The organism is Pseudomonas sp. MCal1 (genome assembly GCF_026341415.1).
GTDB lineage: Bacteria > Pseudomonadota > Gammaproteobacteria > Pseudomonadales > Pseudomonadaceae > Aquipseudomonas.
In genome coordinates, this window is record NZ_JAKUMP010000001.1 from 1 (window position 1) to 55,731 (window position 55,731).

At 61.1% G+C, this 55,731-nt stretch carries 53 protein-coding genes and 2 pseudogenes; 22 read left to right on the forward strand and 33 right to left on the reverse strand.

Translation table 11 applies throughout. The annotated features are described in order from the left end of the window. The 5 genes from MKZ87_RS00005 to MKZ87_RS00025 form a co-directional block, all read left to right on the forward strand. Positions 1-225 (forward strand): hypothetical protein (locus MKZ87_RS00005; protein ID WP_266200022.1); only part of this gene is annotated, 225 nt, incomplete at its 5' end. Between the two features lie 46 nt (positions 226-271). Continuing rightward, on the forward strand, positions 272-1,093 hold the full coding sequence (locus MKZ87_RS00010; protein WP_266200023.1) for a DUF4123 domain-containing protein: 822 nt from the start codon (positions 272-274) through the stop codon (positions 1,091-1,093). Beyond that, positions 1,090-4,503 (forward strand): toxin VasX, encoded by a 3,414-nt coding sequence (locus MKZ87_RS00015; protein ID WP_266200024.1) that lies wholly within the window; start codon positions 1,090-1,092, stop codon positions 4,501-4,503. The genes MKZ87_RS00010 and MKZ87_RS00015 overlap by 4 nt, the downstream gene beginning before the upstream one ends. Then, positions 4,478-5,668, forward strand: a complete 1,191-nt coding sequence (locus MKZ87_RS00020) for a DUF6708 domain-containing protein (protein ID WP_266200025.1) — start codon at positions 4,478-4,480, stop codon at positions 5,666-5,668. The genes MKZ87_RS00015 and MKZ87_RS00020 overlap by 26 nt, the downstream gene beginning before the upstream one ends. A gap of 238 nt (positions 5,669-5,906) precedes the next feature. Then, positions 5,907-6,215, forward strand: coding sequence for an RcnB family protein (locus MKZ87_RS00025; RefSeq protein WP_085698130.1), 309 nt, complete (start codon positions 5,907-5,909; stop codon positions 6,213-6,215). Between the two features lie 9 nt (positions 6,216-6,224). Here the strand turns inward: MKZ87_RS00025 and MKZ87_RS00030 are convergent, their stop codons facing one another. Further along, on the reverse strand, positions 6,225-7,301 hold the full coding sequence (locus MKZ87_RS00030; protein WP_266200026.1) for a diguanylate cyclase domain-containing protein: 1,077 nt from the start codon (positions 7,299-7,301) through the stop codon (positions 6,225-6,227). 142 nt (positions 7,302-7,443) lie between these two features. Between MKZ87_RS00030 and MKZ87_RS00035 the strand changes: the two genes are divergently transcribed. Continuing rightward, positions 7,444-7,782, forward strand: coding sequence for an FKBP-type peptidyl-prolyl cis-trans isomerase (locus MKZ87_RS00035; RefSeq protein WP_007952931.1), 339 nt, complete (start codon positions 7,444-7,446; stop codon positions 7,780-7,782). Between the two features lie 86 nt (positions 7,783-7,868). Here MKZ87_RS00035 and MKZ87_RS00040 read toward each other — a convergent pair whose 3' ends face one another. Both MKZ87_RS00040 and MKZ87_RS00045 read right to left on the reverse strand, forming a co-directional pair. Continuing rightward, positions 7,869-8,150, reverse strand: coding sequence for a hypothetical protein (locus MKZ87_RS00040; protein WP_266200027.1), 282 nt, complete (start codon positions 8,148-8,150; stop codon positions 7,869-7,871). Between the two features lie 9 nt (positions 8,151-8,159). Further along, positions 8,160-8,531 carry a DUF6124 family protein gene (locus MKZ87_RS00045; protein WP_266200028.1) on the reverse strand — a complete coding sequence of 124 codons (372 nt, stop codon included), beginning with the start codon at positions 8,529-8,531 and terminating at the stop codon, positions 8,160-8,162. 584 nt (positions 8,532-9,115) lie between these two features. Between MKZ87_RS00045 and MKZ87_RS00050 the strand changes: the two genes are divergently transcribed. From MKZ87_RS00050 to dmeF, 4 genes are all read left to right on the forward strand, one after another. Continuing rightward, complete coding sequence (locus MKZ87_RS00050) at positions 9,116-9,439, forward strand: type II toxin-antitoxin system RelE/ParE family toxin (protein WP_065258430.1); 324 nt, start codon at positions 9,116-9,118, stop codon at positions 9,437-9,439. Positions 9,440-9,442: 3 nt separating this feature from the next. After that, the gene (locus MKZ87_RS00055) at positions 9,443-9,754 is read left to right on the forward strand and encodes a helix-turn-helix domain-containing protein (RefSeq protein ID WP_266200029.1); all 312 of its coding nucleotides are present in this window, start codon (positions 9,443-9,445) and stop codon (positions 9,752-9,754) included. A gap of 167 nt (positions 9,755-9,921) precedes the next feature. Beyond that, a complete protein-coding gene (locus MKZ87_RS00060; RefSeq protein ID WP_085698135.1) occupies positions 9,922-10,197 on the forward strand; it encodes a metal/formaldehyde-sensitive transcriptional repressor in 276 nt (91 codons plus the stop codon). An 11-nt stretch (positions 10,198-10,208) separates the two neighbouring features. After that, positions 10,209-11,141: a CDF family Co(II)/Ni(II) efflux transporter DmeF gene (dmeF, locus tag MKZ87_RS00065; RefSeq protein WP_266200030.1), complete on the forward strand. Its 933-nt coding sequence runs from the start codon at positions 10,209-10,211 to the stop codon at positions 11,139-11,141. Here the strand turns inward: dmeF and MKZ87_RS00070 are convergent. Further along, positions 11,138-11,293: pseudogene (locus MKZ87_RS00070) on the reverse strand (cytochrome P450); the annotation flags it as partial. The gene dmeF and the pseudogene MKZ87_RS00070 overlap by 4 nt on opposite strands. Before the next feature lie 3 nt (positions 11,294-11,296). On the opposite strand from MKZ87_RS00070, the pseudogene MKZ87_RS00075 reads away from it, so the two are divergent. After that, positions 11,297-11,536 (forward strand): annotated as a pseudogene (locus tag MKZ87_RS00075) (transcriptional regulator); the annotation flags it as partial. Here MKZ87_RS00075 and MKZ87_RS00080 read toward each other — a convergent pair. Continuing rightward, positions 11,533-12,276, reverse strand: a complete 744-nt coding sequence (locus tag MKZ87_RS00080) for an SDR family NAD(P)-dependent oxidoreductase (RefSeq protein ID WP_085705075.1) — start codon at positions 12,274-12,276, stop codon at positions 11,533-11,535. The pseudogene MKZ87_RS00075 and the gene MKZ87_RS00080 overlap by 4 nt on opposite strands. Positions 12,277-12,538: 262 nt before the next feature. On the opposite strand from MKZ87_RS00080, the gene MKZ87_RS00085 reads away from it, so the two are divergent. After that, on the forward strand, positions 12,539-13,759 hold the full coding sequence (locus MKZ87_RS00085) for a putative DNA modification/repair radical SAM protein (protein WP_266200031.1): 1,221 nt from the start codon (positions 12,539-12,541) through the stop codon (positions 13,757-13,759). Continuing rightward, positions 13,756-14,595, forward strand: a complete 840-nt coding sequence (locus MKZ87_RS00090; protein ID WP_266200032.1) for a TIGR03915 family putative DNA repair protein — start codon at positions 13,756-13,758, stop codon at positions 14,593-14,595. Before MKZ87_RS00085 ends, MKZ87_RS00090 begins: the two co-directional genes overlap by 4 nt. Before the next feature lie 52 nt (positions 14,596-14,647). Here MKZ87_RS00090 and MKZ87_RS00095 read toward each other — a convergent pair whose 3' ends face one another. The 5 genes from MKZ87_RS00095 to MKZ87_RS00115 all read right to left on the reverse strand — a co-directional run bounded on the left by MKZ87_RS00095 (position 14,648) and on the right by MKZ87_RS00115 (position 20,858). Beyond that, positions 14,648-15,667 carry a branched-chain amino acid aminotransferase gene (locus MKZ87_RS00095; RefSeq protein ID WP_085698139.1) on the reverse strand — a complete coding sequence of 340 codons (1,020 nt, stop codon included), beginning with the start codon at positions 15,665-15,667 and terminating at the stop codon, positions 14,648-14,650. 236 nt (positions 15,668-15,903) lie between these two features. Next, the gene (gene lpdA / locus MKZ87_RS00100; RefSeq protein ID WP_085698140.1) at positions 15,904-17,277 is read right to left on the reverse strand and encodes a dihydrolipoyl dehydrogenase; all 1,374 of its coding nucleotides are present in this window, start codon (positions 17,275-17,277) and stop codon (positions 15,904-15,906) included. A 4-nt stretch (positions 17,278-17,281) separates the two neighbouring features. After that, positions 17,282-18,562: a dihydrolipoamide acetyltransferase family protein gene (locus MKZ87_RS00105; RefSeq protein WP_266200033.1), complete on the reverse strand. Its 1,281-nt coding sequence runs from the start codon at positions 18,560-18,562 to the stop codon at positions 17,282-17,284. Further along, positions 18,563-19,621: an alpha-ketoacid dehydrogenase subunit beta gene (locus tag MKZ87_RS00110; protein WP_085698142.1), complete on the reverse strand. Its 1,059-nt coding sequence runs from the start codon at positions 19,619-19,621 to the stop codon at positions 18,563-18,565. Position 19,622: 1 nt separating this feature from the next. Next, entirely contained in the window at positions 19,623-20,858 is a 1,236-nt protein-coding gene (locus tag MKZ87_RS00115) for a 3-methyl-2-oxobutanoate dehydrogenase (2-methylpropanoyl-transferring) subunit alpha (protein WP_266200034.1), read from the reverse strand. Between the two features lie 185 nt (positions 20,859-21,043). Here MKZ87_RS00115 and bkdR point away from each other — a divergent pair, with 185 nt between their 5' ends. Further along, positions 21,044-21,532: a Bkd operon transcriptional regulator BkdR gene (gene bkdR, locus MKZ87_RS00120; RefSeq protein WP_085698143.1), complete on the forward strand. Its 489-nt coding sequence runs from the start codon at positions 21,044-21,046 to the stop codon at positions 21,530-21,532. 56 nt (positions 21,533-21,588) lie between these two features. Here the strand turns inward: bkdR and MKZ87_RS00125 are convergent, their stop codons facing one another. Continuing rightward, complete coding sequence (locus MKZ87_RS00125) at positions 21,589-22,452, reverse strand: MBL fold metallo-hydrolase (protein ID WP_085698144.1); 864 nt, start codon at positions 22,450-22,452, stop codon at positions 21,589-21,591. A 99-nt stretch (positions 22,453-22,551) separates the two neighbouring features. Between MKZ87_RS00125 and MKZ87_RS00130 the strand changes: the two genes are divergently transcribed. The 3 genes from MKZ87_RS00130 to MKZ87_RS00140 are packed head-to-tail and all read left to right on the forward strand — an operon-like array spanning position 22,552 to position 24,983. Then, positions 22,552-22,890 carry an ArsR/SmtB family transcription factor gene (locus MKZ87_RS00130; protein WP_007952897.1) on the forward strand — a complete coding sequence of 113 codons (339 nt, stop codon included), beginning with the start codon at positions 22,552-22,554 and terminating at the stop codon, positions 22,888-22,890. Positions 22,891-22,928: 38 nt separating this feature from the next. Beyond that, positions 22,929-24,173, forward strand: coding sequence for an NAD(P)/FAD-dependent oxidoreductase (locus MKZ87_RS00135; protein WP_266200035.1), 1,245 nt, complete (start codon positions 22,929-22,931; stop codon positions 24,171-24,173). A 9-nt stretch (positions 24,174-24,182) separates the two neighbouring features. Further along, entirely contained in the window at positions 24,183-24,983 is an 801-nt protein-coding gene (locus tag MKZ87_RS00140) for a sulfite exporter TauE/SafE family protein (RefSeq protein WP_266200036.1), read from the forward strand. 48 nt (positions 24,984-25,031) lie between these two features. Here MKZ87_RS00140 and MKZ87_RS00145 read toward each other — a convergent pair whose 3' ends face one another. The 7 genes from MKZ87_RS00145 to MKZ87_RS00175 form a co-directional block, all read right to left on the reverse strand. Next, positions 25,032-26,312, reverse strand: coding sequence for a TRAP transporter large permease (locus MKZ87_RS00145; RefSeq protein WP_085687555.1), 1,281 nt, complete (start codon positions 26,310-26,312; stop codon positions 25,032-25,034). Beyond that, positions 26,312-26,839 (reverse strand): TRAP transporter small permease, encoded by a 528-nt coding sequence (locus MKZ87_RS00150; RefSeq protein ID WP_085698147.1) that lies wholly within the window; start codon positions 26,837-26,839, stop codon positions 26,312-26,314. Before MKZ87_RS00150 ends, MKZ87_RS00145 begins: the two co-directional genes overlap by 1 nt. A gap of 79 nt (positions 26,840-26,918) precedes the next feature. Continuing rightward, positions 26,919-27,890, reverse strand: coding sequence for a TRAP transporter substrate-binding protein (locus MKZ87_RS00155; protein ID WP_192561512.1), 972 nt, complete (start codon positions 27,888-27,890; stop codon positions 26,919-26,921). Between the two features lie 59 nt (positions 27,891-27,949). After that, the gene (locus MKZ87_RS00160; RefSeq protein ID WP_266200038.1) at positions 27,950-28,843 is read right to left on the reverse strand and encodes an SMP-30/gluconolactonase/LRE family protein; all 894 of its coding nucleotides are present in this window, start codon (positions 28,841-28,843) and stop codon (positions 27,950-27,952) included. A gap of 41 nt (positions 28,844-28,884) precedes the next feature. Continuing rightward, positions 28,885-29,709 (reverse strand): NAD-dependent epimerase/dehydratase family protein, encoded by an 825-nt coding sequence (locus MKZ87_RS00165; RefSeq protein WP_085705057.1) that lies wholly within the window; start codon positions 29,707-29,709, stop codon positions 28,885-28,887. Between the two features lie 149 nt (positions 29,710-29,858). Then, positions 29,859-31,154 (reverse strand): OprD family porin, encoded by a 1,296-nt coding sequence (locus MKZ87_RS00170; RefSeq protein WP_266200039.1) that lies wholly within the window; start codon positions 31,152-31,154, stop codon positions 29,859-29,861. A gap of 172 nt (positions 31,155-31,326) precedes the next feature. Then, on the reverse strand, positions 31,327-32,277 hold the full coding sequence (locus tag MKZ87_RS00175; protein WP_085705053.1) for a polysaccharide deacetylase family protein: 951 nt from the start codon (positions 32,275-32,277) through the stop codon (positions 31,327-31,329). Positions 32,278-32,477: 200 nt separating this feature from the next. Between MKZ87_RS00175 and MKZ87_RS00180 the strand changes: the two genes are divergently transcribed. Continuing rightward, on the forward strand, positions 32,478-34,133 hold the full coding sequence (locus tag MKZ87_RS00180) for an MFS transporter (protein WP_227232898.1): 1,656 nt from the start codon (positions 32,478-32,480) through the stop codon (positions 34,131-34,133). Then, the gene (locus MKZ87_RS00185; protein WP_085698153.1) at positions 34,130-35,272 is read left to right on the forward strand and encodes an HlyD family secretion protein; all 1,143 of its coding nucleotides are present in this window, start codon (positions 34,130-34,132) and stop codon (positions 35,270-35,272) included. The genes MKZ87_RS00180 and MKZ87_RS00185 overlap by 4 nt, the downstream gene beginning before the upstream one ends. Before the next feature lie 2 nt (positions 35,273-35,274). Here MKZ87_RS00185 and copD read toward each other — a convergent pair whose 3' ends face one another. Genes copD through MKZ87_RS00200 form a run of 3 tightly spaced genes read right to left on the reverse strand, consistent with a single transcriptional unit; the run spans position 35,275 to position 36,980 of the window. Next, positions 35,275-36,132: a copper homeostasis membrane protein CopD gene (copD, locus tag MKZ87_RS00190; RefSeq protein ID WP_234205587.1), complete on the reverse strand. Its 858-nt coding sequence runs from the start codon at positions 36,130-36,132 to the stop codon at positions 35,275-35,277. 3 nt (positions 36,133-36,135) lie between these two features. After that, positions 36,136-36,498, reverse strand: a complete 363-nt coding sequence (gene copC / locus MKZ87_RS00195) for a copper homeostasis periplasmic binding protein CopC (protein WP_085698155.1) — start codon at positions 36,496-36,498, stop codon at positions 36,136-36,138. 47 nt (positions 36,499-36,545) lie between these two features. Continuing rightward, the gene (locus MKZ87_RS00200; RefSeq protein WP_085648338.1) at positions 36,546-36,980 is read right to left on the reverse strand and encodes a GNAT family N-acetyltransferase; all 435 of its coding nucleotides are present in this window, start codon (positions 36,978-36,980) and stop codon (positions 36,546-36,548) included. 147 nt (positions 36,981-37,127) lie between these two features. Here MKZ87_RS00200 and MKZ87_RS00205 point away from each other — a divergent pair, with 147 nt between their 5' ends. Next, complete coding sequence (locus MKZ87_RS00205; RefSeq protein WP_007952885.1) at positions 37,128-37,748, forward strand: TetR/AcrR family transcriptional regulator; 621 nt, start codon at positions 37,128-37,130, stop codon at positions 37,746-37,748. Positions 37,749-37,884: 136 nt separating this feature from the next. Here the strand turns inward: MKZ87_RS00205 and preA are convergent, their stop codons facing one another. From preA to hydA, 3 genes are all read right to left on the reverse strand, one after another. Beyond that, positions 37,885-39,159, reverse strand: coding sequence for an NAD-dependent dihydropyrimidine dehydrogenase subunit PreA (gene preA / locus MKZ87_RS00210; protein ID WP_085698157.1), 1,275 nt, complete (start codon positions 39,157-39,159; stop codon positions 37,885-37,887). After that, positions 39,160-40,527 (reverse strand): NAD(P)-dependent oxidoreductase, encoded by a 1,368-nt coding sequence (locus MKZ87_RS00215; RefSeq protein ID WP_234205586.1) that lies wholly within the window; start codon positions 40,525-40,527, stop codon positions 39,160-39,162. Between the two features lie 185 nt (positions 40,528-40,712). Next, entirely contained in the window at positions 40,713-42,152 is a 1,440-nt protein-coding gene (hydA, locus tag MKZ87_RS00220) for a dihydropyrimidinase (RefSeq protein ID WP_085705046.1), read from the reverse strand. Between the two features lie 620 nt (positions 42,153-42,772). Between hydA and MKZ87_RS00225 the strand changes: the two genes are divergently transcribed. Together MKZ87_RS00225 and MKZ87_RS00230 are read left to right on the forward strand one after the other, a co-directional pair. Continuing rightward, positions 42,773-44,257 carry an NCS1 family nucleobase:cation symporter-1 gene (locus MKZ87_RS00225; protein ID WP_266200040.1) on the forward strand — a complete coding sequence of 495 codons (1,485 nt, stop codon included), beginning with the start codon at positions 42,773-42,775 and terminating at the stop codon, positions 44,255-44,257. Between the two features lie 155 nt (positions 44,258-44,412). Beyond that, entirely contained in the window at positions 44,413-45,696 is a 1,284-nt protein-coding gene (locus tag MKZ87_RS00230) for a Zn-dependent hydrolase (protein ID WP_266200041.1), read from the forward strand. A gap of 93 nt (positions 45,697-45,789) precedes the next feature. On the opposite strand, the gene MKZ87_RS00235 is transcribed toward MKZ87_RS00230, so the two are convergent. From MKZ87_RS00235 to MKZ87_RS00275, 9 genes are all read right to left on the reverse strand, one after another. Next, positions 45,790-45,999, reverse strand: coding sequence for a hypothetical protein (locus MKZ87_RS00235; protein ID WP_085698163.1), 210 nt, complete (start codon positions 45,997-45,999; stop codon positions 45,790-45,792). A gap of 150 nt (positions 46,000-46,149) precedes the next feature. After that, entirely contained in the window at positions 46,150-47,538 is a 1,389-nt protein-coding gene (locus MKZ87_RS00240) for an amidohydrolase family protein (RefSeq protein WP_085698164.1), read from the reverse strand. 12 nt (positions 47,539-47,550) lie between these two features. Continuing rightward, positions 47,551-48,906: a nucleobase:cation symporter-2 family protein gene (locus MKZ87_RS00245; RefSeq protein ID WP_227232892.1), complete on the reverse strand. Its 1,356-nt coding sequence runs from the start codon at positions 48,904-48,906 to the stop codon at positions 47,551-47,553. Between the two features lie 256 nt (positions 48,907-49,162). Next, positions 49,163-50,206 (reverse strand): CobW family GTP-binding protein, encoded by a 1,044-nt coding sequence (locus MKZ87_RS00250; RefSeq protein ID WP_266200042.1) that lies wholly within the window; start codon positions 50,204-50,206, stop codon positions 49,163-49,165. Positions 50,207-50,293: 87 nt separating this feature from the next. Beyond that, a complete protein-coding gene (locus MKZ87_RS00255) occupies positions 50,294-50,908 on the reverse strand; it encodes a UbiX family flavin prenyltransferase (protein ID WP_266200270.1) in 615 nt (204 codons plus the stop codon). A gap of 11 nt (positions 50,909-50,919) precedes the next feature. Then, positions 50,920-52,305 carry a UbiD family decarboxylase gene (locus MKZ87_RS00260; RefSeq protein WP_085698169.1) on the reverse strand — a complete coding sequence of 462 codons (1,386 nt, stop codon included), beginning with the start codon at positions 52,303-52,305 and terminating at the stop codon, positions 50,920-50,922. A 251-nt stretch (positions 52,306-52,556) separates the two neighbouring features. Then, positions 52,557-53,462 (reverse strand): amidohydrolase family protein, encoded by a 906-nt coding sequence (locus MKZ87_RS00265; protein ID WP_007952854.1) that lies wholly within the window; start codon positions 53,460-53,462, stop codon positions 52,557-52,559. A 4-nt stretch (positions 53,463-53,466) separates the two neighbouring features. Beyond that, on the reverse strand, positions 53,467-54,396 hold the full coding sequence (locus MKZ87_RS00270; protein WP_085698170.1) for an amidohydrolase family protein: 930 nt from the start codon (positions 54,394-54,396) through the stop codon (positions 53,467-53,469). Between the two features lie 332 nt (positions 54,397-54,728). Then, positions 54,729-55,619, reverse strand: coding sequence for a LysR substrate-binding domain-containing protein (locus MKZ87_RS00275; protein WP_266200043.1), 891 nt, complete (start codon positions 55,617-55,619; stop codon positions 54,729-54,731). Between the last annotated feature and the right edge of the window lie 112 nt (positions 55,620-55,731).

Consider the following 55,731-nt stretch of genomic DNA (forward strand, 5'->3'; position numbering starts at 1 on the left):
GGGCATCACATCGTGATCAATTCGGGCGGGATCTTCAGCAGCGTGGCGATTGTCGAGGGTGGTGCGCCGGTGGCGGGTATCGCGGCGTTATCAGCAACGCCATCAACCGAAAAAAAACCTCCGGCCCCCGTATTGCTCCAGTCACAGCGTTTGGCCCTGATGGCCAGAAGGCCGATCTGCTCGGTGTGCGAAGCCACCCAACCACGTGGAGAGGCCGATGCTTGAACTCCCTTCGTTACCCCATGACTTGCCTTGGTCCGTGCCGGCTTACTTGCTGCTGGACGGTGTGAGCACCCCCGATCTGCCGCAATGCCTGCAACGTTGGAACAACCCGGCGTATTGCCTCTATCAAGGCACGCGCTGGCAGGAACTGGCAGATATATCGCCGTACCTGATCACCCTCAACGGCGCAGACGATCCGTTGCTGACGTACTTTCAGGAAAGCGCCGCATTGGAATGGGGATTTTTGCTGTTCAGCGATGCTGATACAGCAACGCTCTGCAAGCACTGGCGTCGTCTGCTCGCCGTCAAACATCCGAGCACGGTGGAGGTCATGCTGCGCATCGGCGATCCCGCTGTCATGCATCAATTGCTCGACCTTGCGCAGCAGGCCAACAGCACACGCTGGTTTGGCCCCGTCCAGCATCTGTGCCTGCCTGATGGGCTTCGGGCCACCTGGCTACAACATCAACGTGTGGATCATGCCGCGCCCGACACCCCCGAGATCTATCAGTTGACCGAAGGGGAACTCACGGCGCTGGGAGAGGCACAGTTTCATCAGTCGGTGATTGGCCTCAACGATCACTTGCGGCGGTATTTCCCCGGATTCATGGCGTCCTGCGCAGATCGGGAACGCCTTCGATTTGCCGAAAAAACAGCGCAACAGGCCTATGAACAAGGCTTCACCTCAGAACAGGAAATCACGCTCTACGCCAACGTGTTGGGCTATCTGGCCGGGCAGCCATTGGAGAGTCACCCGGACATTGTCGAGCTGCTGACCGTGCCTTCACAGCAGTCCCCGCTGAAACGCGTGCAACGCGCTGCCGAGCTGGCGCATGAACGTTCGACCCGTCTGCCGGGAGATTTGTCATGACAGCCGCCAATATCGCCGCCCTGGCCAAAAGCGCCCAAGACATCCGCTCACCTATGGGGCAGTGCTTCTTGATGAGCGAAAAAGTGCAGTTGCTGCCCCTGCGCTACGGTCTGGTGGAAAACCTCGATCCTTCAGCCGAACTGAGCATACCGCTCAAGCTGAACAGCCAACCGTTGGGCATTCGTCTGCTGCGTGACGGCTACCTGTACATCATTGATAACGGCACCGGTTACCTGCACGAATACCGCATTGAGCAAGGCCAGATCAGCAAACTGGTCTGGAAGGGCCGGGAAGTCGCCAGCGACATGCGCACCACGTCGATTGGCGAGCCGCAATTGGTGTTCTCCCGGCAGCACACGTTGTTCGCCAGCTATTCGGAAATCCAGTGGACGGCCTACAAATGTTCGCAAGTGCTCAAGGACGTCGCTGAGCGTGAGCACTGGATGCAACGTATCGAACTGGCGAGTGCCTGTCCGGACAAGGGCGGCATGCACCTGCTGAGCCGACGTCAGGCGGATACCTGGCTGGCCGAGGTTGCGGAAAAAACCGCGCCAATGGATCTGCCCGAGGGTGCCAACCCGCAGCAACGCCAGTCTTACGCTTGGGAAGACACATCACTGTTCAAGAACACGTCGATAGAAACCCTCACCAGCCAAGTGCTTGGGGCGCATCAGAACGATTACCTGTTTCTGGTTTTGCGTGACGACTTTGGTGTGATGCGCGACCTGGCCAGCGCCCAACTGAAGGTCGCGGACTGGCTCGATCACTGGAGTAGCGATGAGGCCGCCCAGCGTCGCTACCTCACCGGCGCCTACATCCAGTCGTTGTACGAAGTGACCCCGGCACGCCTTGATGCACTGGCCAGCACCGACCCCGCCGCCAAAGCCCTGAGGGACGAAACCAACGCTGAGCAACAGGCAGTCATTGAGGACTACTTGCGTACCAAACGCGACCACGCCGGGCGGCCAATATTTGGCGATGAAGACCATTGGCGAAAAGTGGCCGCGACCGATCCTTATGCGCGCGCGACCGTCAACCTGCTGGACGCCCTGGGTCAGGTGCTTTGGCAAAAACACCGAGACACTATCGCGGCACTGCACTTGCAGACATGGCAGGCGCTGTTCGGAAAGGAGCTCGGCCAGCGCGGCATCGATCACCTGATCAACCGCGCCGACATGCAAGCGTTCGTCAGCCAGCAGCAGACGCTGCTGAGCCATTGGCACACGCGCTTGCAGGCCATTCGCGAAGATCGCCTGGACATGATCGTCGCCGGTCACTTTCACCGGGCGGCCTGGTATTACGACTTTCGCAACGACGAACATATCCGCCATCGCCTTGAAACCGAGTTCCTCTGCGTCGCAGCCCTGTGCTGGAACAGTGAGGCCACGGAAAAACTGGCGGCCTATCTGGAAAGCAACCTGCTGACCGTCGTGCCAGGGCTGGACACCTTGACCCTGGCCGATCAGCGGGACGTGAGCAAGAAACTCATGGACCTGAGCAGCTTCTCGATCAAGGCCGCGGCGGCGCAGGAAAGTCTTGATGCGGTTAACGTGCTGACCAATCAGTTCAGAAGCTTGATGAATGAGCGGTTACCCAACTTTGCGGATCTGAATGGGCGGTTTAGTGGGCTGCAGAGTTTGTTGGATGGGGCTTACGTGCCGGCGCATCAACTGATCGCAGCGGATCAGTTGAATCGGGCACACTCAGAATTCAAACGCCAACAACCAGTCGACCCAGCCAGCTTCATCCGTAGTCTCGGTATCTCAACGCGACTGCAGCTGCTGCGCGAGTTTTCCCGTAGCGGCTTGACCTTGCGGGCAGCGTCGGCGTCCGAGTTTCAGGCCTTCAACAAGAGCCGCGATGCCGCGCTCGACCTGCGTCGCCAGCTCAGTGAGACCTACAAACTGCGTCATCGCGAATTGTCGCGGCAGATCTACGGCCTCGCCGCCCCAGGCAGTGAGCAGGTGCACAACCAGCGGATCAACCAGCTCAAGGCCGCGCTCCTGCCGCTGGAAGACAACCTCAGTCGCGCCCTGACCGTCGGTTCAAGCGGGCCGGGCCAGATCGGCACGGTGATCGACGGCATGGCCCCGGGGTTACGGGAAGAAATGCAGCGTACCGTGCGTGATTTCCGCGCGACGGGAACGTTTGGCAAACCGATGGCGAGTGCGTTGAAGTCCAAGGGCGACGGGATTGCGTTGTTGCTGTTTGTTTATCAGGGGCAGAAGTTTTTTGAGATGCTGAGTTCATTGAGCAAAAAGGAAACGTCGTCTTCACCTGATTTATGGGCACTCCTTGAGTCATCGGTAGGAATGTCGGCTGCAGGCTTCGCTGCAGTGCAAGGGCTGTCAGTGACGGTCCTCCAAGCGCATATCGAACAAATGTTTAGTGCCGCTGGAAAACTCAACACCATGAGCCGCTTAGGGCGTTGGAGTGGTATTGCAGGGAACGCTGCATTCGGGTTCGGCGCGTTGGCAGCCGCTTTTGATTTAGGTAAACACTCCATGCAATGGACCAGAGCATTGGCCGAAGGCAATCCTCAGGTTTTAGCGGCCACGACCCTGCAAATTGCCGGCGACGTCACTCTTGTCGGGACCAATACCTGGGGCACCAAGCACACGACTTCGATCATCAGCCAGGTCATGAAGAACCCCGTCGAACTACGAGCCCTTGCCTGGGCTGAAGCCAGTCCCCGACTGCTGGGCATCGCCGCCCAGGCCAACCTTGTGGGTTTGATCGGTACGGCTCTGCAACTGCTGGGCGAGGGCTTGTACAACTACTTCAATCTGGACGCCTTGCAAAAGTGGCTGCAAGCGAGTGCCTGGGGCACCGCCGACCTGCAACGCAGCCTGCCGGAAGACTGGAGCGCATTGGCAAGGGTGGTGCAACAGCCAACCTGCGAACTGATCCGCGAGGGCAAGCGCACCTGTTTGCAGCTCAGACTGCCCGGTGTGCGCACCCGGGAAATGGACAGCCGTCAATTGCAACTGTTGGCCCATCAACAGACCCGTGCCGTACCGATTCCCGGTCCCTACAACAGTCAGCTGCCACCCCGGCGCTGGCAGGAAAGCAGCGCCGCGTGGGCCGCAGTTGCCGTAGTCGTGAGTCAGGAGGACGAAGCCTTGACCCTGCAGTTCCCGGTCTCCGATACCCTGCAAACATCGGATTTCGCCCTGGCGCTCAACATCGGTTACCAACTGGAAACCGGGCGTGACCTGATACACCGCACCTGTTTCGTCCTGCGCGATCTGCGCATCGCCACGGAACGTGGTGTACGTTTGCCGGCCCAGGGCCGGTTCACCCTCGACCCCGTCGAAACCTTGCCTGATGGCTTGAGCAAGGCGCCGTACTGGTTGTTCACCCGCGAAGAAATGGCGACTGTTGATGTTCAGCAAACTGTTCAAGCGTAAAAGCAAGCCCGAAACCAAAGACCCGGCACCGGACATTCGCAGCCAACGACCGAGCGCCGGGGAGTTGCGGGTCCGCGGGCTGAATGAAACCCTGTTTCTGGCGCCGCTGCCGGTTTACACCGGACAGGCCCAGGTGTCTCGGCGTAGTTTTTCGGCGATGAACGAAACCTATCTGGAGTTGGGGGGGAGCAACTTCGGGATGGTTGAATTGGGCAAAAGATTGGCTATCCAGATATGGTTGGCTTTCGCTTTGGCTTTTATTGCACCTGTACTCATTTGTTTGTGGCTCGTGATTGCAAGCCCTCCAGAGATTGACCGCAAGTTTCTCGACATTATCGGGAATGTAGTTCAAGTGTTCGCGACGGGGGCATCTTTGTTCATTATTCCCATCGGCGCCTTCATCTACGGCATGCTCTCCAACGTCCGAACCCTCGCCAAAAGCTACCCCGTGCGCTTCAACCGCCAACGCCGCGAAGTCTGCTACATCGACGACACCACTCATCGCGTACTGATCGTGCCGTGGGAAAGTGTGGTGGCCTGGGTCGCGCGCAGTCAGGGTGTCACCGGTTACGGCGCCCTGCGTGATTACACCTTCGGCATGGGGCTGGAGGACGAAGAGCACGACACCGTGCAATTTATCCTGATGGCCCAGCCCAGCGACGTGCATGCGCTGGGTATGTGGGCGTCGATTCGCAATTACATGGAGGAAGGGGAGTTGGTGGATACGCCCAATCCCATGCTCGTTCTGCTGGGGCTGACTCCGACCGAAGACGAGCTCAAACCTTATGAAGGGCTGCATACGTTTGAAATTGAACGTAAAGGAGCGCGCTTCATGGGCTCGTTAGACGATGGCGCCGAAGACCTGACCGCCGAACAGCGCCACCGTTACGGTTACGGTAAACGCACCCGATGGCCCCTGCGCTGGTGGTACGTCCGCCGCGTCCTGACCTTCTGGAAAATGCCCTACCTGATCGCCGAATGGGCCCACCGCAAAGGTCGTCCGACCCTGCCGGACAGCGTGCAAGCCTGGTCGCAACCCCTGCCTCCCGAGCAATGGGCCAAACCCAGCCCCGCGCTGCAAAAAGCCAACGCGCTGGTCAAACACGCCATGGACAAAAAAGGCACCAACTTCGTCGATGCCTGCAAAGCGGCGGGGCTGCATTGAGCAAGGCGCCGTACTGGTTGTTCACCCGCGAAGAAATGGCGACTGTCGATGTTCAGTAAACTGTTCAAGCGTAAACGCGAGCCTGAATCCGCAGAATGGAGTTAATGATTCAGCCTGCCAGCGATAGCGGTCTTTTTGACGACTACAGTCTCTCGGTCAGCCGAGACCAAAAACACGGAATGATTCCCGAACCCCGCAGTCGGAGTTCAGGTATCACACATCTGAAGGAGGTTCACCGATGAACAACAAGACCCTAATCGCCAGCCTGGCCCTCGTCGCCGGCATCGCCGGGATCACCCCACTCGTTCAAGCGGCGCAAACCTCGAACGATACTGTCGAACAATCACCGACCGGCAAACGCGAACTGAACGTCAACGACCGCGCCCCGGATATCTACCAGCGCAGCGAAAAAGCCATCAAAAACTGGAAACAGAAAGGCCTCAAGCAACCAGAGCCGCAGGCGCAGTGGGTGCAGATCAACGATAAATACGTGATGGTGATGATTACCAACGGGACGATTGTGGCGATTCAGCCGGTCGAGAAATAGCCTGGGGACTCAATCAACCCGGCCATGACTCAGCAACTGTCCGCCACCCAACCGATACTGATTGTTCCCGCTGCGCTTGGCCTCATACATCGCCAGATCGGCAATGTGCAGCAAGCGATCCATGGTCGGCGCGTGGTCGGGGAATACGGCGACGCCGAGGCTGGTGCCGATGTGGCGTTGGTCGTTGCCGATCGGAATGGGTGGGGACAATTCGATGAAGATTTTCTGGCAGATGCTGCGAGCTTCGTCCTGCAGGTTCAGGCCGGGGGCGAGGCCTTGCAGGATGACCACGAATTCATCGCCGCCGATCCGCGCGACGGTGTCGCTGACTCGCAGGATGCGTTTCAGGCGAGTGGCGGAAGTGATCAAAACGCGGTCGCCGGCGGCGTGACCGTAGCGGTCGTTGATTGCTTTGAAGCCGTTGAGATCGATGAACACCAGCGCCACCCGCGTCTCGGTCACGCGGGCATGTTCGAGTGCTTCCGATAGCCGTTCTTCCAGCACCAGCCGATTCGGCAGACCGGTCAGCGGATCGAAATGGGCCAGATGCTGGAGATAGCTGGCCGAAGCCTTTTCTTCGGTAATGTCGCGCACCACGCCCATCATCTTGATCACCGCATCGTGATCGTTGCGTACCACGTTGCCGGTTTCCCGCAGCCAGCGAATCGTGCCGTCGGGCCAGACCACGCGGTATTCCTCATCGTGGTTTTCACCGGTTTCCAGACAGCGCAATTCTCCGGCGCGCACCTTGGCGCGATCGTCGGGGTGCACGCAGGAGCAAAACAGGGCGTAGGAGGGTGTCACCTCGCCGATCTTGAACCCGAACATGCCGAAGATCGCATCCGACCAGTAGAGCCGGTCGGTGTCGACCTCCCAGTCCCAGGTGCCGATCCGGGCGAAATACTGGCTGCGTTTGAAGCGGTCGGCGTCGCCATCCTGGTGAATGTTCTGTCCTTCGGCCGCTCGGGTGAGCAGTTCGCGATACTCGGCGAGTTGCTGACGAAGCTCGCGCACTCGGCGGATCAGAACGGCGATCACGACCATCAGCACAACGACAATGGCAAAGCCGATCCAGAGTTGAGTCATTCAAACATCGCTGACATGGCGTATCGATTCGGGATGGGTGGCGGGTGGCCATCATCCATCACGGCCAACACGGGGTCAAACGGTTGCCAAGGGCCGGTATTTCTGGGAAAACGGCCGCCAGCGGAACAATAGAGTGAAAGTCATGAATGATGAACTGCAGATAATCGATCTTCAGCCCGGCGACGGAAAAGCCGCCGTCAAAGGCGCGTTGATCACCACCCAGTACACCGGTTGGCTGGAAGACGGCACCGAATTCGATTCGTCCTGGAGCCGGGGCAAGCCGTTTCAGTGTGTGATCGGTACGGGCCGGGTCATCAAGGGTTGGGATCAAGGGATCATGGGCATGCAGGTGGGCGGCAAGCGCAAGCTGCTGGTGCCGGCGCATCTGGGTTATGGCGAGCGGACGATGGGCAAGATTCCGCCTAATTCGAATCTGGTGTTTGAGATTGAGTTGCTGGAGGTTTTGACGCGGGAGGATTGATTGCCCGTTTCACTGCTGAGGTCATAAAACCCGCTGTCTCCTTTCACGGAGCCAGCGGGTTTTTTCTTGCCTTTTTACCTGGGGCGTTACGCGGCAATCGCCATCTCATCCAGCGTCGCGGCAACCGTGCCGGTCAGGCTTGGAAATCGGCGCTTTACGCTGGTGAGTGCGGGCAGCAGTCGATTGCGGTCCAGTTCGCCATGGTCACGGGCGAGTTGGGTGAGGGCGTTGAGTGCGGCAGTGACGATGGATTTTCGTTCGCTCTCGAGCAGTAGCAGACAGACTTTCTGGGCCCACTGGCTGTCTTTTTCGTTGAGGCCGATGGAGATCAGAGCGGCGACGATGTGTGCATCGGATTTGCTTTCCATGGGTGTTCCTCAGGTCGTGGCATCGAGAGTGTCCAGCGCCCGATTGACCGCCAGTTCGCCACACATCACCACTTGGGCGATGCCCAGCACGGTGCTGCGGTAGGGCGGGTCCAGCAGCGCGGCGAAGTCGCTGAGCATCACGCTGGCCGAAGTCATCGATTCGCAGGCGTGGGCCAGCAGGGCATGTTGATCCTGGTTGGGGGCTATGAGGAACATGCGGCTAGGGCAGTGTTGTTTCGGGGCGGTGGGTTTCAGGTAATGATCGAGGGCGCGCTCGGCGGCTTCGTGGAGTTTTTTTGAGTCGGTGGAAGAGTAGGGCGAAGTCGGGTCGGACTCGTTGGGTACGTCTGTTTCGGGTGGATCGGGAACGTATTTGAACATTCGGGAAAGCCTCAAAGTGATGCCGACACCACCTCGCGACTAAACGAATAGGTGGCAGCTGTACGCAGGTTAGTCGACCGGCGACTTCCCAAAACCGGCGCACCCGAGGGTGCCCTGCACACAGCCGCCATAGAGTGCAGATGAAGGTCACCTGACTTGTCTGGAGCACATGTAAAGTTTTGAGAAATCATCGAGCGACTAAACCCGTTCACTGACCATTCAGTGATGCGAATCAAGTTACCGACGCCCTCAAAACCGCACAAGCCGGCGGATTCTGGCGTAGTTGTAGGCAAAGGCGCAAGGCAATGTAGCCTCCCGGATGGGGGCAAAATGATGCGTCATTTTTCAGTCCGCCATCGCGAGCAAGCTCGCTCCCACAGGGGATCTGTGTGGGCTTAACAAGTGTGCCGACTCGCCAATTTCTGCTTTGTGATACCAAATGTCAGATAAGCCAATTCAAACTTGATTTATATCGGTTTCGATATAGTCTGCTGTATGTGATCGCTGCCATTCCTTGCAACACACCGCCGCGACACGATTCCGTCCGGGCTATTACGCTTTTCCTTCCAACACAGGAGAAGCCAATGCCAAGACACAAGGACGTGGTGTTTGTCGGGAGTGCGCTCAAGGATTTGAGAGCTTTTCCCCTCGATGCTCGCAGAGCTGCAGGATTCCAACTGGATCTGTTGCAACAGGGCGACGAACCCTTTGACTGGCGCCCCATGAAAACAGTCGGGCGGGGCGTCAATGAAATCAGAATCACCGAGGATTCAGGGGCGTTTCGAGTGTTTTATGTGGTCAACCGGCCTGACGCGATTTATGTGCTGCACGCCCTGCAAAAGACCACGCGCAAAACCGAGACGCGAGACATAGAACTGGCACGGGCCAGATACCAGGAAATAGGTTGAACCATGACGGATCATCAAAACTCTTCCCAGCGTTTCTCAAGCGTCTGGGATGCACTGGAAGACACGCCGCAGGAAGCGGCCAACATGCGCCTGCGGGCCAAGCTGATGCGCACGCTGTGCGAAACGATTCGTGCCTGGGAGCTTCCGCAGAAGGAGGCGGCCAAGCGTCTTGGCATCACCCAGCCGCGCCTCAACGACTTACTCAACGGCAAAATCGACAAGTTCTCTCTGGATGCGCTGGTCAACCTGTCGGCCGTAGCGCAACTGGACGTAGATCTCTGCTTCTCGTCGTCCCCGCCACTGCAATGGGCCTGACAGACGAGGGTTCCCAACGGCCCTGCCTCTGAAAGCCTTCCAGAGGCGGCGCCGTCTCATTCCTCCACATCAAAATCTCAAGCCGCGACGGACGGTCGAAAACAGGCCTTGCCCCTCTCGATCGGAACAGCGACTATGCTCGCCATATAGGGGTAGGGGGTATAGGTATGTCGCACACGCACGAACACAAAGGCGAGTTGCTTAACCGCGTCCGGCGTATTGCCGGGCAGGTTCAGGCCGTCGAAAAAGCGCTGGAGTCCGAGGCCGATTGCGCCAAGACGTTGCATTTGATGGCGGCGGTTCGCGGGGCGATCAACGGCCTGATGGAGCAGTTCATCGAGGCCCACGCCCGCGAGCATGTCGCCCGTCCCGACCTCAGCGACGAGGCCCGCGCCCAAGGCGTGGAAGAGTTGTTGCTGGCCATCCGCCGATATTCCAAGTGAGCGCCGATATCATGACCTTCAAGGTTGATGACTTTTCCCACGACCACCAGTTTCTCGGTGCTTCCCACGATGAAAATGCCCGCCGCACGCTGTGGGTGGTGGTTCTGACCTTCGTGATGATGATCGGCGAAGTTGCCGCCGGTTATCTCACCGGTTCGATGGCATTGCTGGCCGACGGTTTCCACATGGCGACTCACGCCGGCGCCTTGGGCATCGCGGCGGCGGCCTACGGTTTTGCCCGGCGCAACGCCAACAACCGGCGCTACAGTTTCGGCACCGGCAAGGTCGGCGATCTGGCGGGTTTTGCCTCGGCGATGGTGCTGGGGCTGGTGTCGCTGGGGATTGCCGGGGAATCGGTTTTCCGTCTGTTCCAGCCGACCAGCGTGGCGTTCGGCGAAGCCACCTTGATCGCCGTGGTCGGACTGGGCGTCAACCTGCTCAGTGCGTTTTTGCTGGCCGGCCATCACAGCCATCATGACCACGGCCATAGTCACGACCACAGCCACGATCACGGTCATCATCACCATCACGACAACAACCTGCGATCAGCCTACATGCACGTACTGGCAGACGCGTTGACCTCGGTGCTGGCGATTGCCGCGCTGCTGGCCGGTCGCTATCTGGGCTGGGTGTGGATGGATCCGGTGATGGGCATTGTCGGTTCCGTCGTCATCGCCAAATGGGCCTGGAACCTGATGCGCGACAGCGCCGCCGTGCTGCTCGATACCACCGATGAGCCGGTGGCCGAGGAGATCCGCGAACTGCTGGAAACCTCCGATGACGTACGCATCAGCGATTTGCACGTCTGGCAGGTCGGCCCGCAGGCGCGGGCGGCGATTGTCAGCGTAGTCGCGGCGGCTGGCGTGACTGCTGAAGCGATTCGCGAACGACTGGCACCGGTGCATGAGTTGTCGCACCTGACGATCGAATTACGCAACGCCTAAGCCCGTACTTCGCTGAACAGCGGAATTCGCCCGTTCAGCGAAGGGCGGTAATGCCAGGCGAACCGCTTCAGGTCGATGTCATGAGCAAGGATTTTACCTACGGTGGCGCTGGCAATCGTCATCGCCGGCCTTTGCCCCTGACATTGGTGCCGACGTGTCTGGACTGGAGCATGCGCCGGCCGCACTTAGGCGGTTCGCTCGGGGCGGCGTTATTGCAGGCTGCGTTGAAGCGCAAATGGGTGACGCAGGATCTGGACTGCCGGGCGCTGACGTTGACGGTGCAAGGGCGTCGAGAATTTGCGTCGCGTTGGGGTCTGGCTTTGCCCGAAGCCGGGCGGGACTCGTCAGGTCGCAAGCTGACGGATTCCACGCCCGGATCGGTGCATGCGCGTTAGCTCAGGGTATAACCGCTATCGACCACCCAATCCTGACCGATGACGCCGCGAGCACCATTGCCCAGTTGGAACAGAATGACGTCGGCCACTGCCGCAGGTTCGAGAAACTGCCCGCTCAAAAGCCGGTTGTTGACGCCTTGGGCCACGTCCCGGAGCGCTTCGTCACTCAGGCCCAATGTCGACCAGATCGGCGTTGCAGTCGGGCCGGGGGAGACGCAGTTGATGCGCACGCCGTGGGGCGCCAGCTCGACCGCGAGGGTCCTGGCATGGGCGATCAACGCTGCTTTTGATGCGATGTAGGCGGCCAGCCCCGCGAAACTGATTTGGGCCAGAAAAGTACCGATGAACACCACTGACGCCTTGTCTGCAAGGTGCGGGCGCAGGGCAGCCAACGTGTTCAGGGCTCCGGCGCCGTTCACCGCCCATTGGCGATCGAACGCCGAGCTGTCGAGCCCGTCGGCGAGTTCTGCGATACCGGCATTGGGCACCACGAAGCTTGCCGGGCCCAGACTCGCAGCCTGCTCGGCCAAGGAGGCAAGGTCAGAGGCTTGAGTGACATCGCCGGGATGCCAGACCAGTTGCTGTGGATACCGCTCAAGCAGTTCGGCCAGTGCTCCGGGCTTTCGCGACATGGCCAACACGCGTGCGCCTTGGTCGAGCAGGCGCTCGGTAGCGGCCAGGCCTATGCCCGAACTGGCGCCGGTGATGACCGCAAGCTTGCCCTGAAAAACATGATCCATGTTCAACTCCCGTTTTTGGTCTTCAGCCAAATGGCTACCGTGAGTCAGTCAATTTTCGGGCCATGCCGGACAGCCTTGAATATCAGGGGCTGCGCAGATTTGATAGTCATTATGACCTTCGTGATATCGAGTCAATCTGACTGCCATTGAGTCAAATTGACCTGACTGCTGCGGCGCGACAATCCGACGAAGAGCGGCATTGCACCTTGAATGAGCCAATTGCTCTCTATACTGTATATGCGAACAGTATCGAGTGCGTGCCATGCAAATTATCGACAAGCTCAGCATCCTCGCCGATGCCGCCAAGTACGACGCCTCCTGCGCCAGCAGTGGCGCGCCCAAGCGCAGCTCCGAGGGCAAGCGCGGGCTGGGATCGAGCGATGGCATGGGCATCTGCCACAGCTACACGCCGGACGGGCGTTGCGTGTCGCTGCTCAAGGTTCTGCTGACCAACTTCTGTCTCTACGACTGCCAATACTGTGTCAACCGCCGCTCCAGCGACGTGCCCCGCGCGCGGTTCACTCCAGAGGAGGTGGTGACGCTGACCCTGGATTTCTACCGGCGCAATTGCGTCAGCGGGTTGTTCCTCAGTTCAGGGATCATCCGCTCGGCGGACTACACCATGGAGCAACTGGTGCGTGTCGCGAAGCTGTTGCGCGAAGAGCATGAGTTTCGTGGCTACATTCATCTCAAGACCATTCCCGACGCGGATCCTGCCCTGATCGAAGAGGCCGGGCGTTATGCCGACCGCTTGAGCGTCAACATTGAATTGCCCACCGATGCCAGTTTGCAGACGCTGGCGCCGGAGAAGCACATCGGTTCGATCAAGCAGGCGATGAACACCATCTACACCGGCGTGCAGACCGTGCTTAACGAACCTCGCGCACCAAAGTTCGCCCCGGCCGGGCAGAGCACGCAGATGATCGTCGGCGCCGATGACACCGACGACAGCACAATTCTGCACAGCGCCCAGGCGCTCTACGGCAACTTCCGTCTGCGCCGGGTCTATTACTCGGCGTTCAGCCCGATTCCCGACAGCCCGAAAAGCGTACCGCTGGCCGCGCCGCCACTGATGCGCGAGCACCGCTTGTATCAGGCTGATTTTCTGTTGCGCGGTTATGGCTATACCGCCGGTGAGTTGCTTCAGGGGCCGGGCAATCTGGCGCTGGACATCGACCCGAAACTGGCCTGGGCGCTGCAGAACCGCGAGGTGTTTCCGCTGGACCTCAACCGCGCCGAACCGGCGTTGATCTCACGCATTCCCGGCATCGGCCTGCGCACCACCGAACGTCTGGTGGAGCTGCGTCGGCAGCGGCGCATTCGCTACGAAGACGTGGCGCGTATGCGTTGCGTGCTGGCCAAGGCCAAGCCGTTCATCATCACCAGCGATTACCACCCGCAGCAGGCAGAAGTCACCAGCCAGATGCTCTATCAGCAACTGCGCGACCGGCCGATGCCGCAACAGATGGGACTTTGGGGATGATCAATCTCGATTGCGACGACCTGTTCGACATCTGGCGCCAGCAGGCGCGCTGGCTGCTCAGCCATGAAATCGACCCGAGTCTGGTGAGCTGGGCGTCGGAAGGCGTGAGCGATCTGTTCGCCAGTGACGTGTCGGTGCCCGAAGGGCAGGGGCCGTTTCAGGCTCGGATTCCGCGTGCATTGCTTGACACCCTGGAACAAGCATCTCGATACCGGGGCGATCAACGCTGGAGTCTGCTGTATGAAGTGCTGTGGCGCGTCAGCCATGGCGATCGCACCGCAATGATGGCCGGTGACAAACTGGGCAGCGAGTTGCAGCGCCGGATCAAGCAGGTGCAGCGCGAAGCCCATCATCTGCATGCGTTCGTGCGTTTCATCGAGCGCTCGGCGGATCTGCCGGGGCCGCAATATGTAGCGTGGCACGAACCGGCCCACGACATCCTGCACAGCGCCAGCGAACATTTCGTCGGGCGCATGGGGCGGCATCGCTGGCTGATAGCTACGCCCCGCGACGGCGTTTATTACGATGGCGATCGACTGATCCATCAACGGCAATGCCCGGTGGAGTGGCAGCAACTGGCGCAGAACGTCGATGATCCCCACGGTGATTTATGGCTGACGTACTACAGCCACATCTTCAACCCGGCGCGGTTGAACGAGAAAGTCATGCAAGGGCATTTGCCGACGCGGTTCTGGAAGAACCTGCCGGAGGGGGAGCTGATTCCCGGATTGATTACCCAGGCGCGCATGGGCAAGCAGCAGAACGGACAGGCGAGCGGGATTGCCGGTCGCGCGGGCAAGCGGATTGCCATGAAGGTTCGCGAACGGGACGAATGAAAAAGCCCCCATCGATCACTCGATGGGGGCTTTTGTGCATCTGGCCGTCAGATCAAACCTTGACGATCCAGCCTGCTGGCGCTTCGATGTCGCCGGTCTGCACGCCGGTCAGCTCTTTGTAGAGCTTCTGGGTCACAGGGCCGACTTCGGTTTCGCTGTGGAACACGTGCAGGTGGTCGTTGTAGCTGATGCCGCCGATCGGGGTGATCACCGCAGCGGTACCGCAGGCACCGGCTTCCTTGAAGTCCGACAGCTTGTCGATGAACACGTCGCCTTCGACCACTTCCAGACCCAGGCGGGACTTGGCCAGTTCGATCAGCGACAGACGGGTAATACCCGGCAGTACCGACGGCGAGTTCGGGGTCACGAACTTGTTGTCGTGGGTAATCCCGAAGAAGTTGGCCGAACCGACTTCCTCGATCTTCTTGTGGGTCAGCGGATCCAGGTAGATGGCATCAGCGAAGTGCGCTTTCTTGGCCTGGGAGCCTGGCATCAGGCTGGCGGCATAGTTGCCACCGACCTTGGCGGCACCGGTGCCTTGTGGCGCGGCGCGGTCGAAGGTGGAGATCTGGAAGTTGTGCGGAGTCAGGCCGCCCTTGAAGTAGGCGCCAACCGGAATCGCGAACACCGAGAAGATGAACTCAGGTGCGGTACGCACGCCGATGTTGTCACCCACGCCGATCACGAAAGGACGCAGGTACAGCGCGCCGCCGGTGCCGTAAGGCGGGATGAAGCGCTCGTTGGCACGAACCACTTGCTTGCACGCTTCAATGAACTGCTCGGTGGACACATGTGGCATCAGCAGGCGGGCGCAGCTGCGTTGCATGCGTGCAGCGTTCTGGTCCGGACGGAACAGGTTGATCGAGCCGTCCTTGCAACGATAGGCCTTCAGGCCTTCGAAGCATTGCTGACCATAGTGAAGCGCAGTGGAGCCTTCGCTGATGTGCAGCACGTTGTCTTCGGTCAGGGTGCCTTTGTCCCACTCGCCGTTGCGAAAGTACGACAGATAGCGTTTGTCGGTCTTGATGTAGTCAAAACCCAGCTTGTCCCAGTTGATGCTTTCGTTACCCATGACACCCTCTATCACTGAACAACCGCCGAAGCGGTTCAAGGCTTCTGACGTTTTTTTGGATGGGCACAACAATACTTCATTCTTGAGCGGTTTCGCAGCCCGAAATCTCTGCCTTTGATCGTTCCCACGCTCTGCGTGGGAATGCTGTCCGGGACGCTCTGCGTCCCAACAGTCGAACGCGGAGCGTCCGTGGAGGCATTCCCACGCGGAGCATGGGAACGATCTGCGACCGAGAGTTACAGGTGCAACGCATGCCCGAGCGCACGCAGCGCCGCTTCCTGCACCGCTTCGCCCAGGGTCGGATGCGCATGGATGGTACCGCCGATGTCTTCCAGTCGTGCGCCCATTTCAAGGCTTTGCGCGAACGCGGTCGACAGCTCCGACACCCCGACACCCACTGCCTGCCAACCGACAATCACATGATTGTCCCGACGAGCGACCACCCGCACGAAGCCGGTTTTCGATTCCAGGGTCATCGCCCGGCCATTGGCCGCGAACGGGAAGTTCGACACGATGCAGTCCAGTCCCGCAGCTTTCGCTTCGTCCGGCGTCTTGCCGACGACCACCAGTTCCGGGTCGGTGAAGCAAACCGCAGCGATGGCGGTCGGGTTGAATTCGCGGGTCTTGCCGCTGATCAGCTCGGCCACCATCTCGCCCTGAGCCATGGCGCGGTGGGCCAGCATCGGCTCGCCGCTCAGGTCGCCGATGGCGTAGACGTTGCGCATGCTGGTCTGGCAACGGTTGTTGATCTTGATCGCGGAGCCGTTCATGTCCAGGTTCAGCGCTTCAAGGTTCCAGCCTAGGGTATTGGGTTTGCGACCGACGGCCACCAGCACCTGATCGGTTTCCAGATTCAGGGTGTCGCCGTTCGGATCGCGCACCTGCAACGTACCGTCGAAGCCCAGAACACTGTGTTTCAGATACAGCTTCACGCCCAGTTGCTTCAGCGCGTCGTGCACCGGTTGGGTCAGTTCTGCGTCGTAGGCCGGCAGGATGCGATCCTGCGCCTCGACCACGCTGACCTCGGCGCCGAGCTTGCGATAAGCAATGCCCAATTCCAGACCGATGTAACCGCCACCCACCACGATCAGACGCTTCGGAACCGACTTCGGCGCGAGCGCCTCGGTCGACGAAATGATCGGCCCGCCAATCGGCAGGATCGGCAGATTGACGCTTTTCGAACCGGTGGCCAGCACCAGATGTTCGCAGTGGATGCGGGTGTCGCCGACTTCCACGGTCTTGCCATCGATGACCCTGGCCCAGCCGTTGATGACCTGAACCTTGTTCTTCTTCAGCAACGCGGCGACGCCAGTGGTCAGGCGATCGACGATGCCGTCCTTCCACTCGACGCTTTTGCTGATGTCGAGGGTCGGCGCCGAAACGCTGATGCCGAGTGCCGAATGCTGATTGTGGTGTTGAGTCTGGTGAAACTGTTCGGCCACATGAATCAGCGCTTTCGACGGAATACAGCCGATGTTCAGGCAGGTGCCGCCCAGCGATTCGCCCTCGACCAGAATGGTCGGAACGCCCAGTTGCCCGGCACGAATGGCCGTCACGTAACCGCCGGGGCCGCCGCCGATGATCAGCAGCGTGGTGTTCAGAGTTTGCATGCCATCACTCCACAAACAGGGTCACGGGTTGTTCGAGCAGACCACGAATGGCCTGGATGAAGAGCGCCGCGTCCATGCCGTCGACCACGCGATGATCGAAGGAACTGGAGAGGTTCATCATCTTGCGGATCACCACCTGGCCTTTGACGACCACCGGGCGTTCGACGATTTTGTTGACGCCGACGATCGCCACTTCCGGCAGGTTCAGCACCGGGGTACTGACGATGCCGCCAAGGGCGCCGAGGCTGGTCAGGGTGATGGTCGAGCCGGACAGCTCATCGCGGCTGGCCTTGCCATTGCGGGCGGCAGTGGCAAGACGAGAAATTTCCGCCGCACTGTCCCACAGGCTGCGCGCTTCGGCGTGACGCACCACCGGTACCATCAGGCCGACGTCGCTTTGGGTGGCGACGCCGACATGCACCGCGCCGAGACGGGTGATGACCTGGGCTTCGTCGTCGTAACGGGCGTTCATCTGCGGGAAGTCGCGCAGGGCGACGACCAAGGCACGTACGAGGAACGGCAGCAAAGTCAGCTTGCCACGGCTGGCGCCATGTTTTTCGTTCAGGTGTGAACGCAGTTCTTCAAGCGCGGTGACGTCGATTTCCTCGACATAACTGAAGTGCGCAGCACGTTGGGTCGCTTCCTGCATGCGCTGGGCAATCTTGCGGCGCATACCGATCACTTGAATCTGTTCTTCATCGTGACGCTGGGCGTAAGCGGCGGCGACCGGTGCCGAAGCGTTCGACTGACCCTGTGCCAGGTAGGCGTCGAGGTCTTCGTGCAATACGCGACCGGCCGGGCCGGAACCGCGCACCAGACGCAATTGAATACCCAGATCCAGCGCGTGTTTGCGCACGGCCGGCGAGGCCAGAGGACGCTCATCGGCTTCACGGGCAACCATTGGGCCCTGGCAAACGGCAGCCGCCGGACGCGGCGCGGTGACAGCAGGTTTGCTTTCGACGACCGCTTCAACTTTGGGAGCGGCAGGTGCTTCTTTCGCCGCAACAGGCGCCGGCTTGTCCGACTCCTTCAGATTGCCGGCGCCTTCAACCTCGATGCTGATCAGGATACTGCCGACCGCCATCACTTCACCCGGCTGACCGCCCAACGCAATCACCTTGCCGTGGACTGGCGAGGGAATATCGACCATCGCCTTGTCGGTCATCACATCCGCCAGTACCTGATCTTCAACGACCAGATCGCCAACCTTGACGTGCCACTGCGACAGTTCTACTTCTGCGATGCCTTCGCCGATGTCCGGCATCTTGATAACGTGCGTGCCCATTCAGACCTCCATGACCCGTTTCAGCGCCGCGCCCACTCGGGACGGCCCAGGGAAATACGCCCACTCCTGCGCGTGCGGGTAGGGGGTGTCCCAACCGGTGACGCGCTCGATCGGCGCTTCCAGGTGGTGGAAGCAATGCTCTTGCACCAGCGACACCAGTTCGGCGCCGAAACCGCAGGTGCGGGTGGCTTCGTGCACCACCACGCAACGGCCGGTTTTCTTCACGGATTTGACGATGGTTTCCAGGTCCAGCGGCCACAGGCTGCGCAGGTCGATGACCTCTGCATCAACGCCGGATTCTTCGGCGGCAACTTGCGACACGTAAACGGTGGTGCCGTAGGTCAGCACGGTCACGTCCTTGCCCGGACGGGTGATCGCGGCGACATCCAGCGGTACGGTGTAGTAACCGTCCGGCACTTGCGCGGCCGGGTGTTTCGACCACGGGGTTACCGGACGGTCGTGGTGGCCGTCGAACGGGCCGTTGTACAGGCGTTTCGGCTCGAGGAAGATCACCGGGTCATCGTTTTCGATGGAGGCGATCAGCAAGCCTTTGGCGTCATACGGGTTGGACGGCATGACGGTGCGCAGACCGCAGACCTGAGTGAACATCGCCTCGATGCTCTGGCTGTGGGTCTGGCCGCCGTAGATGCCGCCGCCGCAAGGCATGCGCAGGGTCATCGGGGCGGTGAACTCGCCGGCCGAGCGATAACGCAGACGGGCGGCTTCGGAAATGATCTGGTCGGACGCCGGGTACACGTAGTCGGCGAACTGAATCTCGGCAACCGGACGCAAGCCATAAGCACCCATGCCCACGGCGACGCCGACGATGCCGCTCTCGGAGATCGGCGCATCGAACACCCGCGAGGTGCCGTACTTGGCCTGCAGGCCTTCGGTGCAACGGAACACGCCGCCGAAGTAGCCGACGTCCTGGCCGAACACCACAACGTTGTCGTCACGCTCAAGCATCACATCCATGGCCGAGCGCAGGGCCTGGATCATGGTCATGGTGGTCGTGGTCATGGCGGTTTCCAACTGAATATTGTTGTTGTGATCGTTCATGTCAGATCCCCAACTGCTGACGCTGGCGCTTCAAGTGCTCCGGCATCTCTTTGTAGACGTCTTCGAACATGGTCGCGGCGCTCGGAATCTGGCCGCCGGCGAGGGTGCCGTACTGCTCGGCCTGTTTCTGCGCGGCGATCACCTCGGCTTCGAGTTCGGCGCTGACGGCGGCGTGCTCTTCTTCCGACCAGTGACCGACCTTGATCAGGTGCTGTTTCAGGCGGGCAATCGGGTCGCCCAGCGGGAAGTGGCTCCAGTCGTCGGCAGGACGGTATTTGGACGGATCGTCGGAGGTCGAGTGTGGGCCGGCGCGGTAGGTGACCCATTCGATCATGGTCGGGCCGAGGTTGCGGCGGGCGCGTTCGGCGGCCCAGGCGGAGGCGGCGAAGACCGCGTAGAAATCGTTGCCGTCAACGCGCAGCGAGGCGATACCGCAACCGACGCCGCGTCCGGCGAAGGTGGTGGCTTCACCACCGGCGATGGCCTGGAAGGTCGAAATTGCCCACTGGTTATTAACCACGTTGAGGATCACCGGCGCCCGGTAAACGTGAGCGAAGGTGAGGGCGGTGTGGAAGTCCGATTCGGCGGTGGCGCCGTCGCCGATCCAGGCCGAGGCGATTTTGGTATCGCCCTTGATCGCCGAGGCCATGCCCCAGCCCACGCCCTGGATGAATTGAGTGGCGAGGTTGCCGGAAATGGTGAAGAAACCGGCGTCCTTGACCGAGTACATGATCGGCAACTGACGGCCCTTGAGCGGATCGCGCTCGTTGGACAGCAGTTGGCAGATCAGGTCGACCAGCGGTACGTCGCGGGCCATCAGAATGCTTTGCTGGCGGTAGGTCGGGAAGCACATGTCGTCGATGTTCAAGGCCAGGGCCTGGGCGCTGCCGATGGCTTCTTCGCCAAGGCTCTGCATGTAGAACGACATTTTTTTCTGACGTTGGGCGACCACCATGCGGTTGTCGTAGATCCGGGTCTTGAGCATGGCGCGCATGCCTTTGCGCAGGATCTCGACCGGCACGTTTTCGGCCCATGGGCCGAGGGCATTGCCCTGGTCGTCGAGCACGCGGATCAGGCCGCGGGCAAGGTCGGCGGTGTCGGCCGGTTCAACATCGATGGAAGGTTTGCGCACCGTCCCGGCATCGGTCAGATGCAGGTAGGAGAAATCGGTTTTGCAGCCTGGGCGACCCGAGGGTTCAGGGACGTGCAGACGCAGCGGTTCATACGCTTGGGTCATGGCTTCTACGCTCGATCTTGTGAATTTCTTGTAGTGAGCTGGCAGTCATTCTTCGATAAAAGAAATCTTGTCCTACAACAATCATAGGCCCGGCCAAGAAGAATATTTCTCTCTGTTTCGTTGCGCTGGCGATCATTTGCAGATAGAAATTCTGCATAAACATAAAAAACAGGTGGTTTTGTCTCATGCGCAAACTGGACCGTACCGACATCGGCATTCTCAACAGCCTTCAGGAGAACGCGCGCATCACCAACGCCGACCTCGCCCGTTCGGTCAATCTGTCGCCGACGCCGTGCTTCAACCGGGTCAAGGCGATGGAGGAACTGGGGCTGATCCGCGAGCAGGTGACACTGCTCGACGCCGACCTGCTGGGGCTGCACGTCAACGTGTTCATCCACGTCAGCCTCGAGAAGCAGGTAGAGGAAGCGCTGCAGCATTTCGAGGAAGCGATTTCCGACCGGCCGGAAGTCATGGAGTGCTACCTGATGGCCGGCGACCCGGACTATCTGATCCGGGTGCTGGTGCCGACCATTCAGGCGCTTGAACGCTTCATGATGGACTTTCTGACCAAAGTCCCTGGTGTGGCGAATATCCGCTCAAGCTTTGCGCTCAAGCAGGTGCGCTACAAGACAGCATTGCCGTTGCCGGCGAATGGCTTGACGCTCGGGGTTTGAGGATCATTCCCAGGCTCTGCGTGGGGGTGCCGCCTCGGGCGCTCCCGATCAATTGATTACAGTTTGTTGATCGGAATCTTCAGATACACCACGCCGTTATCTTCTGCCGCTGGAAAATTGCCCGCCCGCACATTGACCTGAATCGCCGGCAGCAACAGCGTCGGCATGCCCAACCCGGCATCGCGTTTGGTGCGCATCTCCACAAATGCGGCTTCGTCGACGCCGTCATGCACATGGATATTGCTTTTGCGTTGTTCGCCCACAGTGGTCTGGCACTGTGAGGCGCGACCTTGCGGCGGGTAGTCGTGGCAGACGTAGAGCTTCACGCTGGCGGGGAAGGCCAGCAGCTTGTGAATCGAATTGAACAGTTGATGGGCGTTGCCACCCGGGAAGTCGCAACGGGCGGTGCCGACGTCAGGCATGAACAGGGTGTCGCCGACCAGGATCTGTTCTCCATCGATCAGGTAAGCCATGTCCGCCGGAGTGTGGCCGGGAACGTGCAGGGCGGTGGCCTTGAGGTTGCCGATCCGGAACGACTCGTTGGGTGCGAACAGGTGATCGAACTGCGAGCCGTCGACGCGAAATTCCGGCTCCAGGTTGAACAGCGCCTTGAACACGTTCTGCACTTTGCTGATCGATTCGCCAATTGCGATTTTCCCGCCCAGTTCCCGGCGCAGGTACGGAGCGGCGGACAAGTGATCGGCGTGGGCATGGGTTTCCAGCAGCCACTGCACTTGCAGGTGATGGGCGCGAACGAAGGCGATGATCCTGTCGGCCTGAGCCGTACAGGTGCGACCGGCGGCGCCGTCGTAATCGAGCACCGGATCGACGATTGCGCACTGCCCGCCGTCGGCCTCGTAGACCACGTAGCTGTAGGTCGAAGAGGCGGGGTCGAGGAAAGCTTCAATCAGCGCGGGCATGAACACGGTCCTGTGCAGGAAGGTGGGAAGTCAGGGTTGCAACACTTTATGTAAACACATAATGTCCGCAGCTTAAGTGACGTTGAAGGCATCCTGCAAATGCAATCCAGTCTGACCGAATGTGAAGTCGCCCAACTGCGCGCCTCGGCCTCCAAGGCCTGTTCGCTGCTCAAGGCATTGGCCAACGAGGATCGGCTGTTGATCCTGTGCCAGTTGACCCAGGGCGAGCGCAACGTTGGCGAGCTGGAGAAAATGACCGGCGTGCGTCAGCCGACCCTGTCCCAGCAACTGGGCATCCTGCGCGATGAAGGGCTGGTCGCGACCCGTCGTGAAGGCAAGTACATTTTTTACGGTCTCGCCAGTCACGAAGTGATCCAGGTGATGAAAACCCTGTCCGGACTCTACTGCGGAGCCGTGCTCAAAAGCTGGGCGCAATAGACCCGGCTATCCTTGCGTGCAGCCATAAGGAACAAACAATGAACGATCAACACTGGGGCCCAACCATCAGTGCGGACATCGTGGTCATCGGCGGCGGCACTGCCGGCATCGGTTTTGTCGCAAGCCTGCTCAAGCGCGATCCCGGCCTGAACATCACGGTGATCGAGCCGAGTGCCCAGCATTACTACCAGCCGGCCTGGACGCTGGTCGGCGGCGGCGCCTATGACGCCAAAGACACCGCCCGACCGATGAACAAGGTGATGCCGCGCCAGGCCACCTGGATTCAGGCGGCGGTGACCGGCATCGATCCCGATCAGCGCCGTCTCACGCTTAACGATCAACGCACTGTCACCTATCAGAACCTGATCGTCTGCCCCGGCCTGCGCCTGGCGTGGGAGAAGATCGAAGGCCTGCAGGAAAGCCTCGGCCAGCACGGCGTCACCTCCAACTACAGCTATCAGCACGCGCAATACACCTGGGATCAGGTGCAGAAGCTGCGCGGCGGCAAAGCCCTGTTCACCCAGCCGCCGATCCCGATCAAATGCGCCGGCGCGCCGCAAAAGGCGCTTTACCTGTCCTGCGATCACTGGCTCAAGCGCAATGTGCTGGGCAAGGTCGACGTCGAGTTCAATCTTGCCGGCGCCGCGCTGTTCGGCGTCCCGACCTTCGTGCCGCCGCTGATGAAGTACATCGAAAAATACAACGCGCGGCTGGCGTTCAATTCCAATCTGGTAAAAGTCGACGGCCCAGCGAAAACCGCCTGGTTCGAGGTCAAGGATGCGGACGGCAACGTCACCCGTCAGGCGAAAACATTCGATCTGCTGCACGTCGTCCCGCCGCAGGTTTCGCCGGATTTCGTCGCCCAGAGCCCGTTGGCCGACGCTGCCGGATGGTGCGAGGTCAACCCGCACACACTGCAACACCCGCGCTATCCCGAAGTGTTTGCGCTGGGCGATATCTGCGGCACCACCAATGCGAAAACCGCGGCGGCAGTGCGCAAGCAGGTCGTGGTGGTGGCGCAAAACCTGTTGGCCCTGCGCAAGGCACTGGCACTGCCGCTGAAGTACGACGGCTACGGCTCCTGCCCGCTGACGGTGGAGAAGGGCAAGGTGATCCTCGCCGAGTTTGGCTACGCCGGAAAACTGCTGCCGACCTTTCCCCTCGACCCGACGGTGCCGCGCCGTTCCGCGTGGTGGCTGAAGGCGACGCTGCTGCCATGGTTCTACTGGAACGGCATGCTCAAGGGGCGCGAATGGCTGACGAGTCTGTCCAGGGTCGACTGAGAACACTCTATGTTGCTGGCAAGTCTGTTTGGTGTGGTGATGGGGTTGATCCTCAGTCTGACCGGAGCCGGTGGCGGAATTCTCGCCGTGCCGGCGCTGGTGCTGGGTCTTGGCTGGACGATGACGCAAGCAGCGCCGGTGGCGTTGTTCGCGGTGGGCAGCGCGGCGGCGGTCGGCGCGATTGATGGGTTGCGTCATGGTCTGGTGCGTTATCGCGCGGCGCTGCTGATTGCGGCGCTTGGCGCGGTGTTTTCGCCGGTGGGCATCTACTTCGCCCATCAGTTGCCGGAAAAGGTTCTGATGATCCTGTTCAGCCTGCTGATGGTGATGGTGGCGTGGCGCATGCTGCGCCGCGAACGCCAGCAGGAGGGGCCGAGCGACCATGGTCACGCCAGTTGGGGCCAGAAAAACTGCATGCTCAATGAGCAGACCGGCCGTTTCGACTGGACCGCCAAATGCACCGCGACCCTTGCGGTACTGGGCGCGGTCACTGGTGTGGTGTCCGGGTTGCTGGGGGTTGGCGGCGGGTTTCTGATCGTGCCGGCGTTCAAGCAACTGACGGATGTGCAGATGCGCGGTATCGTCGCCACTTCACTGATGGTCATCAGCCTGATTTCTGCCATCGGCGTGGTCGGCGCGTTTCATGCCGGGGTGCGGATCGATCATCTGGGCGCATCGTTTATCGTCGCCAGCATCGTCGGCATGATTGTCGGCCGCAAACTCTGCGCGCGGGTGCCGGCAAGGACGTTGCAGGTGGGGTTCGCCAGCGTGTGTCTGGTGGTCGCCGCTTACATGTTGCTGCGTGCGTGAGACAAAACCTGTGGCGAGGGAACGAACGCCCTCGCCACAGCAATCGCGTTACAACACCAGGTGCGGTAACCACAGCGACAGCGCCGGAACGTAGGTCACCAGCATCAGCACCAGGAACAGCACGGCGTAGAACGGCAGCAGCGCCTTCACCGTGCTTTCGATACTGACCTTGCCCACCGCCGAACCCACGAACAGCACCGCTCCCACGGGCGGCGTTATCAGGCCGATACCGAGGTTGACCAGCATGATCATGCCGAACTGCACCGGGTCGACGCCGATACCGAGAATCACCGGCATCAGGATCGGTGTGAGGATCAGAATCAGCGGTGCCATGTCCATCACGGTGCCGAGCAACAGCAGCATGACGTTGATGCACATCAGGATCACGTAGCGGTTATCGGACAGGGTCAGGAACAGCGTGGTGATCTTCGCCGGGATCTGCATCAGGGTCATGATGTAGCCGAAACTGGCGGCGAAACCGATCAGAATCATCACGATGGAAATGGTGCGTACCGTGCGGTGCATCAGTTTCGGCAGTTCACTCCATTTGTAGTCGCGGTAGATGAACATGGTGACGAAAAACGACCACAGCACGGCAATGGCCGCCGACTCGGTGGCCGTGAAGATCCCCGACAGAATCCCGCCGAGAATGATCACCATCGCCATCAGGCCCCACAACGCTTCGCCGCAGATTTTCAGGGCTTCGCGCAGCGGGATCACTTCGCCCTTGGGGTATTCGCGTTTGCGCGCAAAAATCAGGCACAACACCATCAGGCACGCGCTCATCAGCAGGCCCGGCACCACGCCGGCCATGAACAGCGAAGCAATGGAAACGGTGCCGCCGGCGGCCAGCGAGTAGAGCACCGAGTTGTGACTGGGCGGGGTCAGCAGAGCCTGTACCGAACCGCTGACGGTGACCGCTGTAGAGAATTCCCGAGGGTAGCCTTTGCGCTCCATTTCCGGGATCAGCACCGAACCCACCGATGCGGTGTCGGCCACCGACGAGCCGGAAATCGCGCCGAAAAAGGTCGAGGCCATGATGTTGACCAGCGACAGGCCACCACGCACGAAACCCACCAGGACCCCGGCAAACGCCACCAGCCGCCGCGACATGCCGCCCTCGGCCATGATCGCTCCGGCGAGCACGAAGAACGGAATCGCCAGCAGCGAGAATTTGTTCACCCCGCCCGCTACCTGAATCATCAAGGCCTGGAACGGAATGTCGATCCACCAAGCGCCGATCAGCGCCGATAACCCGAGCGCGTAGGCAACCGGCATGCCGATCAGGATCAGTGCGATAAAACTGCCCAGCAGAATCAATGCGTCCATCAGGCAGCCCCTTCGTTTTCTTCTACCAGGTCGAATCGCACCACGCGGCGGTTGCTTTGATCGCCGAGCAACAGTTTTTCCAGTACGAAAATCAGCGTCAGCGCACCGCCAATCGGGATCGGCATGTAGGTGATGCCGACCCGCAATGTCGGCAGGGCGCTCATGAACTGGTTCCAGGTCGACAGGCACAACTTCGTGCCCCAGATCGTCATGAACAGGCAGATGGTGCCCATGAGTACCTGTGAAACGATGCTCATGGTTCGGCGCATATTCGGTTGCAGGCGGTCGGTGACCATCGCCACCGCCATGTGTGCGCCGGCGCGATAGCTGGCGGCCGCGCCGATGAACGTGAAGACCATCATCAGCAGGATGGCGGCAGGCTCCGGCCAGCTCGAGCCGGTGCCGAGCACGTAACGGGCGAACACGCCCCAGGGGATGATCAGAGCAATGGTCAGCACCGACAGACCGGCGACCCAGATGCAGGCCATGTAGATCCGGTCATTGATGCGCAGCAGCAAATTCTTCATCGGGTTCCACCGTAACCGGGCACGCGCGGACATCAGGCGACGTCAGCGCTGCCGGGCCTTTTGCAGAGGGCTGGGAGGGTTACTGAACGGCTTCGATGCGCTTGATCAGGTCGGCGTAGGGCGCGCCGTATTTCTCGCGGATCGAGGCGGTGGCCTCGTAGAAGGGTTTCTTGTCGACGGTGATGAACTCGACGCCGGCCGCCTTGAGCTTTTCCTCACTGCTGACGGACTTGGCGTCCCACAGCGTGCGCTCCTGAGCCTGCGCAGCCTTGGCGGCTTTCTTCACCAGCGTCTGCTGATCCGGGGTGAGTTTGTCCCAGGTGATTTTTGACATCACGATGGGCTCGGGCAGGATCAGGTGCCCGGTCAGGCTGTAAAACTTGGCGTTCTGGTAGTGGTTGTGTTCGAGCAGGGTGGGTGGATTGTTTTCCGCGCCATCGATGACGCCGGTCTGCAGGGCACTGAAGATTTCGCCGGTGTCCATGGCGATCCCGTTGCCGCCCATGGCATTGATGGTTTCGATGAACATCGGATTGCCCTGCACGCGGATTTTCATGCCCTTGAGGTCTGCCAGGCTGCGCACCGGTTTCTTGGTGTAGATGTTGCGCGTGCCGCCGTCCATCCACGCCAGGGCGACGAGGTTGAATTCCGATTGAGTGATCTTGTCGAGGATCTCGTCACCGATTTCACCGTCGATGATCTTGCGCATGTGCGCCTGGTCACGGAACACGAACGGCATATTGAACACGTTTACGTCCGGTACCACCGGGCCGACGATGCCGAGGCTGACGCGGGCCATCTGGATGGCACCGACCTGGGCCTGTTCGACCACTTCCTTTTCCGAGCCGAGCACGCCGCCAGGGAACATCTTGAAGGTCAGCTTGCCGTCACTTTCGGCGACCAGGGTCTTGCCCAATTGTTCTTCGGCGACCACGGTCGGATAACCGGCGGGGTGGATGTCGGCGAATTTGATTTCCAGTGCCTGGGCCGCGCTGCCGAAGGTGAGCGCGAGGGGGAGGGCGGCGGCGAGCAACGTGCGTTTGAAGTCCATGAGGGGTTCTCCAGTCTTGTTGTTTTTGTGTTCAAGGCACAGCGATGCAGCGAGGGCGGTTACAGCAGGTCATCGAAGATTGGCTCCGGCAAGCCTTTGACGCCGGGGTTGAGGGCGAACACCCCGCCGGCCAGGGAGTGCGGATCCTGGTCGTCGCCGGGGCGGATCGAGGTCACGAACAAGGTATCCATCCGGCTGCCGCCAAAGGCGCACATGGTGGGTTTTTTCACCGGCACCTGCAGCGAGCGGTCGAGGCGACCTTCGGGGGTGAACCGGTGGATCAGGCCGACGTCGTTGGCGCAGATCCAGTAACAACCCTCGGCATCCACCGCCGCGCCGTCAGGGCGGCCGTAATAATGATGCATGTCCACGAACACCCGTCGATTGGAGGGGGTGCCTGTCTCGGTGTCGTAATCGAAAGCCCAGATCAGTTGCACGCTCGGGTGCGAATCCGACAGGTACAGGGTTTTGCCATCCGGGCTGAAACCCAGACCGTTGGGCACGATGAAGCCATCAAGTTGCGCCTTGATCGAGCCCGTCTGCCCGGCAGCGTAGCGATAGAGCCGGCCCTCGGGCAGATTCAGGCCCATGTTCAGCACCATGCTGCCGGCCCAGAACCGGCCCTGCCGGTCGCAGCGGCCGTCGTTCAGGCGCATGTCCTGGCGGCTGTGCTCGACCGGAGCGAGCAGGTCGCTGTCGAGGCTGCCATCGCCGTGCGGCTGCAAGTGGAAGAACCCGCTCTCCATGCCGGCCACCCAGCCGCCCCTGCTGTGTCGCGCGATGCAGGCGAGCATTTCGGGAGCCTTCCAAGCGTGGACGTGGCCCGTGTCGGCGCTCCAGCGTTGCAGTCCACCGTTGGGGATATCGACCCAGTAGAGCGCATTTTCCTGCGGCACCCACACCGGGCTTTCACCCACCGCGTTGCGGGCGTCGACGATCATTTCGGCTTGCATACTCATTCCCTTGGTTTTATTGGAGACGTCAATCGCGCCGGTCAGTCGCCAAACGGGCCGGCCGCAACGAAGGCTCCGCCCTGATAGATCCGCGCCGGGTCATCGTTGGCGGGCATCGGCTGCGCCTCGACTTTTTCGCGAAACACTTCGGACGTGTCTTTGGCCGCGAAACCGAGGTGGCTGGCGAAGCGGTTGTCCCACCACACCTCCTTGTTGTCGGACATGCCATAGACCACGGTGTGGCCGACGTCGGGGGTGTACAGCGAACGTTCGAGCAATTGGGTGAGGTCATCGAAGCTCAGCCAGGTGTGCATCATTCGGCGGTTCTGCGGTTCGGGAAACGACGAGCCGATGCGGATGCTGACGGTTTCGATGCCATAGCGATCGAAGTAGAAACTGGCCATGTCTTCGCCGTAGGACTTGGACAGACCGTAGTAGCCGTCGGGGCGGCGAGCAGAGCTGGCGTCGAGGCGCTCATCCTGTTTGTAAAAGCCGATGACATGGTTGGAGCTGGCGAAGATCACCCGTTTGACGCCGTGGCGGCGTGCCGCTTCATAGAGGTGGAACACGCCACAGATATTGGCACCGAGGATTTCTTCGAAGGGGCGCTCCACTGAAACGCCACCGAAATGCAGGATCGCATCCACGCCTTCGACCAGTTGATGCACGGCGGTTTTGTCGGCGAGGTCGCAGAGCACGATTTCTTCCCGGTCATCGATGGCCGGGGCGAGGGCGGCGATGTCCGACAGGCGCAGCACGTTGGCATACGGGCGCAGGCGTTCACGCAAGACTTTGCCCAGGCCACCGGCGGCGCCGGTCAGCAGCAGGCGATTGAACGGAGTTGGGGCGGTGGAGGTGGGCGTCATGGCAATCCCTTACGCGTTGTTATTAGGGTTGTTGTAGGTTGTCGTATGACTGCGCTGAAGTATCGGTAGGGTTTCCGGAACTTGTCAACGCGACTTTCGGTGTAAGTGACAGAAGGCGAATGCACCCTCCGTTCACGCCATGCCGCTGTTTACAACAACGAAATCGGGTAACTGATGAAGATCCGGTTCTCATCGAATTCATTGGTGCTGAAGTCCCGGCGAATCGTCGCGTTGCGCCATTTGACGTTGAGATTCTTCAGCGGACCGCTCTGAACGGTGTAGGCCAGTTCCGACTCGCGACCCCATTCCTTGCCATCGGTGATGGTGCCGGTGTGCACGTTGTCACCGCTGATGTAGCGGTTCATCAACGTCAGCCCGGGGACGCCGAGAACAACGAAGTTGTAGTCGTGGCGAATCTGCCAGGAGCGCTCCTTCGCGTTGTCGTAACTGGCGTTGTAGCTGTCGTTGGCCAGAGTGCCGCCACTGGTGCCGTTGACGCGCATCCAGGCATCGTCGCCACTGAGCTTTTGCAGGCCTATGTAGAACGTGTTGCCGCCGTACCTGGCCGAAAGCAGGGCGAACGCGGTTTTGTTGTCGAGATCGCCGGCCTGAGCACTGCCGTCTTCCTTGCCGGTGAAGAAACCGAGGTTGGCGCCCAGTGTCCAGTCGCCCAGGGGCTGGCTGTGGCTGAGGTTGAAATACTGCTGCTGGTAGATGTCGCTGAGTTCGGCGTACCACACACCGACAAGCGTGCGTTTGTCGTTGAAGGTGTATTCGCCGCCGCCGAAGTTGAAGCGGTCGGAGGTAAATGCGCCTCGGCCGTTCATCGACATGTCTTCCATGCTTGCATCGTTGCGCGGACTGTTGCCGCGGAACTGGCCGCCGTAAAGGGTCAAGCCATTGATTTCGGTAGACGTGACCTGGCCACCGCGAAAGGTCTGCGGCAGGGAGCGGCCATCGTCCGAGCGCAGGATGGGCAGCACCGGCATCCATTCACCGACCTTCAATTCGGTCTTCGACACTTTGGCCTTGAGTGCCACGCCCAGGCGCCCGAAATTGTCCGCCGGGCGGCCTTCATCGTGGATCGGCAATAACTGCGTATCTCCGGTACCTTTGCCGCCATCGAGTTTCTGCGAGTACAGCCCCAGTACATCCAGGCCAAAGCCGACAGTGCCCTGCGTGAAGCCGGATTTGGCGTCGAGAATGAAGTTCTGTGTCCACTCTTCAGCCTTGCCTTGCGGATAGTTCGGGTTGACGAAATTGCGATTGAAGTAGGCGTTACGCAGGTTCAGCGTGGCTTTGCTGTCTTCGATGAAGCCCTCGGCATCGGCGCTCATCGGCAAGATGAGGGCCAGACCGCTGCAGCCGATCAAACTCAGGGTGGAACGCGGGCGGGGGACAGAAAAACGGGACGTGCGGACGGAATTGCGGACGAGTGTGCTCACTGTGACGCTCCCTGTTTCGTTTGTTGTTTTTATTATTTGTTATACGTCGTCGTACAACATGGTTGCGGATATTTGCGAGGTTTTCCGGAAATGTCAACAGGGCGTTGTACGATGACTTTGCGTGAGCGGGCAGCCCTCCAAACGCTGTGAAGAGGGCTGCTTTCGACCGTTTTTACTGGTTGTAGAGCGCTTCAGTGTTATCGATCAGTGGGTTTTTTTCGGTCAGTACGATTTGCGCGATCTGATCCTTGCGCATGAAACTCACCTTCGGATGCGATTGGGCGTACCGGATAAAACGCTCCATGGCCTCAACCATCGCCGGCGTGCCGCCAATCCGGTCGTGCAGACTCACCGACATCATCCGCCGCTTGCTCGCGCCTTCGGCGTAGAGGCGATCGAATTCCAGTACCAATTGCTGGTAGAACTGCTCGGCGGAGAAGTGCCGACCTTCGACCAGCACGATGTCGTTGTTGCGCAGGGTGTACGGCACTACGGCGAATTTGCGCCCGCGAACCATCGTCACGAACGGCTCGTCACGGCTGACATCGTCGATGTGATAGGTGAAGTTCAGGTCCTGCAACACCTTCAGCGTATTGGGGCTGCGCCGTAGCCAGTTGGCGTTGTAGCCGACCGAGCGCTGGCCGGTGATTTTTTCCACCGCCGCGACACCGTCGCCGATGAATTGTTTTTCCTGGGCGTAATTCATGTTGTACGAATCGGCCCAGCGCATGCCGTGGGCCGCCAGCTCATGACCGCGCTCGGCGATCGCCTTGGCCAGTTCCGGGTGCTTGAGCGCCGCTTCGCCGACCACGTGGGAAGTGACTTTGATACCGGTGCGATCCCACAGATCGAGCATGCGCCACAGGCCTTCCTTGTAGCCGTAATCGAACCAGGTCTGGGCCGGCAGATCCGGGTAGCCTTTCGGCAGTGGTGTACCGGAGAACGGACTTTCAGCGCCTTCGGGCTGGCCGCCGGTTTCGAATTGCATCGACACCGAAATCACCAGTTGCGAGCCATCCGGCCATGGGCGTTCCTGAGCGAAGGCGAGGGCGGGCAGCAACAGCGCGGCGGCCAGCAGGTTTTTCAACAGACGGGGGGAGCGTTGCGAGCGGGGAGTGGTCATATCGGGCACCTTGCAGGTTGAGAAGTGCTGCAAGGTTGGCATCCGCTACGCTTGGGAAAAATCGGCTGCGGGCGAGATGTCTTTTAAACAGAATTTACGAATCCACCCAAAATCCCTTCGCGGCAGCGAGCTCCCACAGTGGATAGGTGTTTGGCCAGGATTTGCGGCACACTTAGGCGACTACCAGACAAGGCCTTTCAATGGATCAATACGCCCCGCGCAACTGGCAGCCTCACGAGAAGCCCAGTCTGCCCGGATCCCCCTCGACGCCGCTGCACTCCAACCCCAAGCGCCTGGCCTATGCGCTGGTCGGGTTGCTGGTGGCATTGACCGGCGGGTTGGGCAATTCGCTGGTGGTCGCCAACCTGCCTTATCTGCAAGGCGCGCTCGGGGCGACCACGGCGGAGATGGCCTGGCTGCCGGCGGCGTATGTGATGACCAACGTATCGATGAACCTGCTGCTGGTGAAGTTTCGCCAGCAGTTCGGTTTGCGGGCGTTCACCGAGGTGTTTCTGGTGCTGTACGCGCTGGTGACCTTCGGCCATCTGTTCGTCAATGACCTGAATTCGGCGGTCGCTGTGCGTGCGGCCCACGGCATGGTCGGTGCGGCGCTCAGTTCGCTGGGCCTGTATTACATGGTGCAGGCGTTCCCGGCCAAATGGCGGATGAAGGCGCTGGTGCTGGGGCTTGGCACTTCGCAACTGGCTTTGCCGCTGGCACGACTGTTTTCCGAGGATCTGTTGCAGATCGCCGAATGGCGTGGTCTGTACCTGTTCGAATTGGGCATGGCGCTGCTGTCGCTGGGTTGCGTGTTGATGCTCAAGCTGCCGCCGGGTGACCGGTTCAAGACCTTCGAGCCTCTCGATTTCCTCACCTTCGCGATCCTTGCCAGTGGCGTGGCGCTGCTGTGTGCCGTGTTGTCCCTGGGCAGGATCGACTGGTGGCTGGAAGCCGACTGGATCGGCATCGCCCTGGCCGCTTCAATTGTCCTGATTCTCGCGGGGCTGGCGATCGAACATAACCGCAGCAACCCGATGTTGATGACCCGCTGGCTCGGCAGTGGGGTGATGATCCGCCTGGCGCTGGCGGTGATCCTGATTCGCATGGTTATCTCGGAGCAGTCCACCGGCGCCGTGGGCTTCATGCAAAACCTGAACATGAGCAGCCAGCAGCTTCATAGCCTGTACGTGGTGATGCTGATCGGCAGCGTCGCCGGGCTGTTGACCAGCGCGCTGACCATCGACCCGAAACACCTGCTGATGCCGCTGATCGTCTCGCTGGCGTTGATGGCCACCGGCTCGATCATGGACAGCTCATCGAACAACCTGACCCGCCCCGGCAACCTGTATTTCAGCCAGTTCCTGCTGGCGTTCGGCAGTACGTTCTTCCTCGGCCCGACCATGGTGCTGGGTACGCGCAACGTGCTGACCAATCCGCGCAACCTCGTGAGTTTTTCGGTGTTGTTCGGGATCTGCAACAACCTCGGTGGCCTGATCGGCGCAGCGTTACTGGGGACGTTCCAGGTCGTGCGCGAGAAATTTCATTCCAGCCACATCGTCGAGCAACTGGTGATGTCCGACCCGCGCGTCGCCGCCCGGGTTCAGAGCGGCGGTTCGGCGGTCGGTTCCGTGATTGCCGACCCAAGCCTGCGCAACCTGCAAGGCATTCGCAGCCTGGCCAATGCGGCCACCCGCGAAGCCAACGTGCTGGCCTATAACGATGTGTTCATGCTGATCGCGGTGATCGCGATCCTGACCATGATCTGGATTTCCATCCGTGCGCTGTGGCTGATCAGCACCACCAGAACCGTCGCCCCGACACCTTCCGTACCTTCCAGCGGTGCCACTTCTTCATGACCGAACCGACTACCACGACCACCAATGCCATCGCCGCCACCCCTGAAGGCGTGGCGCCACCGTCATCACCGAACACCGAGCCGCGCTCGTTGCGGGTGCGGATCATCTCATCGCTGGGCTTTGCGGCGATTGCCATCGTCGGTGTGTTGATCGTGCTGTATGCCTGGCAGTTGCCGCCGTTCAGCAGCGCGGTCGAGACCACCGAAAACGCCCTGGTGCGCGGGCAGGTGACGATCATCGGGCCGCAGCTCAGTGGTTACGTGTTCGAGGTGCCGGTGCAGGACTTCCAGTTTGTGAAGGCGGGCGATTTGCTGGTGCGCCTCGATGACCGGATCTATCAGCAGCGTCTGGATCAGTCGCTGGCGCAGCTGGCGGTGCAAAAGGCCTCGCTGGCCAACGTGGTGCAGCAGCGCAACAGCGCCGAAGCCACGATCAAGCTGCGGCAGGCGGTGGTGGCCGATAGCGAGGCGCAGCTGCGTAAAAGCGAGGCGGATCTGCGGCGCAACAAGGCGTTGGTCAATGACGGCTCCGTGTCCAGGCGCGAGATGGACGTGGCGCTGGCCGCCAACGCGCAGAGCATTGCGGCGCTGGCGCAGGCCAAGGCCAATCTGGAAATCGCCCGGCAGGATCTGCAAACGGTGATCGTCAATCGCGGCTCTCTGGAAGCGGCGGTGGCCAGTGCCGAAGCGGCGGTGCAACTGGCGCGGATCGACTTGTCCAACACGCGGATCATCGCTCCGCGTGACGGTCAGCTCGGGCAGATTGGCGTGCGTCTGGGCGCTTACGTCAACTCCGGGGCGCAGTTGATGGCGCTGGTGCCGGATCAAAAATGGGTGATCGCCAACATGAAGGAAACCCAGATGGATAACGTGCGGGTCGGGCAACCGGTGAGCTTCACCGTCGATGCGCTGAACCACCGCAAATTCACCGGCCACGTGCAGCACATCTCGCCGGGCACCGGTTCCGAATTCGCGTTGTTGCAGGCCGATAACGCCACCGGCAACTTCGTGAAAATCGCCCAGCGGGTGCCGGTGCGCATCACCATCGATCCGGATCAGCAGGAGAGCGAACGCTTGCGGCCGGGGATGTCGGTGGTGGTCAGCATTGACACGGCGGCGGGCGACACCCAGAAACACTGACCTCAGGCGGCGATCATCGGCGGCAGGGTGCCAAGCACCGAAACCGCCGCCACGGCGCCGATCCCCAGCAGCCATTCGAGCATGACGCTGCGCTTGAGGGTGTCGATCCGCTGTTCGCAGTCAAGGATGCGCAAGCGATTGAACAGCGCCAGCCCCAACATCCCGAGCACCAGCAAGGCTTTGATCAGCAGGATCAGGGCAAATCCCGAGAACAGCGGCGTCGGCCACCACTGGCCGGTGAGGACGCGCACATTGATCAAACCGGTGATCAGCAGACCGGCAACCAACACGTAGCCGACCCCGCTGAAGCGCTGCAAGACGTAGCGCACCGTTTCGCCGGACTGGCGCAGGATCATCACCAGCATCAACAGCCCGCCGAGCCAGGCACCGACGCAGGTCAGATGGATCACTTGATTGAAGATCAACATCTGGCCGCTGAAACCGTCGAGCATCGCCCCGTGTCCGACCGGTGCCAGCGTAATCAGCAGCAGCGCACTCAGGCCCAGCGGCAACGGCCGGTTCGAACGCCACGGCGTAAACAGCACCGCCAGCAGCAAGGCATTGACCAACAGATGCCAGCGCCAGACCTGGCCGAAAAATGTATGACCGAGGACCAGCTCGACAGTGGCCGGATCAAACGCCGCAGCCGCCGAACCGGCCATGCTGGCGGTAATCAGCAACGCCCAGACAACGCCGCTAACCAGCGCGATCGCCACCAGCCAACGAGCCAGCCGCGCCAGATGCCGGTCCAGTGCCGGCGCTTCACCCTTGAGCAGCAGCGGCCTGAACAGCCAAGCCCCGAACAGCATCAACACCACGATGAAATGCAGGAACCGGCACAGCACCAGCGCTTCACTCATGAATTACTGGCCAACCTTGAACTGATAGGCGCCTTCACTCTTGTGCGTGTCGACCGACACCGCGTGCCATTCGACCTTGTATTCGCCCGCGGTCAGCGGTGCTTCGGGGGTGACGATCAGGGTTTTCTTGTCGCCTTCGGTGGTCAGCGGTTTGACCGCCACCGGCTTGCCGTCGTGGGTCACGGTGACTTTGGTGAAGCTGGCTTCGACGCCTTCGGAAAACACCAGACGCAGATCCGCCGGTGCCGCGACGGTGCTGTCGGCGGCCGGGGTCTGACTTTTCAGATGGGCGTGGGCGAAAGCCTGAGAAGTGACAATCAGCGAAGCCAGCAGCGCGCCAGCGGTGAACAGGTTTTTCATCGACATGGAAAGATTCCCTTCAGTGAAATGGCGGGCTGAGTATAGAACCTGGATCACAAGGCTTTCAGGCGCATGTGAATGACCGGAAACGGCCGGCCTTCGCCGTCGAGTGCCGAGCGGCCGATGTCTTCGAATCCGTAGTGCCGGTAAAAGCCGTGGGCCTGCGGGTTCTGTTCGTTGACATCGACCTTCAGCAGCGGGCGGCGGACATGGTCGAGCAAGCGCCGGCCGATCCCCTGACCACGCTGAGCCGGGTCGATGAACAGCATCTGCACGGTGTCGTCGTCGGTGGCGATGAAGCCTGCCGGGGAGTGGTCGGGGTTCTCGAAAACCTGCACGTCCAGGGCGGGCAGGTAGGTGTCACGCACCAGCGGGAACAGCCGGTGGATGTCGTCTTCCGGGAGGAAATCGTGGGTGGCGCGGACCGAGCGCTCCCACAGCGCGGCGAGTTGCGGATCATCCGCAGCGATGCGCTTTCGAATGGTCATGGGCAGGATCCTTCAGTGTCTGACGGGAAGAAGGAGGGCGATCCTAAACCAGAAAAAAGCCCAAGTGTGTGAAGAATCGTTCTCGGCTGTCGCCCCTTGCCCAGAGCGGATGCTAGTCTTCAACAACGTTGTCTTCAGGGAGCCCTTATGGGCAATCACAAGATCGAAATCCGCCGCACCAACGTCGACAAGATTCTGCTGGCGGCGGAAAAAGTCTTCGCCGAAAAAGGTTTCGGTGGCACCGCCATGGCGGACATCGCTGCTGAAGTGCAGCTGCCGCGATCCAACCTGCATTACTACTTTTCAACCAAGAGCGAGTTGTACAGCGCCGTGCTGTTCGACCTGCTGGAGGTGTGGAAGCAGGACGCGCTGTGCTTCGAGATGTTCGACGATCCGCGCGTGGTGCTCAGCAGCTACATCCGCGCCAAGATGAACCACTCGCGCAGCCGGCCCTACGGCTCGAAAGTCTGGGCCAACGAAATCATTCACGGCGCGCCGACCCTGGGCGAGGCGCTGGATGTCAGCCTGTATGACTGGGCAAAGATGAAAGAGGCGAAGATCCGGCAGTGGGTCGAGGACAAGCGGATTCTGCCGGTCGAGCCGTCGAGCCTGCTGTACATGATCTGGGCGTCGACCCAGCACTATGCCGACTTTGATCATCAGGTGAATATCCTGAATGAGCATCAGCCGTTGTCGGACATGCAGTTCGAGCGGGCGGTACAGACGGTGACCAGCGTGATTTTGCGGGGGATTGGATTAGAGCCTTGAGCCATGTGCTGATCGTTCCCACGCTCTGCGTGGGAATGCCTCAAGGGACGCTCCGCGTTCCAGTGGGACGCAGAGCGTCCCGGGCTGCATTCCCACGCGGAGCGTGGGAACGATCTTCCAGCGTGGGAACGATCATTCAAGGGCTGACGTGATACGGGTTCCTCGGATCATGATTCCAGTCCAGAAACGGTTTGCCCGTCTCCATCGGCACCATCTCGATGCAGTTCGCCACCGGGCAGGTGATCTGGCACAGATTGCACCCCACACACTCATCATCGATGACTTCATATTTATGCGTGCCATCGGCCTGTTTCAGACTGCTGATCGCCTGATGTGACGTGTCTTCGCAGGCGATGTGGCAACGCCCGCAACCGATGCACGCCTCCTGGTCGATCTTCGCGATGACCTGATAGTTGATGTCCAGGTACTTCCAATCAGTCGTGTTGCCCACCGCACGCCCGGAGAACTCGGCGATGCTGGCGTAACCCTGACTGTCCATCCACCGCGACAAGCCATCCTTCATTTCATCGACAATCCGGAAACCATGCAGCATCGCCGCCGTGCACACCTGCACCGCGCCGCTGCCCAAAGCGATGAACTCCGCTGCATCACGCCAGCTGCCAATTCCGCCGATGCCGCAGATCGGCAAGCCCTGGGTCTGCGGATCACGGGCGATTTCCGCGACCATGTTCAGCGCGATCGGCTTGACTGCCGAGCCGCAATAACCACCGTGAGTACTTTTGCTGCCGACGGTGGGCAGGGCGACCATGTGTTCGAGGTCGACGCTGGTGATCGAGTTGATGGTGTTGATCAACGACACCGCATCGGCGCCGCCCCGGTGCGCAGCGCGGGCGGCGACGCGGATGTCGGTGATGTTCGGTGTGAGTTTGACGATCACCGGCAGCGAGCAATAGGTCTTGCACCAGCGCGTGACTTGCTCGACGTACTCCGGCACCTGACCGACCGCCGCGCCCATCCCGCGTTCGGGCATGCCGTGGGGGCAACCGAAGTTCAGCTCGATGCCGTCGGCGCCGGTGGCTTCCACCAGTGGCAGGATGTGTTTCCACGACTCTTCGACGCAGGGCACCATCAGCGACACGATCAGCGCGCGATCCGGCCAGTCCTTTTTCACCTGAGTGATTTCCCGCAGGTTGATCTCCAGCGAGCGGTCGGTGATCAGTTCGATGTTGTTGATGCCCAGCACTTCGCGGTTGTTGCCGTAATGCGCCGAGTAGCGCGAGGACACGTTGACCGCCGCCGGGTCTTCACCCAGGGTTTTCCAGACCACGCCGCCCCAGCCCGCCTCGAAGGCGCGCACCACGTTGTAGGCCTTGTCGGTCGGCGGTGCGGAGGCCAGCCAGAACGGGTTGGGGGCTTTGATTCCGGCGAAGACAATCGAAAGATCGGCCATTTACGCAGCCTCCACGTTGAGCATCAGTTGAGCGTTGATCGCCTCGGCGGCGCGCTTGCCGTGTTGCACCGCTTGCACGGTCAGGTCCTGATCGAGGCTGGTGCAGTCGCCGCCGGCGTACACACCTGGAATGCTGGTGCGCAGGTTTTCATCGACCTGAATCCGTTCTCCCTGACGTTTCAGCTCACGGGCCAGCGGGTCGGCGAGGGCGCTGCCGTCGAAGGCCTGGCCGATGGCTTTGAAGATGGCATCGGCGGCCAGTTCGAAAGTCTCGCCGGTGGTTTGCAGGCGACCTTCCACCAGATGCGTGCGGGCGAAGCGCATGCCGCGCACCTTGCCTTGAGCATCGAGCAGCACTTCGTCCGGTTGCGCCCAGGTCAGCAACCGCACCTGATTGGCCTTGGCGATGTCCTGCTCATGGCCGGTGGCGCCCATGTCCGCCGCGCCACGGCGATAGACCAGATTGACGTCGCGCGCACCGAGACGGGCCATTTGCACGGCCATGTCGATGGCGGTGTTGCCGGCGCCGAGGACAATGCAGTGTTCGGCCAGCGGCAGTTGCGACAGGTCATCGGCCTGGCGCAGCTCGCGGATGTAGTCGGTGGCGGCGAGCAGGCCGGGGGCGTCTTCGTGGGCCAGGCCGAGTTGTTTGCTCGCATTGAGGCCAAGGCCGAGGAACACCGCGTCGAACTGTTGGTGCAGTTCGCTCAAGGTCAGGTTTTCACCGAGTTTCTGGCCATGGCGGATTTCGATGCCGCCGATTTGCAGGAGGAAATCCAGCTCCTTCTGCGCGTAGTCGTCGACCAGTTTGTACTTGGCGATCCCGTATTCGTTGAGGCCGCCGGCCTTCTCCCTGGCTTCGAAAATCACCACGTCATGCCCGTGCATGGCGCTGCGATGCGCGCAGGACAAACCCGCCGGGCCGGCACCGACCACCGCGATGCGTTTGCCGGTGGTAGCGGCGCGCTGGAACGGGTGCTCGGTGAAGTGCGCGTTGTCCACGGCATAGCGTTGCAGCAGGCCGATCAGCACCGGCGCGCATTCGTGGGCGTTGTTGCGCACGCAGGCTTGCTGGCAGAGGATTTCGGTCGGGCAGACCCGGGCGCAACTGCCGCCGAGGATGTTTGCCGAGAGGATTTTCTGCGCCGCACCCTGCACGTTGTCCTGATGGATATTGCGGATGAACGACGGGATGTCGATCTCGCTCGGGCATGCATTCACGCACGGTGCGTCGTAGCAATACAGGCAGCGCGAGGCTTCCAGATGCGCTTGACGGTCGTTGAGCGGCGGCGCCAGATCGCTGAAATGGCCGGCGAGTGCGGCCGCACTTTCGTGCGGATGCGGGAGATGGTTCAGGGTCTCGATCACGGTTTTTTGCCTCACGGTTAATTGAGGTTTCTGCCTCTGTCGGGCAGTGGTTTTTTGTGTTGTGTTTGATCGTTCCCACGCTCCGCGTGGGAATGCAGCCCGTGACGCTCCGCGTCACTGGACGCAGAGCGTCCCTTGAGGCATTCCCACGCAGAGCGTGGGAACGATCATCGGCAATCAGGGAATCAGCGCTTGACGGCCACAGGCCTATGCAACTCAGCCCGCTTGCTCAGCAAATCAAACACCGCCGGATACGCCGGACGCTCGATATACCGGCCCGCCCCGCGCTCGGCGCGCAGGTCGCCATCGGCCCAGACCACTTTCCCCTGGCTGACGGTATGGCTCGGCACGCCTGTTACGGTCTTGCCTTCGAAGATGTTGAAGTCCACCTGCTGATGGTGGGTCTTGGCGGAGATGGTGCGGGTGCCTTGCGGATCCCACAGCACCAGGTCGGCATCGGCGCCGACGCGGATCGCGCCTTTGCGCGGGTAGAGGTTGAAGATCTTGGCGGTGTGGGTGGAGGTGAGGGCGACGAAGTCCTGCATCGACAACCGCCCGGTGTTCACCCCTTCATCCCACAACACCGCCATGCGGTCTTCGATGCCGGCGGTACCGTTGGGGATCTTGCTGAAATCGTCGCGGCCGGCGGCTTTCTGCTCGGCGCAGAAACAGCAATGGTCGGTGGCGGTGGTGTGCAGATTGCCGCTCTGCAGCCCATGCCACAGTGCCTCTTGATGCCCGCGCGGACGGAACGGCGGGCTCATCACGTAACCGGCGGCGGTCTGCCAGTCCGGGTGCTGGTAGACGCTGTCGTCCAGCAGCAGGTGCCCGGCCAGCACCTCACCGTAGACCGGTTGACCCTTGCTGCGGGCATAGGTGATTTCGTCGAGGGCTTCTTTGGTCGAGACGTGCACCAGGTACAGCGGCGTGCCGATGGTTTCAGCAATTCGGATCGCGCGGCTCGCGGCTTCGCCTTCGACCTGCGACGGACGTGACAGTGGGTGCGCTTCCGGCCCGGTGATGCCCTGGGCCATCAACTTGCGTTGCAGGTGATAGACCAGCTCGCCGTTTTCCGCATGCACGGTCGGCACGGCGCCAAGTTCCAGGCAGCGCTCGAAGCTCGCCACCAGCGTGTCGTCGGCGGCCATGATCGCGTTCTTGTAGGCCATGAAATGCTTGAAGCTGTTGATCCCGTGATGGCTGACCAGCTCGGCCATTTCTTCACGCACCTGCTCGCTCCACCAAGTGATCGCGACGTGGAAGCCGTAGTCGGACGCGGATTTTTCCGCCCAGCCACGCCACTGGTGAAACGCTTCGAGCAGCGATTGCTGCGGATTGGGAATCACGAAATCGATGATTGAGGTGGTGCCACCGGCCAGTCCTGCGGCAGTGCCGCTGTAGAAGTCTTCGCTGGCCACGGTGCCCATGAACGGGAGTTGCATGTGGGTGTGCGGATCGATGCCGCCGGGCATCAGGAATTGACCGCTGCCATCGAGCACTTCGGCGCCGGCGGGAATATCCAGGTTTTCACCAATGGCTTTGATCACGCCGTCAGCGCAATAGACATCGGCGCGGTAACTTTCATCATGGGTAACAACGGTGGCGCCACGGATCAACAGAGACATTCCGAGTTCCTCGCAGGCATGACCGACTTTTGCCGGTTCTAGTGTTTTATTGTTTGCAGCGCCAAATGCGTAATCTTGTCAGCGCTGTCAGGAATAGACGCTAGTCGCAGTTCTGCAATTGATCAAGATTATTTTTTATAAGCTTATGTCTGTTTTAACTTGCTGAAAAATAACGATAAAAATGAAAAATCACCAAAATGGTGAGGCGCTTCACCATTTTGACGCACTTGACAGGTTGGAAATATGAGCAAGATTTCCTATGTGAAATCAGCCGCTTGAAGTTGAGCTGCGGTTGATCGCCCATGATTAAAAAAAGTGCGGTGCACCAGATTGAGTCCTGACAGTTCGGACAACTTGCCTGGCATTTGGCCTGAGTGTTCAGTCAAGTTTTCGCGGCCTGAACAGGTGAATAATTAAAACTGATAAACATCAGTCAGTTACAACAAGATCAAAGCACGGTCCTGGCGCCAGGCGGTTCCCCCGGCACGTTTATTGATGCCGCCGCTGACACCATGGCCGGTGCATGAAAGTTGTCAGTTCCTCCGGCCATCGTCCGGCTCGCACCTGCGTGTGCAGCCGCCTGATGAGCAAAAAATAATCAGAAGAACAGTGGAGCGGCCATGCAACAGAACAGATCGCAAGTGACCGAGCGCGACGGCTTGTTCGAACTCGAAGCCGGCAGCGACGTCCTCGACAGTCCCCGTTACAACCACGACATGGCACCGACCAGAGTGCGCGAACGAACCTGGAACAAATGGCACATCACCGCGCTGTGGGTCGGCATGTCGATCTGCGTGCCGACCTACACTTTGGGCGGCGTGCTCACCGCCTATTTCGGTTTGACCGTCGGCGAGGCGCTGCTGGCGATTCTGTTCGCCAACATCATCGTTCTCATCCCGCTGACGCTGAATGCGTTTCCCGGCACCAAATACGGCATTCCGTTTCCGGTGCTGCTGCGCTCGTCGTTCGGGATCCTCGGTTCCAACGTGCCGTGCCTGATCCGCGCGCTGGTGGCCTGCGGCTGGTTCGGCATCCAGACCATGTTCGGCGGGCTGGCGATTCATCTGTTTCTCGGCTCGGTGTTCGAGGGCTGGAAATCCCTCGGCGGGACCGGGGAGGTGATCGGTTTCATGATCTTCTGGACACTGAACCTCTGGGTGGTGATCCGTGGCGCTGAGTCGATCAAGTGGCTGGAAACCCTGTCGGCGCCGCTGCTGGTGGCAGTCGGTATCGGGTTGCTGGTGTGGGCCATGCCGAATGTGTCGATGACTGAACTGCTGGCAATTCCGCCGAAGCGTCCCGAAGGCGCGAGCGTGGTCAGTTACTTCGCTGCGGGACTGACGGCGATGGTCGGTTTCTGGGCCACATTGTCGTTGAACATTCCCGATTTCAGCCGCTATGCCCGCAGCCAGAAGGATCAGATCCTCGGGCAGATTTTCGGCCTGCCGCTGACCATGTTCCTGTTCGCCGCGCTGGGCGTGGTGATGACTGCGGCATCGGTGAAACTGGTGGGCGTCAGCGTTTCCGATCCGGTGACTCTGATCGGCCATATCCAGAGCCCGGTGTGGGTCGCGGTAGCCATGGCGCTGATCATCATCGCCACGCTGTCGACCAACACCGCCGCCAATATCGTTTCGCCGACCAACGACTTCCAGAACATTGCGCCCAAGGTCATCAACCGCACCAAAGCGGTGATCCTCACCGGGTTCGTCGGCCTGGCGTTGATGGGCCATGAACTGTTGAAGAAACTTGGATTGATCGTCTCCGATGTCAGCCTGGAAACCGTGTATTCGAACTGGCTGCTGGGCTATTCCAGCCTGCTCGGGCCGATTGCCGGGATCATGGTGGTGGACTATTTCCTGATCAAGAAACAGCAACTGGACCTGGCCGGCCTGTATCGCGACGACGTGTACCCGGCGTGGAACTGGTCCGGGTTCATCGCGTTCGGCGTGCCGGTGGTGCTGACCCTGCTGTCGCTGGGCAGCAGTGCATTCAGCTGGTTCTACAGCTACGGCTGGTTCACCGGCTCGGCGCTGGGCGGGTTGATCTATTACGGGTTGTGCGCGATGCGTACGACGCCTTCGGTAGTGAAATCACCGGTGTAGCAGATGATCGTTCCCACGCTCTGCGTGGGAATGCAGCCCGGGACGCTCTGCGTCCCCAAAGCGGACGCAGAGCGTCCATGGATGAATTCCCACGCAAACGGTTCGACGCCTGGACGTGGGAACTATCGATAAGAAAACTGCCTGAGGAGATCCCCATGAACGCAGCTGTAGACGTTCTGCAATCGACCCATCAGCACATCAACCGCGATCGCCTGTGGGCGTCGCTCATGGAGCTGGCGAAGCTCGGCGCCACGGTCAAGGGCGGGGTCTGTCGCCTGGCCCTGACCGACCTCGACCGCCAGGCCCGCGACCTGTTCGTGCAGTGGTGCAAGGACGCCGGTTGCAGCGTCACGGTGGATGAAGTCGGCAACATCTTCGCCCGTCGGCCCGGTCGCAATCCGAACCTGCCGCCGGTGATGACCGGCAGTCACATCGACACCCAGCCCACCGGCGGCAAGTTCGACGGTTGCTTCGGCGTGCTGGCGGGGGTCGAAGTGTTGCGCACCCTCAACGACCTTGGCGTGGAAACCGAGGCGCCGCTGGAAGTGGTGGTCTGGACCAACGAAGAAGGCTCACGTTTCGCCCCGTGCATGATGGGCTCCGGGGTGTTCGCGGAAAAATTCACCCTCGAAGAAACCCTGGCCAAAGTCGATGCCGACGGCGTCACGGTCGGCGAAGCGCTGAACGCCATCGGCTACGCCGGGCCGCGCAAGATCAGCGGACACAAGGTCGGCGCCTATTTCGAGGCGCATATCGAGCAAGGCCCGATTCTTGAGGACGAACAGAAAACCATCGGTGTGGTACTTGGCGCACTGGGGCAGAAGTGGTTCGACCTGAAACTGCGCGGCGTCGAAGCCCACGCCGGCCCGACCCCGATGCACCTGCGCAAGGATGCCCTGGTCGGTGCTTCGGTGATCGTCGGCGCAGTCAATCGCGCTGCCCTTGGCCATCAACCTCACGCCTGCGGCACGGTCGGTTGCCTGCAAGCCTATCCCGGCTCTCGCAACGTGATTCCCGGCGAAGTGCGCATGACCCTCGACTTCCGGCATCTTGAACCGGCGCGCCTCGACTCGATGATCGCCGAGGTCAAGCAAGTCATCGAAACCACCTGCGAAGAACACGGCCTGACCTATGAACTGACCCCGACCGCCGACTTCCCGCCGCTGTATTTCGAAAAAGGTTGCGTCGAAGCCGTGCGCGGCGCAGCCAAGGGGCTGGGCCTGTCGCACATGGACATCGTCAGCGGCGCCGGCCACGACGCGATTTTCCTCGCCGAACTCGGTCCGGCCGGGATGATCTTCGTGCCGTGCGAAGGCGGCATCAGCCACAACGAAATCGAAAACGCCGCGCCGGATGATCTGGCAGCCGGTTGTGCGGTGTTGTTGCGAGCGATGCTGGCGGCTTCGGCGGCAGTGGCAAAAGGACAACGGGCGGCGTAAACACAGGGCGCTGGATGAATCGGCACAACATTCAATAGCCAGGCAAGGTTTTACCTGTGGGAGCGATTTTGCTCCCACAGATTCCGTACACGATTACCCAGGCCTTTGGTTGTTGTTTGCCGAACCTCTGCGACGGTTACTGCCATTCGGATTGCCAACGTCCAGCAATCGTCTTTCCACCAGCACATTCTCAAGCGCCTGACGTTCGGCCGGCGCCATCTCGTGTTCGCGCTTTTTCAGCTCCAGCAGGATGGGGCTGGACCAGGTGCGATAGGTCTGTTCGATGAGGCGGTTGGATGTCATCAGTCTCTCCTTGATCAAGAGCCCGGTGTCGCTGGCAGTGGCTCAATCCGATGAGGTACTGACTTTAGTCGACAAAATCGCAGGGCGCTAATGCCGCCGGTGGGAGCTGACGAGGCGAATCGTCGCACCGCCGCTCCCATCGGTCATGCATCAATCATCGGCCTTCATCATCGCCTGCACACCCTCCCAGGCCTCGGCCCGCATCCGTTCGATATCCAGCCCCGGAATCACGCCGTTATCGACGACGATTCGCCCACCCACCAGGCTGTATTTCACAGCGATTGGCTCACCCGCGACGACTGGTGCGACGGCGCTGTCGTGGAAACCGTAGAAGCGCGGATGGTCGAGGCTGTAGATCACCAGATCAGCCGCTTGACCAACCTCCAGCGAACCGACCGCGCCGAGGCCGAGCACTTGTGCGCCGCCGGCCGTACCCCAGTGGATCACGTCTTCGGCGGTGGTGGCCGAGGCGCCTTGCTCGGCGCGGTGGATCAGCCATGCGGTGTTGGCTTCGCCGACCATGCTCCCGGATTCGTTGGAGGCGACGCCGTCGACTCCGAGGGAGATCGGCACGCCGGCCTCGTACATTTGCGGAATCGGCGCAACGCCGCTGCCCAGCCGTGCGTTGCTCACCGGGCAGTGGGAGACACCGGTGCCGGTCTGGGCAAGCATGCGGATTTCCCCCGGTTGCAGGTGTACAGCGTGGGCGAACCAGACGTCCGGGCCGAGCCATTCGTGTTCGGCGACGAATTCCACCGGCAGGCAGTTGTACTTGTCGCGGCAGAAATTCACGTAGTTCTGGGTTTCCGACAGGTGCGTGTGCAGACGCAGTCCCATGCCTCGCGCGGTATGCGCCAGTTCGCGCAGCAGGGTTGGCGGCAGCGAGAAGGTCGGCGTGGTTGGCGCCACGACCACCCGGCGCAGAGCATCCGGGGTGTCCTGGTGGTAGCGTGATTTCAGCCGTTCGATATCACCGACCATTTGCTCCAGGGATTCCGGTTGCAGCGCGGTTTTCGAGAAACCCGGATGCGCGCTGGCGGACTCCAGTGCGCCGCCACGGCAGAGCACGAAACGCAGGCCGAACTCTTCGGCGAGGTCGAACAGTAAGTCGCCGGTCTCGGTGCTGCCGTGGGCGTGGTAGAGGTAGTGGTGATCGGCGCAGGTGGTGACGCCAGACAGCAGCAACTCGACCATCCCGAGCCGTGCGGCGATCCGCGCCAGTTGCGGAGTGAAGCGGTTCAGGCGCGGATAAGGCACGCTCGCCAGCCAGCCTTGCAGGTCCTGATTCAAGCCTTCGGGCACGGCTTTGAGCAGGTTCTGGAACAGGTGATGGTGGGTGTTGATCCAGCCCGGATAGACCAACGAATTACGCGCGTCGATCACTCGTTCACCAGGTTGCGGCTCGAGGTTGGCGGCCATTTCCGCGATCCGGCCATTGACCACGCGGATGTCCAGGGCGCCGGCCCGTGCGCGGGGGCCGCGCAGGCCGCTCATCACCGCGACCGGTTGCTTGATCAGGATGTTTTGAAGTTGAGTCATGGGCAGCTCCAGTCAGAGGATATGCGAGGCGGATTTGCCGGGTGTGGTTTCTGGCACGCTGACGCCGTTGAGCGCCGCGTTGAGCAGCACCGACACCAGGCAGGCGATGACCACGCTGCTGTGCAGGAACGGCTGTGACCACTCGGGCAGTTGTTTGAACAGGGTCGGGGCGAGCACTGGCACCAGAGCGGCGGCGATGGTGAAACCGACGATCAGCACGTTGTAGCGATTGCGCTCGTAGTCGACTTTGGCCAGGGTCTGGATGCCGGCCGCCGCGACCACGCCGAACATGGCGATGCCGGCACCACCCAGCGCAGCGGTCGGCATCGAGGCGATAATCGCCCCGGCTTTCGGCACCAGTGCAATCGAGCACATCAGCAAACCGCTGATCGCCACCACCCAGCGGCTGCGTACACCGGTCAGGATCACCAGCCCGACGTTTTCCATGAAGGCGATGAACGGGAACGCGGCGAACATCCCGGCGATGGTGCTGGCCAGGCCATTGGCGCGCAGGCCGTTGATTACTTGTCTGTCGTCTACCGGTTTGTCGACGATGTCGCCGATGGCTACAAACAGCCCCATGGACTCGACCATCTGCACGATCATCACGACGACCATGGTGGCGATGGGTATCAGGCTGAAGGTCGGCAGGCCGAAATAGAACGGGTAGGGCACGGTCAGCCACGGTGCGTCTTCGACGCTGTGAAAGTTGCCCATCCCCAGACCGTAAGCCAGACCGGCGCCCACCAACATCCCCACCAGCACCGCCATGTTGCGCAGCAACGGGCTGCCATAACGGTTGACCAGCAGGATGGTCAGCAGCACCACCACGGCCACGGCGAGAAACGCCGGCGCGCCGAAATTGCTCGCGTTGCGCCCGCCGCCGACCCATTCATAGGCAATCGGGAACAGTTGCAAGCCGATCACCGTGACGATGCATCCAGTCACCACCGGCGGAAAGAAGCGTCGCAAGCGACCCACGAACGGCGCCATCAGCAGGGTGAAAATCCCCGCACCGATCACCGCCCCGCAGACCCCGGCAAATCCCACCTCCGGGTTGCTGCCGATGGCGATCACCGGGCCGACGCTGCTGAACGCCACGCCTTGCAGAATCGGCAGGCGTACACCGAACTTCCAGAAACCGACGGTCTGCAACAGCGTGGCGATGCCCGAGCAGAACAGCGTGGTGCTGATCAGTATCACCGTGTCGGCGTGGGACATCTTCAGGGCACTGGCGACAATCAACGGCACGGCGATGGCGCCAATGTACGAGACGGCCATGTGCTGCAGGCCGAGGGTGAGCATCTGTCGCACCGGTAAGACGCGGTCGACAGGGTGGACGGTGGAGGAGGAACTGGCTGACGACATGGGGAATCACCTCTAGCTGTTGTTATTCGGTACAGAGGGGTATTCGTCTGATGCGGCTTGGCTCGAGAACACTGTGGAACCTTGTGGGAGTGAGCTTGCTTGCGAAAGCGGCAGGTCAGTCAACTGAGGGGTTGAGTGTGCCGACCTCTTCGCGAGCAAGCTCGCTCCCACAGGGTTTTGTGTTATTCCCATCGCGTGCATCAGTCATTCGTTCTGTGTGCCCGGAACCGCCATCCACCGGTTCCGATGCCGGGCTTCAGCCGGCCAGGCAGGCGGCAAAGCCCTGGTTCAGCGCCACCCGATCCAGGTCGCGGCCGATGAACACGATCTTGCTTGAGCGCGGCTCGCTGCCCCATGCGGTCGAGGCGCGAAACTCCACCAGGCTGTGCACGCCTTGCAGCACGTAGCGCTGGTCTTCGTTGGCCACCGCCAGCACGCCTTTCATGCGGTACAGGTTGTCGGCCTGAGCGTTGCGCAACTCACTGATCCAGCGGTGGAACGCCATCAGGTTGACGGCGCCATCCACGGCGATGCCCACCGAGGACACGCTCGGATCGTGTTCGTGGTCGGGCTCTTCAGCGTGGTGGTCGTGGTGATCGTGATCGTGCTGATTCGCGCCGATTTCCATCAGCTTCTGCGTGCATTCGAAGGCGCCGATACCGAGGATTTTCGACAGGTCGATCTGCGCGTGGGTCGAGGTCACCAGATCCGCCGTGGCGTTCAAGCCACGGATCTTGCCGCGCAGGGTTTCCACCTCTTGAGGACTGACCAGATCGACCTTGTTGATGACGATACGGTCGGCGCAGACGATCTGATCCACCGCCTGATTGTCGACGCCGTCCAGTTGCAGGTCTTCCAGGTGTTGGGCGATGTGCTTGGCATCGACCATGGTCACAATGGCGTCGAGTTCGACTTCCTCGGCAATCGGGTCGTTGATAAAAAAACTCTGGGCCACCGGGTACGGGTCGGCCAGGCCGCTGGTCTCGATCAGGATATGGTCGAGCCGTACCGGGCGCGCCACCAGTTCGCGGACGATGCGCACCAGGTCTTCGCGGACTTCGGCGGTGCAGCAGACACAGCCGTTGACCATTTCGTAGATCTCTTCGGTCTCGGAGCTGAGCACCAGATCGCCGTCGATGCCGACCTCGCCGAACTCATTTTCGATCACCGCGATCTTGCGGCCGTGGTTCTCCCTGAGGATGTAATTGAGCAGGGTGGTTTTGCCGGCGCCGAGGAACCCGGTGAGGATGGTGACCGGGATTTTGGTGTTCGGGGTCGGGGCGTTGAAGGGGGTGTTCATGTGAGGCTCCTTGGTGATTACCGGTGCACGATGAATTGAGTGATGACGCTTTACTGTGGGAGCTAGCTTGCTAGCGATAGCGGTGTGTCATTTAGCGGTGATGGCGACTGATCGACCGCCATCGCGAGCAAGCTCGCTCCCACAGGGTTCTGTGTGTTCTCGCCAGCGGCGGGCGGTGCCGGCATCGAGGCCGAACAGGTCGAGGACGCGGCCGAGGCTGTGATCGACCATTTGCGCAAGGCTGTCGGGGCGGGCGTAGAAGGCCGGCACCGGCGGGGCGATGATGCCGCCCATTTCGGTGACGGCAGTCATGTTGCGCAGGTGCGCGAGGGTCAGCGGTGTTTCGCGGGCCATCAGTACCAGAGTGCGGCGTTCCTTTAGGGTGACGTCGGCGGCGCGGCCGATCAGACCCGATGACGTGCCGGTGGCGATCTCCGCCAGCGTCCTCATGGAACACGGCGCAACCACCATGCCCAGGCAGCGGAACGAACCGCTGGCGATCCCGGCGGCGACGTCATCGGCGCGGTGGTAATGGCTGGCGAGGGCGATGACGTCCGCCAGTTTGTAGTCGGTTTCGTGGGCCATGGTCAGCAGCGCGGCGCGGCTGATGATCAGGTGGCTTTCGATGTTCAGCTCGGCCAGCAGCTCCAGCAGACGTACGCCGTAAATGAAGCCGGACGCGCCGCTGATACCGACCACCATCCGCTGACGGTTCACGATGGCAGACCGTCGAGCAGTTGCCGCGCGCGTTCGAGCACGTCCTGATCGAGCTGCGCCTTGATCCCGTCAAACCCAGAGCCGCGCGTGGCATCCAGGCCCATCCGCGAGGTGGTGCCATTGACCGAGGATGACGGGTCCAGCGGGCTGCCGGGCAAACCGTCAATCGTGAAGATGTCGAGGTGCGGCTGGAAGTGCGTGGCCAGTGCCCACAGCACCTGGCTGTCGTCGGTGAGGTCGATATCGCTGTCCACCGCGATCACGGTTTTCAGATACGGATCCCAGCCGAGCAGGGCCAGCATGATCTGCCGGGCCTCGCCGTCGCGGCTCTGGTCCAGCGCTACGTAGCAATGAAAATGCGTGCCGGAGTTCGGGTAATGCACGGCGGTGACGGCGGGAAAGCGTGCCTTGAGCTTCTCGCTCATTTCCGCTTCACGGGGCAGCCGCGCCAGCGTCAGGTGCTCGGCGTAACGTCCGCCCATCACGTCCACCAGCCAGGCGTCCCTGCGCCGCAACAGGGTGTCGACGCGCAGCACGTTGTTGGTCGAGCGATCCGAGGAATAACCGCTGAATTCGCCGAACGGACCTTCTTCGGCATAGGCCGTCGGGTCTATCGCGCCTTCGAGCACGAACTCGGCGTAAGCCGGCACGCCGATGCCGTAGCGCGGGGTCTTGACCAGTTCCAGCGGCGCACCGAAAAGCCCGCCGGCCACCGCGCGTTCATCGCTGCCATAGGGCAGGCGGGCAGCGGCGGCGAGCATGAACAGCGGGTGCGCGCCGACCACCATGGCCACGCGCAATTCTTCGCCACGTTCGCGGGCGGTCTGCAACATCCGCCACAGATGCCCGCGCGAATGCAGGCTGGTGGCCAATGCCTGACGGGCGTGGCGCATCGAGCGGTGATAGCTCATGTTGGCGATGCCGGTGAGCGGGTCCTCGGCGATGATGATGGCGTTGGTGATGTACGGGCCGCGATCACTGTCGAAATGCTTGAGCATCGGCAGCAGTGCGAGGTCCAGCGCTTCACCTTCGAAGACCTCGTCGAGTACCGGGCCGGTTTCGACGTAGCGCGGCGCGATCGGCTGGTTGGCGCGGGTCTGGAAGGTTTCGTGTAACTGCGCGGCGCCGACGCCGAACAGTCGGGCGATACGCCGGCGGGAGGCGAACAGATTGGTTGCCACCGGCACACCGAGGTTGCCGACGTTTTCGCAGATCAGCAGTGGATCGCGACCCTGGGCGGCAAGGGCATCGACCAGGGCGGTGACGTCCTGATCGGCGCAAAGAGGGTGGGTGATGGTCAGCACATCGTCCGGGTACTGGCGGCGATAGGCGTCGATGAATACGTGAAAGTCCTGAGAGTCGCCGAGCGTCGAACGGGTCATGGTTTCACCTCGTAAAAAGCAGGCGCGCAGGGGTGAGGCCGGCGTTCGATCGACAAGCCGTTGGCCTGCCGGTCGAGCGAACGCCGGGTCATCTTCGCGCCTGTAAAGTCGCTGTGTACTGTTGTGACACTGATCCCTGTGGGAGCGAGCTTGGTCCGGGCGGCGATCCGACGATGGCGTCAGTTCAGTCACCGTCATTGTTGAATGACACACTGCTTTCGCGAGCAAGCTCGCTCCCACAGGTTTTGGGTTTAGAGGTAGGTCGTGGTCAGACGAATGTCCGCCTCGGCCAGGTCTTTGGGCGGCGGGGTCGGTTCGATTCCGCACAACCTTGCGATGTTGTTGCCCAGGTAATCCTCGAGGTGATCCTCGTCGATCCCCAGGCCTTGCGGCGCCGGCGAGCACAACACTTCCAGCTCGCGCAGCCACATGCCCGGCTCGTTCGGCGGCGAGTCGGTGCCGAACACGATCTTGTTGCGCGGCAGTTCCTTGGCGAACTCGACGATCCGCGACTGGAAGCACCAGCCGGACTCGCAGTACACGTTCGGCGTGTCCATCGCCATCCAGAACGCCTCGAACGAGTAGTTGCCACCGGTCTGGATGCCGAAGTGACCGATGATGAAATTGACCATCGGGAACTCGCGGATGATCGGGTAGAACATCGTTGGAATGGTGTACGGGCCGTCGCCGGTGTGAATCAGCACCACGATGTTGTACTTGGCGCAGACTTTCATCGCCGGGCGCAGCCAGTCGAGTGCGCGATCCGGGCGATAGCCGTGCATGTTGGCGTGCAGCTTGAGCATCTTGAAGCCGTATTCCTTGATGTGGAATTCCAGCTCCGCCGCACCGTTTTCCGGTCCCCAGCGCGGGTTGAAGTTGAAGTTGCCGATGAAGCGGTCGGGGTACTTCACGCAGAGCTCGGCGACGTACGACATGTAGTCACGCACACCCTCGCGGCCACGGCGGTTGCCGTCGCGATAACCGGTGTTGCCCGGTGGCGGCTGGATGAAACCCATGTCGATCCGGCGCGGCTTGCCGTTGATCATGTACGGGCCGTCCATGAGCTTGAGCATGCGCTCGCCGGTGAACGGTTCGCCGGTGTGGCGCCAGGCCTCGTCGACCAGGTTGGTGGGGTGCAGATGGGTGTCGATGATCATCGGTTCAGCTCCTGGCCAGTTGGGTGGTGACGGGGCGCTTGAGTTGCGCCTCTGCTTCGGAAACGGAACGCGGCGGCGGGGACGGCTCGAGGCCGATCATCCGTGCGGTGTTGTTGCCCAGGTAGTCTTCGAGGGTGTCCTCGTCGAGGTTCAGGCCCTGCGGCGGCTCGTGGCAGAGCACTTCGAGCAGGCGCAGCCACATGCCCGGTTCGTTCGGCGGGGTGTCGGTGCCGAACAGGATCTTGTGGGGCGGCAGGACTTTGGCGAACTCGACAATCCGCGATTGCAGGCACCAGCCGGATTCGCAATAGACGTTGGGCAACTCCATCGCCCACTGCATCGGTTCAAACACATAGACGCCGCCGGTCTGTACGCCGAAGTGGGCCATGATGAAATCGACGTTGGGGAATTCCTTGATCATCGGCACCCATTCCGACGGGATGCTGTAAGGCCCGTCGCCGGTGTGCAGCTTGACCGGAATGCCAAGCTCGGCGCATTTCTCGAAGGCCGGGCGCACCCAGTCCAGCGCACGGTCAGGACGGTAGGCGTGCATGTTGGCCTGCATCTGCACCATCTTGAAACCGTGCTCTTTCACGTAGCGCTCGATCGCCTCGACGCCGTTCTCCACGCCGCAGCGCGGGTTGTACACGAAGCAGCCGATGAAACGGTCCGGGTAGGTCTGGACCATTTTCAGGGTGTAGGCCATGTAGGCGTCGATGGATTCGCGGCCCGACAGTTCGCCGTCGGTCCAGGTGTAAATGGTGTTGCCCTGCGGCGGCTGGATGAAGGCTTTGTCGATGCGGCGAGGTTTGCCGTTGACCATGTACGGGCCATCCATCATCTCCAGCAGACGCTCGCCGGTGAACGGGTCACCGTCATGCCTCCAGGCGAGGTCCACGAGATCCGTGGGATAGCAGCTGATATCGATGATCATTGAAGTCGATCTCCTGATAGCGGGGAAGGGAGCCTTGCGGCTCACAGCATCCACGTCCCGGGCAATCGGCCGTTTCTATGCGCGGCAATCGCGCATTCCCTCGCCTGTTCGCATCCGGCCCGGGTGGGTGGTTGCTTGAGGCGAGTATTGGAAGGCGGGGGAGGGTTCGTACAATATTAATTGGGTGGGGTGGTGATACTTGTTCGATATGGTTTTGGTTTTTTGTGGTGATAGTGATGGCCTCATCGCGAGCAAGCTCGCTCCCACAATTTGACCGCATTCACCCCGTTGGAATGCCGCCACCCGTGGGAGCGAGCTTGCTCGCGAAGACGTCAGAATTGTGTATGCAAAGCCAGCTGTTTGATCGCATCAACCACCGGCGCCACCCGCTCGGCCTGCCCATGGGGCCACACCGCATACAGGTTGTAATGCGCCGCAATCTGCGCCTCGTTCAACGCCACCAGCCGTCCGCTGCGCAACGCATCGGCAGCCAATAACCCACGCACCAGCCCGGCACCGACACCGGCCTCCGCAGCCGCAATCAGATTCGCCGCATTATCAAAAATCACCCGCGCCGGCGGTTCGGTCGGCGTCATCCCGGCCGCATCCAGCCACGGAATCCAAGACCGCCGCGTATACCCCAACAACGGCAACTCAAGAATCTGCGCCGGGCTCAGCGGCACCTGCAAACCATGTCGCTCAAGCAACACCGGTGACGCCACCGCCAACACCCGATCCCCGCAGATCTGGGTCATCTCGCAATCCTCCCAGTCGCCATAGCCATAGCGCAGCGACAGGTCCACCCGTTCGAACGTGCTGCGATCACTGCGCGGCATCGACAGGATTGTCACTTCGTAGTCCGGCAAGCCGTCGAGCAATTGCGGCAGGCGCGGATTGAGCCAGCTCTGCGCCAGTTCGCTGTCGACGTCGAGGGTCAGTCGCTGGGCCACGCTGCGGTTCTTGACCGAAGACAACGCCCGATCAATCTGCGCCAGCCCATCCGACAGCACGCTGGCAAACAGCTGCCCGGCGTCGGTCAGGTTGCTGCCGCCGCCTTCGCGCACGAACAGCGGCTGGCCGATGAACTCTTCCAGGGCGCGGATCTGCTGGCTGATCGCGCTGTGGGTCAGGTCGAGCTTACGCGCGGCGCTGGAAAAACTGCCGCTGCGCGCCGCGTGAATGAACGCGCTCATGGACTGCACCGACGGGTATCGCTTGTACATGTTGTTAGTCCTGCTTACACCGGTTGGCAGAAATCGTCGCTGGCCGCGCGTTGCCAGGGTTTCCAATAATCGATCACCAGGCCCGCACGAAGACGGGCCGCTCTTCTGGAGC

Bases quoted from the DNA above. Each gene is read 5' to 3' on its own strand.
- MKZ87_RS00255 (WP_266200270.1), bottom strand. From the start codon at position 50,908: ATGGTGGTCGGTATCAGCGGCGCGTCCGGCTTCATTTACGGCGTACGT.
- lpdA (WP_085698140.1), bottom strand. From the start codon at position 17,277: ATGCAAACTCTGAACACCACGCTGCTGATCATCGGCGGCGGCCCCGGC.
- MKZ87_RS00185 (WP_085698153.1), top strand. From the start codon at position 34,130: ATGACCGAACCGACTACCACGACCACCAATGCCATCGCCGCCACCCCT.
- MKZ87_RS00040 (WP_266200027.1), bottom strand. From the start codon at position 8,150: ATGGAAAGCAAATCCGATGCACACATCGTCGCCGCTCTGATCTCCATC.
- MKZ87_RS00250 (WP_266200042.1), bottom strand. From the start codon at position 50,206: ATGAACACCCCCTTCAACGCCCCGACCCCGAACACCAAAATCCCGGTC.
- MKZ87_RS00025 (WP_085698130.1), top strand. From the start codon at position 5,907: ATGAACAACAAGACCCTAATCGCCAGCCTGGCCCTCGTCGCCGGCATC.
- MKZ87_RS00175 (WP_085705053.1), bottom strand. From the start codon at position 32,277: ATGACCACTCCCCGCTCGCAACGCTCCCCCCGTCTGTTGAAAAACCTG.
- MKZ87_RS00030 (WP_266200026.1), bottom strand. From the start codon at position 7,301: ATGACTCAACTCTGGATCGGCTTTGCCATTGTCGTTGTGCTGATGGTC.
- MKZ87_RS00160 (WP_266200038.1), bottom strand. From the start codon at position 28,843: ATGCAAGCCGAAATGATCGTCGACGCCCGCAACGCGGTGGGTGAAAGC.
- MKZ87_RS00275 (WP_266200043.1), bottom strand. From the start codon at position 55,619: ATGTACAAGCGATACCCGTCGGTGCAGTCCATGAGCGCGTTCATTCAC.
- MKZ87_RS00150 (WP_085698147.1), bottom strand. From the start codon at position 26,839: ATGAAGAATTTGCTGCTGCGCATCAATGACCGGATCTACATGGCCTGC.
- MKZ87_RS00105 (WP_266200033.1), bottom strand. From the start codon at position 18,562: ATGGGCACGCACGTTATCAAGATGCCGGACATCGGCGAAGGCATCGCA.
- MKZ87_RS00165 (WP_085705057.1), bottom strand. From the start codon at position 29,709: ATGACGCCCACCTCCACCGCCCCAACTCCGTTCAATCGCCTGCTGCTG.
- copC (WP_085698155.1), bottom strand. From the start codon at position 36,498: ATGTCGATGAAAAACCTGTTCACCGCTGGCGCGCTGCTGGCTTCGCTG.
- MKZ87_RS00140 (WP_266200036.1), top strand. From the start codon at position 24,183: ATGTTGCTGGCAAGTCTGTTTGGTGTGGTGATGGGGTTGATCCTCAGT.
- MKZ87_RS00080 (WP_085705075.1), bottom strand. From the start codon at position 12,276: ATGGATCATGTTTTTCAGGGCAAGCTTGCGGTCATCACCGGCGCCAGT.
- MKZ87_RS00135 (WP_266200035.1), top strand. From the start codon at position 22,929: ATGAACGATCAACACTGGGGCCCAACCATCAGTGCGGACATCGTGGTC.
- MKZ87_RS00085 (WP_266200031.1), top strand. From the start codon at position 12,539: ATGCAAATTATCGACAAGCTCAGCATCCTCGCCGATGCCGCCAAGTAC.
- MKZ87_RS00110 (WP_085698142.1), bottom strand. From the start codon at position 19,621: ATGAACGATCACAACAACAATATTCAGTTGGAAACCGCCATGACCACG.
- MKZ87_RS00095 (WP_085698139.1), bottom strand. From the start codon at position 15,667: ATGGGTAACGAAAGCATCAACTGGGACAAGCTGGGTTTTGACTACATC.
- MKZ87_RS00245 (WP_227232892.1), bottom strand. From the start codon at position 48,906: ATGTCGTCAGCCAGTTCCTCCTCCACCGTCCACCCTGTCGACCGCGTC.
- MKZ87_RS00260 (WP_085698169.1), bottom strand. From the start codon at position 52,305: ATGACCCGTTCGACGCTCGGCGACTCTCAGGACTTTCACGTATTCATC.
- MKZ87_RS00125 (WP_085698144.1), bottom strand. From the start codon at position 22,452: ATGCCCGCGCTGATTGAAGCTTTCCTCGACCCCGCCTCTTCGACCTAC.
- MKZ87_RS00050 (WP_065258430.1), top strand. From the start codon at position 9,116: ATGCCAAGACACAAGGACGTGGTGTTTGTCGGGAGTGCGCTCAAGGAT.
- MKZ87_RS00020 (WP_266200025.1), top strand. From the start codon at position 4,478: ATGTTCAGCAAACTGTTCAAGCGTAAAAGCAAGCCCGAAACCAAAGAC.
- copD (WP_234205587.1), bottom strand. From the start codon at position 36,132: ATGAGTGAAGCGCTGGTGCTGTGCCGGTTCCTGCATTTCATCGTGGTG.
- MKZ87_RS00270 (WP_085698170.1), bottom strand. From the start codon at position 54,396: ATGATCATCGATATCAGCTGCTATCCCACGGATCTCGTGGACCTCGCC.
- MKZ87_RS00200 (WP_085648338.1), bottom strand. From the start codon at position 36,980: ATGACCATTCGAAAGCGCATCGCTGCGGATGATCCGCAACTCGCCGCG.
- MKZ87_RS00090 (WP_266200032.1), top strand. From the start codon at position 13,756: ATGATCAATCTCGATTGCGACGACCTGTTCGACATCTGGCGCCAGCAG.
- MKZ87_RS00015 (WP_266200024.1), top strand. From the start codon at position 1,090: ATGACAGCCGCCAATATCGCCGCCCTGGCCAAAAGCGCCCAAGACATC.
- MKZ87_RS00115 (WP_266200034.1), bottom strand. From the start codon at position 20,858: ATGACCCAAGCGTATGAACCGCTGCGTCTGCACGTCCCTGAACCCTCG.
- MKZ87_RS00225 (WP_266200040.1), top strand. From the start codon at position 42,773: ATGCAACAGAACAGATCGCAAGTGACCGAGCGCGACGGCTTGTTCGAA.
- preA (WP_085698157.1), bottom strand. From the start codon at position 39,159: ATGGCCGATCTTTCGATTGTCTTCGCCGGAATCAAAGCCCCCAACCCG.
- MKZ87_RS00155 (WP_192561512.1), bottom strand. From the start codon at position 27,890: ATGGACTTCAAACGCACGTTGCTCGCCGCCGCCCTCCCCCTCGCGCTC.
- MKZ87_RS00060 (WP_085698135.1), top strand. From the start codon at position 9,922: ATGTCGCACACGCACGAACACAAAGGCGAGTTGCTTAACCGCGTCCGG.
- MKZ87_RS00130 (WP_007952897.1), top strand. From the start codon at position 22,552: ATGCAATCCAGTCTGACCGAATGTGAAGTCGCCCAACTGCGCGCCTCG.
- MKZ87_RS00180 (WP_227232898.1), top strand. From the start codon at position 32,478: ATGGATCAATACGCCCCGCGCAACTGGCAGCCTCACGAGAAGCCCAGT.
- MKZ87_RS00035 (WP_007952931.1), top strand. From the start codon at position 7,444: ATGAATGATGAACTGCAGATAATCGATCTTCAGCCCGGCGACGGAAAA.
- MKZ87_RS00240 (WP_085698164.1), bottom strand. From the start codon at position 47,538: ATGACTCAACTTCAAAACATCCTGATCAAGCAACCGGTCGCGGTGATG.
- MKZ87_RS00265 (WP_007952854.1), bottom strand. From the start codon at position 53,462: ATGATCATCGACACCCATCTGCACCCCACCAACCTGGTCGACGAGGCC.
- MKZ87_RS00145 (WP_085687555.1), bottom strand. From the start codon at position 26,312: ATGGACGCATTGATTCTGCTGGGCAGTTTTATCGCACTGATCCTGATC.
- bkdR (WP_085698143.1), top strand. From the start codon at position 21,044: ATGCGCAAACTGGACCGTACCGACATCGGCATTCTCAACAGCCTTCAG.
- MKZ87_RS00205 (WP_007952885.1), top strand. From the start codon at position 37,128: ATGGGCAATCACAAGATCGAAATCCGCCGCACCAACGTCGACAAGATT.
- MKZ87_RS00230 (WP_266200041.1), top strand. From the start codon at position 44,413: ATGAACGCAGCTGTAGACGTTCTGCAATCGACCCATCAGCACATCAAC.
- MKZ87_RS00235 (WP_085698163.1), bottom strand. From the start codon at position 45,999: ATGACATCCAACCGCCTCATCGAACAGACCTATCGCACCTGGTCCAGC.
- MKZ87_RS00055 (WP_266200029.1), top strand. From the start codon at position 9,443: ATGACGGATCATCAAAACTCTTCCCAGCGTTTCTCAAGCGTCTGGGAT.
- MKZ87_RS00045 (WP_266200028.1), bottom strand. From the start codon at position 8,531: ATGTTCAAATACGTTCCCGATCCACCCGAAACAGACGTACCCAACGAG.
- dmeF (WP_266200030.1), top strand. From the start codon at position 10,209: ATGACCTTCAAGGTTGATGACTTTTCCCACGACCACCAGTTTCTCGGT.
- hydA (WP_085705046.1), bottom strand. From the start codon at position 42,152: ATGTCTCTGTTGATCCGTGGCGCCACCGTTGTTACCCATGATGAAAGT.